We start from the raw sequence: 56876 nt of genomic DNA, 5'->3' as shown, positions 1-56876 counted from the left end.
AAAAGGCCGTCCGGCCCGGCGTAGCTGCCGCCCGGGATGTCGGCGACCGCCGCGTAGAGGGTGGGCGACGCGCCGTCGGCCTCGCTCTGCGCGAACCGGTTGGTCACGGCCGTCTGGAGCCGGTTCCACCAGGAGCGGTCGCCGTCGAGGTGCCCGAGCAGGTTGGTGGCGGCCAGGCCGGGATGGGCGGCGGTCGCCAGCACCGGTGAGCCGGCCTCGGTGAGCCGGCGGTGCAGTTCGGCGGTGAACAGCAGGTTCGCCAGCTTCGACTGGGCGTACGCGGGGAACGCCCGGTAGGGGCGGCGCTCCCAGTTCAGGTCGGCGAAGTCGATCTTCCCGGCCCGGTGCGCACCGGAGGCGACGGTGACCACCCGCCCCCGGATCTGGGGCAGCAGCAGGTTGGTGAGCGCGAAGTGCCCGAGGTGGTTGGTGCCGAACTGGAGCTCGAACCCGTCGGCGGTACGGGTCGGCGGCGGGATCATCACGCCGGCGTTGTTGATCAGCAGGTCGATCGGCCCGGTGCAGCCCTCGGCGAAGGCGCGGACGGAGGCGAGGTCGGCCAGGTCCAGCCGGCGTACCTCGACGTCGCCGGTCATGCCCGCAGCGGCGGCGGCCCCCTTGGCGGGGTCGCGGACGGCGAGCACGACCCGGGCGCCCCGGGCGGCGAGGGCCGTCGCGGCGACCCGGCCGATGCCGCTGTTCGCGCCGGTCACGATGACGGTACGGCCGGTCAGGGTGGGGATCTGGGCGGTCGTGAATGTTGTCATGGGAAACAATGTATACGGCGACAACAATGTCGGCAACGACGACATTTTTCGGGCTACGATGACCCCCGTGCCCGCGTACCACCACGGAAACCTGCGGTCGACGCTGCTCGCCGCTGCCGAGCGCAGCCTGCGCCAGCACGGCGCGGGTCAGCTGTCGCTGCGCGAACTGGCCCGGGAGGCGGGCGTCAGCCACGCCGCGCCGCGCCGGCACTTCGCCGACCGGCAGGCGCTGCTGGACGCCCTCGCCGAGGCCGGGTTCGCCCGGCTGCACGCGGAGCTGCGCGCCGCGCTCGCCGCCGCGGGTGCGGACTTCGGGCCGCGCCTGCACGCCATGGCCGCCGCCTACCTGCGGTTCGCCACCGAGGACGCCGCCCTGCTGGAACTGATGTTCACCAGCAAGCACCGGGAGGGGGCCGAGCACCTCGTCGCGGCCGCCGCCGGACCGTTCGGGCTGATGCACGACCTGATCGCCCAGGGGCAGGCCCAGGGGGTGCTGGAACCGGGCCCCCCGGACCGTGCCGGCATCGTGCTGTTCGCCACGTTGCAGGGCATCGCCACGCTGGTCAACGGCAACCTGGTCGCGCCCGACCTGCTCGACGGGATCACCCGGACGGCGGTCGACCAGTTCATCAGGGGGTCACGCCGCTCCTGACCGCCGGACGGTGTCGGGGGCCGGCCGTAGGCTCGGCGTCATGACGAGGACGCACACGCTCACCCTGCCGGGAGTGGAACTGGTCTACGACGTCCGTGGCCCGCTCCCCCCGGCCGACGGGCGTCCCGCCCTGGTCATGATCGGCCAGCCGATGACGGCCGAGGGCTTCGACGCGCTCGCCGCCCAGTTCGCCGACCGCACGGTCGTCACCTGCGACCCGCGCGGCCGGGGCCGCAGCGTCCGCACCGACGGCCGGTCCGAGCACACGCCCGGCAGCAGGCCGACGACCTGCACCACCTGATCGCGGCCTCGACGCCGGTCCGGTCGACATGTTCGCCAGCAGCGGCGGTGCGGTGACCGCGCTCGCCCTGGTCGCGGCCCACCCCAACGACGTCGTCACGCTGGTGGCGCACGAGCCGCCCGTCAACGCCGTGCTGCCCGACGCCGCCGCCGAGCGCGCGCGGGCCGCCTTCCACGAGGCGTACCAGGCGCGGGGCAGCGGCGCGGGGATGGCCGCGTTCATCGCGATGACGTCGTGGCAGGGCGAGTTCACCGACGCCTACTTCGCCCAGCCCGAGCCCGACCCGGCGACGTTCGGCCTGCCGACCGACGACGACGGCAGCCGGGACGATCCGCTGCTGTCGAAGAACTCGTGGCCGGTCACCGACCACCGCCCCGACGCGGCGGCGCTCACCGCCGCACCGACCCGGATCGTCATCGCGGTCGGCGAGGAGTCGACCGGGACGTACACCGCCCGGACGGCAGTCGGCACCGCCCACCTGCTCGGCCAGGAGGCGACGGTGTTCCCGAGCCACCACGGTGGCTTCCTCGGCGGTCACGCCGGCTACGCCGGCAGGCCCCGGGAGTTCGCCGCGAAGCTCCGCGAGGTGCTGGCCACCCCCTGACCGACGCCCCGCTGTCGGGCCGAAACAGCGGTGTCCGGCCGACGGAATACCGATACACCGACCCGACAGGCGCATTTCCCGGCCCCGGAAACAGACCGGAGCCCCGGCCGTCGGCCGGGGCTCCGGTGCGGGGAGGGTGAATTTACGCGGGAGAGCCGGCTTCGGCGAAGTCGTACAGGCTCTTGATGTCGTCGTCGTAGTAGGGGCCGTCGAATTGCCCGTTGCCCGGATTGTCGCCGTGGCTGACGGTGCTGTTGATGTAGCCGGCGCCGATCGAGTCGTTGTATTCCTGCAACCACGGGCCGCCGCTGGAACCGTAGGTCATGTTGCAGTACATCCGGATCTCCTGGCCACCGGCGTCCCAGGTCGTGCCCTGGCAGTAGTACTGGCTCTCACCGCCGCCGAGGTTGGACGGGTAACCGAGGGCGGTGACCGCCACCGAGTAGCCCCAGTTCCAGCGCAGCCCGTTGCCGCCGACGGTGTCGACGACCTTGGCGTTGTACGTGCCACCGTTGGACATCACCGCAATGCCCATGTCCTCGGCGTAGCTCGACGAGCTGGCCCACGCTCCCCGGGTGGAGAGGCTGTAGGCGACGAAGGTGCCGAACGGCCGCACGCCGTTGCGGTACCGGGGGACGAACTGCCAGTTGGTGTACCAGCCACCGCCGGCCCCCTGGTGTACGCAGTGGCCGGCGGTCACCACGAGCCGCCGCTTGGTGCTGGCGACGGTGCTGGCCGAGCAGGAGGCGGTACCGCCGCCGGGGACGGTGAAGTAGACCTTGCCCACGGTCACCGCCTCGTTCAGCATCGTCCGGGGGCCGCTGGCGATGCTCGGGGCCACCGGGGCGACCGTGCCGGCCGGACCGGTGGGCCTCGGCGCGCGGTTCGACGACGTGGCGGCCCGGGCCGACTTCGGGAAGTCCAGGTCCACGGCGGACGCCATGCGTTCCGGGGTCCAGAAATCGGTGACCTCCTTGGCGATCTTCTCGTTGGTGATCGCCCGGCCGTCCAGGGTGCGGGCGATCGCGGTGATGTTTCCTTTTTGATCGACCGTGGTGGAATTCGCCTCGGCTGCCGGCGCACCGGCCAGAATGAGGGTGAATGCGGCACCGGCACCCACCGACCAACGCAGAGCGGATTTCAAGAGGACCTCCTATGCCCCTTACACGTATCCGAACTCCGGCAGCATATTGAGGTCCAACTATTGATCACAATAACGGGCGATAATTGCCAGGAATCCGTGCCACACGACCGGCGACGCCATAACCGACGTCGGTTTTTTTAGGCCTGGGATATGCGACGGATCACGTCGGCTGCCGGCCGGGGACGCTCCACGACCCGGGAGACGCCTGTCGACGCCCCCGTCCAGCCAGCCCGGCCGCAACGGCACCGGCGGGGAGGGGGCGTCGACGACGAGGTGGACCAGCGTCGGGCACAGCCCGGACGCCGGTGGCGAGGAGGAGGCCGGCCACTGCCGGCGCGGCGGTCAGTGCCGGTGCAGGGCCGTCCGGATCAGCCGGCTGACCAGCTTGGGGTACTCCAGGCCGCTGGCCGCCCACATCCGGGGGAACATCGACGTCGGGGTGAACCCGGGCATCGTGTTGATCTCGTTGAGATAGACGTCCAGGTCGGGGGTGACGAAGAAGTCGACCCGGGCCAGTCCGGAGCAGTCCAGCGCGGTGAAGGCGCGGGTGGCGTACTCCTGGACCTGGTGGGTGACCCGGTCGGGCAGGACGGCGGGGACGTCGTACTCGCAGACCTCGTCGGCGAAGAGGTACTTGGCCTCGAAGTCGTAGAACTCGCGGTCACCGACCATCCGCACCTCGGCCAGCACTGACGCCTCGGGCGCACCGCCGGCCTCGCCCTCCAGCACGCCGCACTCGATCTCCCGGCCGACGACCGCGGCCTCGACGAGCACCTTGGTGTCGATCTCCCGGGCGACGGCGACCGCGTCGTCGAGCCGCGCCCAGTCGTCGACCCGGGTGATGCCGAACGACGAGCCGGCCCGGGACGGCTTGACGAAGACTGGCAGGCCCAGCCGCTGCTTGTCGGCCTCGCTGAGGGTCATCCCGTTGCGCAGCACCGCGTACGGGCCGACCGGGATGCCCTCGGCGGCACAGAGCTTCTTGGTGAACTCCTTGTCCATCGCGGCGGCGGAGGCGAACACGTTCGCCCCGACGTACGGGATGTCGGCCATCTCCAGCATGCCCTGGATGGTGCCGTCCTCGCCGTACGCGCCGTGCAGCACCGGGAAGACCACGTCGACGTCGGCGAGCGCGCGGGGACCCTCGGTCGGGTCGAGCACGAGCAGGCCACCGGCGGTGGGGTCGGCGCGGAGCACCACCTCGGCCCCGGCGCCGGCGGTGACCTCCGGGAGCCTGCGCGCCCGGATCGCCAGCTCGCCCGGGTCCCCGCTGGTCAGCACCCACTGGCCCTGCCGGGTGATGCCGACCGGCACCACGTCGTACTCGTCGGGGTCGAGCGCGCCGAGCACGCTGCCCGCGCTGACGCAGGAGATGCCGTGCTCGGGGCTGCGTCCGCCGAACACGATCGCCACGCGGGTCTTGCCTGGGGTGGTCACTCGGGTCACCTCTCGGTACGCGACTGCGGAGCCGTCAGTTGCGCTCACCCGACTGACCTTACTGTGGGTTGCGGCGGACCGATGGTGATACCCGGCAGGAAGCGAGCGACCCTCGCAAACGGTCATCCGACCCGATACGGTACGTGACGATCAGGGCCGGTGGGGACGGTAGCCGCGCCCCCGGCCGACCGCTATCACCTTCACCCGCTGCCGCCCGGCCCGGACCATGCCCAAGGCCATGAACGCCCCGGCTATCCGGTCGGCGGCCTCCCGGCTGTTGGCCCCGACCACCTGCCGCCGGCGCTCGGGCCGGGCCCGCTCGTCACGGGTGGACGTCTCCACCGGCCGGACGTCACTGAGCACCACCAGGAACCGCGTCATCGCCGTCATCAGGCCCCTCACCGTTGGAAGTCCTTTCTCGACGCGTGCGGCGGCGGCACGTGGCGATCGGGAACGGGGGAGTAAACCCGATCGCCACGCGCCTCATCCCCTCCGGTCACTCACCACCGCCGTCGCCACGACAACCGCTGGTGAGGACTCCGTTACAGATTGACAGGTGCACAGGCGTGAATGCAACTCTCATCACACCTTCTCTCATGTACGTCTTCCCATAGACCTGTGTCACCATCGACGCATGGCACCGAAGACCGCCCGGGCTCGCCGCCTGGGCATCGCCCTGCGCGCCCACCGGGAAGCGGCAGGCCTCACCCTGGAGGCCGCCGCCGACGAGATCAACAGCACCCGCAGCACGCTCAGCCGGTACGAGAACGCGCAGACGCTGGTCAGCCCGGCCACCGTCCGCGCGCTGCTCAGCCTCTACGGGGTCGGGCCCGACGAGATCGTCGCCGCGGTCCAGCTGGCCAAGGACACCCGCAAGCCCGGCTGGTGGGTGCCCTACTCACACCTGCTCGACAAACGCACCATCGACTTCATCGCGCTGGAGGCCGAGGCCACCGGGATCGCCAACTTCGAACCGTCAATCGTCCCGGGTCTGCTCCAGACGGCCGACTACATCCGGGGCGTGATGCGGGGCGGGCCGCACACCCTCACCGACGAGCAGGTCGAACAGCGGGTCAAACTCCGGCTGGACCGGCAACAGCGGATCACCGCCGCCGAACCGCCGATCTTCGACGCGATCATCGACGAGGGCGCGCTGCTGCGCCCGGTGGGTGACCGGACGGTGATGCAGGCGCAGCTCAGTCACCTGCTCAAGACCTCGGAGCTGCCGAACGTCACGGTCCAGGTGATCCCGCTCGCCGCCGGCTACCACCGGGGCACCCGGGGCTCGCTGCACATCCTGGAGTTCGCCGATCCGGAGGACCCGCTGATCGCCTCGGTGGAGACGGTCGCCGGCCAGATGGTCCTGGACCGGCCGGGTGACCTGCGTACCTGCACCAAGATCATGGAAAACCTGCGGACCGTCGCGCTCAGCCCGGCCGACAGCCGCGACCAACTCGTGCAACTGATGAAGGGACGGTAGGAGACCGATGACACCGACGATCGGCGGGGCCCTGTCCGGGGCCGCCTGGCGTAAGAGCAGCCACAGCGGGGACGAGGGGGCCTGCGTCGAACTGGCGTCGCTGCCGGGCCGGGTCGCGGTCCGCGACTCCAAGGACCCGGGCGGCCCGGTGCTGCTTTTCCCGCCCGCCGCCTGGTCCGCCTTCGCCACCGCCCCGCCGCGCCGCTGACCACCCCGGCCCCGCCCCGCACCCCGTCGACGGGGTGCGGGGCGGGGCCGGGTCAGTCGACCGGGGCGGTGGGCGGGGTCGCGGCGGGCCGGACCGCCTCCGCGGCGGCGATGGCCACCCCCCGCGCGCCGGCCATGTCCCGGTCCGGCACCAGCGCGAAGGCCGCCAGCGCGGCCTGCTCCTCCCGCAGCACGGTGTGCGCCCGCACGGTGTCGAGGAACCAGTCCCGGAACTCCGGTGCCGCCTCCACCACCCCGCCGCCGACGAAGTACGCGTGCGGATCGGTGAAGTTGGCCGCGATGGTGAACAGCCGACCGAGCGCCGCCGCCTGCTGGGCGAAGACCTCCCGGGCCAGCGCGTCGCCCCGCTCGGCGTACCCGCGCAGCAGGGTGGCGGCCCGCTCGGGCGGCTCCTGCGCCAGCGGGTGCCCCGGATACCGGGACAGCCAGTACGGCAGCAGGTTGCGCCGGATCGCGGTCAGCGAGACGACGCTCTCGGCGTCCCCGACGAAACCGCAGGCGCAGCGCGGTTCGGGCTGGTCGGGGGCGAGCAGCCCGGCCAGCGGGAGGTGCACGTGACCGAACTCGCCGGCCATCCCGGCCGCCCCGGTGACCACCCGGCCGTCCACCACCACAGCGCCACCGAGGCCGGTGCCGACGATCGCCGCCACCGACGACCGGGTCGCCGCGTGCGCTCCGAAGTGGACGTGGTGGGCGTAGAGCGCGGCGGCGTTGCCGTCGTTGTGGTAGACCACCGGCAGCCCGAGCCGACGTTCCAGCGCGCCGCGCACGTCGAAGCCGTGCCAGGCGGGCTGGGCGAAGTTCGTCGAGCCCCGCGACGAGATGACACCTGTCGCGCTGGCCGGGCCGGGGGTGTCCAACCCGACCGCCCGGACCAGCCCCCGGGGCACCCCGGCGTGCGCCAGCACCCCGTCGAACGCACCGGCAAGCGCCTCGATGGCCGCCTGCGGGCCGGCGGTCACCGCGCTGGGGGTCTCCACCAACCCGTCGACCAGGAACCGGCCGTCCAGGCGGAGCACCGTGGCGTTGTTGCTCGTGCCACCGTTGTCGAGGCCGACCACCACCGGCACGTCCACGCTGACCATCCGCCACCTCCGACCGGGCCTGCTGTGAGGTTAGTTCCCGTTCCCGCCGCCCGTCACGCCCCACGTGCGGCAATCCCGCCGACGACCGGCCGGGGCTACCGGACCCGGCCAGGGGGCTACCGGACCCGTGCCGACGGCACGGACCCGGCTCGGCAGCACGGGACCGGCCGGCCGCTCACTCCGGTAGGCGGGCCAGGACGCCTGTCGCGTCCCACCGGTCGGCGTGCAGGACCGTCGCCAGCAGTCCCAGGCCGGTCATCACGGCACCCAGCGCCTCGGCCTGCCCGGCGCTGACCTCCACCACCAGGTGACCACCGGGCCGCAGCCAGTCGACCGCACCCACGGCGACCCGGCGCAGCACGGCCAGCCCGTCGACGCCCCCGTCCAACGCCACCGACGCCTCGTGCAGCCGGGCCTCAGGCGGCAGCAGCGCCACCGCCGGGGTCGGCACGTACGGGGCGTTGGCGACCACCACGTCCAGCCGGCCCCGCCAGTGCGCCGGCAGCGGGTCGTACAGGTCCCCCTGCACCACGGTGACGTCCCGGCCGGCCAGGTTGCGGCGGGCGCAGGCGACGGCGGCCGGGTCCACGTCGACGGCGGCGAGCCAGCGCGGGGCGAGCCGGTCGACCAGCGCCACGCTGATCGCCCCCGACCCGCAGCAGAGGTCGACCAGCGCCGGGGCCGGCCCGGCGACCGACGCGGCGGCCTCCACCAGCAGCGCGGTCCGGGCCCGGGGAACGAACACCCCCGGGTCGACGGCGACCCGTCGGCCGCAGAACTCGGCCCAGCCGAGCAGGTGTTCCAACGGCTCACCGCCGATCCGCCGGTCGGTGAGGGCGGCGAGCGCCTGCGGCGAGTCGGCGGCGGCGGTGAGCAGCGCAGCCTCGTCCTCGGCGTAGACGCAGCCGGCGGCGCGCAGCCGGGCGACGAGAGCGGCGGGGTCGAGGGGGAACGGATCGGATGCCATGGTGATGCCTTTCGGGAGCGCACGTCGGCGCTCCCACCGTCGCTACCGTGGCGACGGGACTCCGTTGCCGCAGCGACGGGACTCGACGGGGAGCGCCGGTCCTGACGTCTGGTGGATCGGACTCACCTCCTCCGGTCGGGGCCCGTGCGGGCCGGCATCACGATAGCGGACCGGCCGCCCCCGCGCTGTCCAGTGCGGCGGTCACGTCGGCGACCAGATCAGCGGTGTCCTCCACCCCGCAGGAGAGCCGGACGAACCCGGGAGCGGTGTCGTCACCCCACTGCGCCCGCCGGTCGGCGCTGGTGTGCAGGCCGCCGAACGAGGTCGCGGCGGCGACCAGCCGGGACGCGGCCACGAACCGGGCCACCCGGTCGGCGTCGCCGAGGTCGAACGAGAGCACCCCCGGCATCCGGCGCAGCTGCCGCGACGCCACCGGGTACGCCGGGTCGTCCGGCCGGCCCGGCCAGCGCAGCCCGGTCACGTCGGGCCGGCCGGCGAGCAGGTCGACCAGGGCCGCCGCGTTGGCGGACTGCCGGGCCAGCCGCAGGTCCAGGGTGGCCAGCGAGCGGTGGGCCAGCCAGGCGTCGAACGCCCCGGGCACCGCGCCGGTGGCGGTGCGCCACCCGGTCACCGTCTCCAGCAGTTCCGCCGACCGGGACGCCACGTAGCCGAGCAGCAGATCGGAGTGGCCGGTCAACGCCTTGGTGCCGGAGGCGACCACCAGGTCCGCGCCGAGGTCCAACGGCCGCTGCCCCAGCGGGGTGGCGGTGGTGTTGTCCACCGCCACCAGCGCGCCGGCCGCGTGCGCCGCGTCGGCCACGGCGGCGATGTCGGCCACGTCCAGGCCCGGGTTCGCCGGGGTCTCCAGCAGCACCAGCCGTACGCCGCGAAACGACGGGTACGGCCCGGCGGTGGGCACGAACCCGACCCGTACCCCCAGCCCGGCGAGGGTGGCGGTGGCGAACGCCCGGACCGGGAAGTAGCCGTCGGCGGGCAGCAGCACGGTGTCGCCGGGGCGCAGCACGGCCAGCAGCAGCCCGGTGATGGCGGCCTGCCCGGAGGCGAACACCCGGCAGTCGCCGCCCTCCAGCTCGCCGATGGCCGCCTCCAGCAGCCGCCGGGTCGGATTGTCCGGGCGGCCGTAGCCGTTCGGTGTCGCGGCCGGCCCCTGCCACGGGTCGAGGTGGTACGGCGCGGCGAAGACCGGGCCGGGCAGGAACGGCTGCCCCGGCTCCGGCTCGGGCAGCCCGGCGTGCACGCACCGGGTGCCGTCGTGCCAGTGCGTCGCCGGGTCGCCGGGCCCGGTCGGCGGGCCGCTCACTCGTACGACTCCGGCTTGGCGGTCCGGCTCATCAGGGCGTCCACCGCGAGCCTCGGGTCCATCCCCTCGTGGCAGATCCGCTCGATCTGTTCGGTGATCGGCATCTCCACCCCGTGCGCGCGGGCCAGGTCCCGGATCGCCAGGCAGCTCTTGACGCCCTCGGCGGTCTGCCGGGTGGCCGCCTGCGCCTGCTCCAGGGTCTCCCCCCGGCCCAGGTGCTCGCCGAAGGTGCGGTTGCGGGCCAGCGGCGACGAGCAGGAGGCCACCAGGTCGCCCATGCCGGCCAGACCGGCGAAGGTGATCGGGTCGGCGCCGAGCGCCACCCCCAGCCGGGCTGTCTCGGCCAGCCCCCGGGTCATCAGCATGGCCCGGGTGTTGTCGCCGAAGCCCATCGCGGTGGCGATCCCGTACGACAGGGCGATCACGTTCTTGACCGCCCCGCCCAGCTCGCAGCCGATCACGTCGTCGTTGGTGTACGGCCGGAAGTACGGGGTGCGGATCGACTGCTGCACCAGTTCGGCGCGGCGGGCGTCGGTGCCGGCGACCACCGTCGCGGCCGGCTGTTCGACGGCGATCTCGGGGGCCAGGTTGGGGCCGGAGACCACCACCACCCGGTCCGGGGTGACCCGGGCGGTCTCCACGATGACCTCGCTCATCCGCCGGGTGGTGCCCAGCTCGATCCCCTTCATCAGGGAGACGAGGGTGGCGTCCGGGGCGAGGTGGCCGGCCCACTCGGCGAGGTTGCCGCGCAGCGTCTGCGACGGCACCGACAGCACCACCAGCTCCGCGCCGGAGATCGCCTTGGCCGCGTCGCCCGTCGCGGTGACCCGGTCGGGCAGCCGCAGCTCCGGCAGGTAGTCGGGGTTGCGCCGGTGGACGCGGATCGCCTCGGCGACCTGCTCGCGCCGGGCGAGGATCGTCACCTCCCGACCGGCGTCGGCGAGGATCTTGGCGAACGCCGTCCCCCAGGAACCGGCCCCCAGCACCGCCACGTGCCCGCTCACGCCACCCCTGCCCCTGCGTCGCGCCGGTCGATCCACTCGCTCATTCGGTCCCCTCGGGAGTACGCGGGCTGACGGGACGTTCCCACAGCGGCGGCGGTGGGCCACCCCGGACACCGGCAAGCAGGTCCCGCAGGGTCAGCATGATCTGGTCGGTCATCTCCTCCAGCACCACCCGGCTGGGGGTGGCCCCCGCCCACCGGTCCAGGTCGACAGGCGGGCCGGCCACCACCGTCACCGGGGTCCGGGGCCGCAGGCCCACCCGGCTGGTCCGCGGGTCGAAGAGACGCTCCGGGCCCCACATCACCACCGGGACCACCGGTGCGCCGGTGGCCAGGGCCAGCCGGGCCGCCCCGGTCTTGCCCTTCATCGGCCACAGCTGCGGCTCCCGGGTGATGGTGCCCTCCGGATAGATCACCACCGCGCCGCCGGCGTCGAGCGCGGCGATCAACCGGTCCAGCGACTTGACCGCGGTGGCGGTCTCCCGTTCCACCGGGATCTGCCGGCAGCGGTGCAGGATGTAGCCGACCACCGGCACCCGGAACACGCTGGCCTTGCCGAGGAACTGCGGCCACCGGCCGGCGTCGTAGATGAAGTGGGCGCAGACCAGCGGGTCGGCGTGCGAGATGTGGTTGGGCACGATGATGACGCCCCCGGGCCGGCGCAGCTGCTCGACACCGTGCCAGGTGCGTCGGGTCCAGGCCAGCATCACGGGCTTGACCAGGGCCACGGCGAACCGTCGCCAGAAACCCAGCCTGCGCCGTGCCACCGTGCCTCCTCGTCACCCCACCCGCGTGCCGCACCCCCACCGTTGCGTGCCCGCAGCGGAAATCATGCCTGCTCGTCCCGGGTACGGCCAGTGCGGGTACCGCCGCCGCCGCTGGCAGGATTGTCGACGTGGGCCAGGCGAGGTGGGTGGCGGTGGTGCCGGTGAAGCGGCTCCGCGCGGCGAAGAGCCGGTTGCGGGGGGCGCTGCCGGCCGTACCGCACGAGGAGCTGGCGCTGGCGCTGGTGGCCGACACGGTCGGCGCGGCGCTGGCCTGCCCGGCGGTGGCCGAGGTGCTGGTGGTCACCGCCGACCCGCGGGTGGCGGCGACGGTCGGCGCGGCGGGCGCGCGGGTGGTGCCGGACCTCCCGGACGCCGGGTTGAACGCCGCCCTGCGGCACGGCGTGCAGGCGGCGGCCGACGACGGCCGGAGTTGGCTGGCCGCCCTCACCGCCGACCTGCCGGCGCTGCGCCCGGCCGAGCTGGCCGCCGCGCTGCACGCGGTCGGCACCGGCCCGCCGGGGGTACGCCGGTTCGTGGCCGACGCCCCCGGTACCGGCACGGTGCTGCTCACCACACCCCCCGGGGTGGCGCTTGCGCCCCGGTTCGGGGCCGGCTCGGCGGCGGCGCACCTGACCTCCGGGGCGGTTCCGCTGCCCGGCGACTGGCCGAGCCTGCGCCGCGACGTGGACACCGCCGCCGACCTGGCCGACGCGGCCCGGCTCGGTCTCGGCCCGGCCACCGGCGCGCTGACCGGCGTCGTCCCGGCGGCCCCCGACCCGACCGGCCGACGGCCCCGCACCGACCGGCCGGTGTACGGTGCTGGCATGCAGGGCACCGTGGCGACCTTCGACGCGCAGAGCCGCACCGGCGTGCTGCTCCTCGACGACGGCACCGAACTGCCCTTCCCGGCCCGCGCCTTCGACGCCTCCGGGCTGCGGCTGCTCCGCCTCGGCCAACGGTTGACGGTGCACACCGATCCAGACGGCGGGGTCGTCCGGGTGACGTTGCCGACGATGGTCTGAACAACGCGGCCCAAGTTCATTTTGCGTTAACCGTAATCGGGTGATTATGAGCGGGTGAGCACCCCTCGCGAGCACCCCACCAGCCCGTCCGCCGCCGCCGACCCGACCCGCAACGGCACCCGCCGTCGCAGCGGTTCCCGCCCCCGCCGCGCCCCGGAGGAGGTCTCCGCCACCGCCCCCGACTCCCCCGGCGCCAGCGCCGCCGGGGCCTCCGCCGGGCTGGACGAGGTGCTCGACACCGACGACCGCCCCGCCGGGGGCCCGGCCACCGGTGGGGGGCCGACGACCGACGGGCCGCCCGCCGTCGCGCCACTGCCGGCCGACCGGTTCCTCAACCGCGAGCTGTCCTGGCTCGACTTCAACGGCCGGGTGCTGGCCCTGGCCGAGGACCCGCGCACGCCGCTGCTGGAACGGGCCAAGTTCCTGGCCATCTTCGCCAGCAACCTCGACGAGTTCTACATGGTGCGGGTGGCCGGGCTCAAGCGGCGGCTCTCCGCCGGCCTGCCGGTACGCGGCGGGGACCGGCTGCCGCTGCGGACCCAGCTGGAGCGGATCACCGAGCGCGCCGCCGGGCTGGTCGCCCGGCAGGCCGCCTGCTTCGTCGACGACCTGCTGCCGCAGCTGGCCCGGGAGGACATCCGCATCACCCGCTGGGGGGAGCTGGACGACCCGGAGCGGGAGCGGCTGCGCACCTACTTCCGGGAACACATCTTCCCGGTGCTCACCCCGCTCGCGGTGGACCCGGCGCACCCGTTCCCGTACATCTCCGGGCGGTCGTTGAACCTGGCCGTGGCGGTCCGGGACCCCGACGGCGGGTCGGAGCTGTTCGCCCGGGTGAAGGTGCCCAACAACGTGCCCCGCTTCGTCCGGGTGGGCCGCGACCAGCCGGGGCTGCGGATGCTGCCCGTGGAGGACCTCATCTCGGTGCACCTGGGGCAGCTCTTCTCCGGCATGCAGGTGGTCGAGTGCCACCTGTTCCGGGTCACCCGCAACGCCGAGGTGGAGGTCGACGAGGACCGCGACGAGGACCTGCTCCAGGCGTTGGAACGGGAGCTGGCCCGGCGGCGCTTCGGCCCACCGGTCCGGCTGGAGGTCGCCGCCTCCATCTCCGACCACATGCTGGAGCTGCTCGTCCGCGAGCTGGACATGGACGACCACGACGTGCTGCGGGTGCCCGGTCTGCTGGACCTGTCGGCGCTGTGGCAGCTCTACGGCGAGGCGGACCGCCCCGACCTGAAGGACAAGCCGTTCGTGCCGGCCACCCACCCCCGGCTGGCCGAGGGCGAGGTGCCGCGCAGCGTCTTCGCCACCCTGCGCGACGGGGACGTGTTGGTGCACCACCCGTACCACTCGTTCGCGACGAGCGTGCAGCGCTTCGTCGAGCAGGCCGCCGCCGACCCGAACGTGCTGGCCATCAAGCAGACCCTCTACCGCACCAGCGGGGACTCCCCGATCGTCGACGCGCTGGTCGACGCCGCCGCCGCCGGCAAGCAGGTGGTGGTGCTGGTGGAGCTGAAGGCCCGCTTCGACGAGGTGGCGAACATCGGCTGGGCGCGCACCCTGGAACGGGCCGGCTGCCACGTCGTCTACGGCCTGGTCGGGCTCAAGACGCACTGCAAGACCGCCCTGGTGGTACGCCAGGAGGGCAACCAGATCCGCCGGTACTGCCACATCGGCACCGGCAACTACCACCCCAAGACCGCCCGGCTGTACGAGGACTTCGGCGTGCTCACCGCCGACCCGGAGATCGGCGCCGACCTGACCGACCTGTTCAACGTGCTCACCGGCTACAGCCGGCAGACCGCGTACCGGCGGTTGCTGGTGGCCCCGCAGGGCATCCGCAGCGGGCTGGTGGAGCGGATCGAGCGGGAGATCGCGCACGTCCGGCTGGGCATGCCGGGGCTGGTGCAGTTCAAGGTGAACTCGCTCGTCGACGAGGAGATCACCGACGCGCTCTACCGGGCGTCGCAGGCCGGCGTGCACGTGGACCTGCTGATCCGGGGCATGTGCACGCTGCGGCCGGGGGTGCCGGGACTGTCGGAGAACATCCGGGTCCGCTCGATCCTCGGCCGGTTCCTGGAACACTCGCGGATCTTCCGGTTCGGCAACAACGGCGACGCCGAGTTCTGGATGGGGTCGGCCGACCTGATGCACCGCAACCTCGACCGCCGGGTCGAGGCGCTGGTGCAGGTGAGTGATCCGGTCGCCCGCGCCGAGCTGGACCAGGTGATGACCACCGCGATGAGCCCGGACGTGGACGCGTTCGAGCTGGCCGCCGACGGCAGCTGGAGCCGGCGGACCGGCACTCCCGAGGAGCCGCTGCACGACCTCCAGGAACTGCTGCTGCGCCGGGTGGGCAGTTCCGCCGGTTGATCCGCCCGGACCGCCGCGGTGCTCCGGCCGGCCGGTACGGGGGATTCCACGGACGTAGGGTGGCCAGATGGTGGACGAGGAACCCGTCGGCATCCGGGCGGCCGGTGGGGTGGCGTGGCGACCCGCCGACGGTGGCGGGGTGGAGGTCTGCCTCGTGCACCGGCCCCGCTACGGCGACTGGTCGCTGCCCAAGGGCAAGCTGGAACGGGGGGAACATCCGCTGCTGGCCGCCGTCCGGGAGGTGGCCGAGGAGACCGACGTACGGGCGGTGCCGCAGGTCCGCCTGCCCAGCGTGCGGTACCGCAGCGAGGGCCGGCCGAAGCTGGTCGACTACTGGTCGATGCGGGCCGTGGGCGTCGGCGGGTTCCAGCCGGGCACCGAGGTCGACGACGTGTGCTGGCTCGACGTCGACGCGGCCGTCGCCCGGGTGAGCTACCCGCACGACGCGCAGGTGCTGGCTGCGTTCGCCGCCCTGCCCCGGGTCACCGGCACGGTGGCGCTGGTGCGGCACGCGCAAGCCGGGAAGCGGGCCACCTGGTCGGGGCCGGACACCGGCCGTCCGCTGGACGCCGAGGGGGTCGCCCAGGCACAGGCGCTGGCCCCGCTGGTCGCCCTGGTCCGGCCGGTACGGCTGCTGTCGGCCTCGGTCCGCCGGTGCGTACAGACCCTCGGTCCGGCGGCCGCCACGCTGGACCTGCCGATCGAGGTGTGCGGCGACTTCGACGAGCCGCAGCCGGGCCAGCAGGTCGACGAGTGCGCGTTGGCCGCCGCCGGCCGGCTGGTCGAGCTGGCCGCCGCCGGGCAGCCGGTCGGGGTGTGCAGCCAGGGCAGGGTGATCCCGGGCGCGTTGGCCCGGCTGGCGGGGCGCGACGACGACTTCGGCACCGCCAAGGGCGGCGGCTGGCTGCTCGCCTTCACCGCCGACCGGCTGCTCGCCGCCGACCGGTTCTGAACACGCGGACGGGCGTCCACCGTGCTGGTGGACGCCCGTCCGGTCGTACCCGGTGTCAGCGCTTGGCGGCCGTCTTGCGGGCCGGCGCCTTCTTTGCCGGGGCCTTCTTCGCGGTGGTCGCCTTGGCGGCCGTGCTCTTGGCCGCGGTGGCCTTCTTGGCCGCCGGAGTGCGGGCGGTGGTCGCCTTGGTCGCCGTGGCGGTCTTCTTGGCCGGCGTGGCCTTCTTGGTGGCCGCCTTGGTCGCGGCGGTGGCCTTGGTGGCGCCCGCCGTGGTCTTGCGGGCCGCGGTCGCCGTCGTCTTCTTGGCGGCGGTCGCCTTCGCCCCGCTGGCCTTGGCCCCCGTCGCCTTGGCCCCCGTCGCCTTCGCGGCCGTCGCCCTAGTGCCGGTCGCCTTCGCGCCCGTGGCCTTGGTGCCGGTCGCCTTGGTGCCTGTCGCCTTGGCGGCGGTGGCCTTCGTGCCGGTGGCCTTGGCGGCCGCCGTGGTGGTGGTCTTCTTCGCCGGAGCAGCGGTCTTCGGCACCTTGCCGGTGGCCACCATCTCCTTGAAACCGGCGCCCGGCTTGAAGGCCGGAACGGATGTCTTCTTGACCTTCACCGCCTCGCCGGTACGCGGGTTGCGCGCTGTTCGCGCCGCCCGGACACGCTTTTCGAACGATCCGAATCCGGTGATCGCCACTTTGTCGCCCTTGGTGACCGCCGCCTGGACCTCGGCGAGGACCGCGTCGAGCGCCGCCGTCGCCGACTTGCGGTCCCCCAGGCGAGCGGCGAGCGCCTCGATGAGCTCGGCCTTGTTCACGACTTCCTCCCGATTGTGCAACTGACTCGACGCGAGCCATTCTGCGCGCACCGTATGCCCTGTGCTGCCTGGACACAAACATTCGGTGGAAAAAAGCCCTTGTGTCGTAACGGATTCGCCCCCACCGGATGAACCGGTGGGGGCGAAAACGGTGCCGTGGCCCGGCGTACGGCTAGACCACGGCGGGGGTGAACGACGGTCGGCCGGCCTCGTACGCCTCAATGTCGGCGAGGTGCCGCAGGGTGAGTCCAATGTCGTCGAGGCCCTCCATCAGCCGCCAGCGGCTGTGGTCATCGAGCGGGAACGGCCAGGTGGAATCCCCGACCCGGACCTCTCGGGTGGTCAGGTCGACCGTCACCGCAGTGGTCGGATCGGCCTCCACCAGGTCCCAGATCTGCTCGACCGCGGCCGGTTCCAATTCGACCGGGAGGAGCCCTTCCTTGAGGGCGTTGCCCCGGAAGATGTCACCGAACCGGGGCGAGACGACCGCCTGGAAACCCCCGTCGCGCAGCGCCCACACGGCGTGCTCCCGGGACGACCCGGTGCCGAACTCCGGCCCCGCCACGAGGATGGTGGCCCCGGAATACGCCGGGTTGTTGAGCACGAATGCGGGATCGTCGCGCCAGGCCCGGAAGAGTCCGTCGGCGAAGCCGGTACGGGTCACCCGCTTGAGGTACACGGCCGGGATGATCTGATCGGTGTCCACATTGGATCGGCGCAGTGGCACGGCGGTGCCGGTGTGGGTGGTGAACTTGTCCATCTCTCGGCTGCCCTTCTACAGATCGGCCGGGGCGGCGAGCCGGCCGGTCACGGCGGTGGCGGCGGCGACCGGCGGCGACACCAGGTGGGTACGCCCGCCCCGGCCCTGCCGGCCCTCGAAGTTGCGGTTGGAGGTCGAGGCCGAACGCTCGCCCGGCTTCAGCGTGTCCGGGTTCATGCCCAGGCACATCGAGCAGCCGGCGAACCGCCACTCCGCTCCGGCGTCGGCGAAGACCTTGTCCAGGCCCTCCGCCTCGGCGGCCTCCCGCACGGCGGCGGAGCCGGGCACCACCAGCATCCGTACCCCGTCGGCGACCCGGTGGCCGCGCAGCACGTCGGCGGCGGCCCGCAGGTCCTCCAGCCGGCCGTTGGTGCAGGAGCCGACGAACACCACGTCGACGGCGAGGTCGCGCAGCGGGGTGCCCGGGGTGAGGTCCATGTACTCCAGGGCCCGGCGCGCGGCGGTCCGCTCGGCGTCGGTGGTGAAGTCCTCCGGGTCCGGCACGGCCGCGCCGAGCGGGGCGCCCTGCCCGGGGTTGGTGCCCCAGGTGACGAACGGGGTGATCCGGGAGGCGTCCAGGGTCACCTCGGCGTCGAAGGTCGCGCCGTCGTCGGTGGGCAGCGTCCGCCAGTAGGCCAGCGCCGCGTCCCAGTCGGCCCCGGCCGGCGCGTGCGGCCGGCCCTTGAGGTACGCGAAGGTGGTCTCGTCCGGCGCGATCAGGCCCGCCTTGGCGCCCCACTCGATGGACATGTTCGCCACCGTCATCCGGCCCTCCATCGACAGCGCCCGGATGGCCTCGCCCCGGTACTCGACGATGTGGCCGCGTCCGCCGCCCGTGCCCACCTGGGCGATCAGCGCGAGGACCAGGTCCTTGGCGGTGACGCCGGGGCCGAGCTGGCCTGTGACGTTGACCGCCATGGTCTTCGGGCGGGCCTGCGGCAGGGTCTGGGTGGCCAGGACGTGTTCGACCTCACTGGTGCCGATGCCGAAGGCCAGCGCCCCGAACGCGCCGTGGGTGGCGGTGTGTGAATCGCCACAGACGATCGTCATGCCGGGCTGGGTGACGCCCAACTGGGGGCCGATCACGTGCACGATGCCCTGGTTCTCGTCGCCCAGGGGGTGCAGCCGCAGGCCGAACTCGGCGCAGTTGCGGCGCAACGTCTCGATCTGGGTACGCGAGGTCGGGTCCGCGATCGTCAGCAGGTCGCCCCGGCGCAGCCGGAACGCGGGATCGTCGTACCCGGTCGGGGTGTTGTGATCCTCGGTCGCGAGCGTGAGATCGGGGCGACGGACCTGCCGGCCGGCCAGGCGCAGCCCGTCGAACGCCTGCGGGCTGGTCACCTCGTGCAGCAGGTGCAGGTCGATGTAGAGCAGGTCCGGCTCACCCTCGGCGGTCCGTACGACGTGTGCGTCCCAGACCTTCTCGGCCAGGGTCCTCGGTTGAGTGACTCCCACCATCTGGACATCCTAAATTCTGGGAGGTAAATTTCGGCTTGTGGGACACAGTATGAGCGGTGTCGGCGTCCTCGACAAGGCGGTGGTCATCCTGGCCGCCTGTGTCGACGGCGCCAGCCTGGCCGAACTCGTTGAACGCACCAAGCTGCCCCGAGCCACCGCACACCGGCTGGCCCAGGCCCTGGAGATCCACCGGATGCTGGTCCGGGACACCCAGGGGCGATGGCGTCCCGGGCCCCGGCTCGGCGAGCTGGCCAACGCCGCCCCGGACGTCCTGCTGACCGCCGCCGAGCCGCTGCTCGCCGCGCTGCGCGACGCCACCGGGGAGAGCGCCCAGCTCTACCTGCGCCGGGCCGACGAGCGGGTCTGCGTGGCAGCCGCCGAGCGGGCCAGCGGCCTGCGGGACACCGTGCCGGTCGGCTCCGTGCTGCCCATGACGGCCGGCTCCGCGGCGCAGATCCTGCTCGCCTGGGAGCCGCCCGAGGCGGTCATGCCGCTGCTGCCCCGGTCCAAGTTCACCGGCCGCACCCTCGCCGAGGTACGCCGCCGGGGCTGGGCGCAGAGCGTCGCCGAACGGGAGGCCGGTGTGGCGAGCGTCTCCGCGCCGATCCGGGACCGCACCGGCCGGGTGATCGCCTCGATCAGCATCTCCGGACCGATCGAGCGCCTCGGCCGCCGCCCCGGCGAACGGCACGCCATGGCCGTCGTCCGCGCCGGCCAACGCCTCTCCGGCCTCTGACCCTCCCCACCCGCCCCACCGCTCGGCCCCACCTCCTCACCACCTCGCCCCTCCCCGCCCCGCCTCGGTGATCAAGAAGTTTGCGTCATGTCCAGAGATCAAAGTGACGCAAAGCTCTTGATCACCGAGGCGAGAGCGGCGGGGGCCCGGGCGCGGACGGAGGAAAGAGGGGCGGGAGGGAGCGAGGGAGGGGAGATGGCGATCGGCCCGCCTCGCGGGGCGAGACGGGCCGATCGTGTGGTAGCCCCGACCGGATTCGAACCGGCGCTACCGCCTTGAGAGGGCGGCGTCCTGGGCCACTAGACGACGGGGCCAGGCACATTTTCCTGCTTCACCACCCCGGGGGGCGGTGCGGCATTAGTCTAACGGCACCCGCCTCCGGGTCCCAAGACGGGGGTCGGCACCCCGGTGCGAGCCTGTCCGTGTCGTGAAGTCGGGGTGTCCGGGCGGCCGGGACGGCGCATCATCGCCACCCGCGCCGGACCAGCCACCCGCACCCGGGCCAGCCACCCACGCGGGTCAGCCACCCACGCGGGGCAACCAGCCGCAGCGGCCGACCACCCACGCGAATCCAGCCACACGCACCGGACCTGGCCACCCGCACGGTGCCCGCCGCGCCGGGTCAGGCCGCCACGCCCGGACTCCCACGTCCCCCCGGGACGCGAAGAAGCCCGCCCCAACGAAGGTGGGACGGGCTGTCAGCGTTGTAGCCCCGACCGGATTCGAACCGGCGCTACCGCCTTGAGAGGGCGGCGTCCTGGGCCACTAGACGACGGGGCCAGAACATAGCTCGTGCTTCCCTGCCCTGCCGGGCGGGGAAGCTGCACTCTATCAGAGATCAACTTCGCCCCGGTTACGGGACGGAGCCGACCTCCGTCAGAATCCAGCGTCCACGGATTCGGGTGAACCTGCGGTTGCGCTGGGGTACCAGGACTCGAACCTAGACTAACTGAACCAGAATCAGTTGGGCTGCCAATTACCCCATACCCCATTGGCCCCTTGTGGCGCCGGGAAGGAACTTTACCCTCCCCGCGCCAACAGGCCAAATCCAATCCCCCAAACCGCCCGTGAGCTGCGAAAACAGGGGTGTCGTACGGGTCAGGCGACAGGCACCACCGAGTTGGTGAGCTCGCCGATCCCCTCGATCCGTACGGTGACCGTATCTCCGTCCGTGAGCGGACTAACCCCGGCCGGGGTGCCGGTCAGCACCACGTCCCCGGGCAGCAGCGTCATCACGTGCGAGATGTACGACACCAGCGCCGGCACGTCGAAGACCATGTCCTTGGTCCGGCCGAGCTGACGTACCTCCATCTCGTCCGGGTTGCGCCCCACCTCGCAGCGCACCTCCAGGTCGGAGACGTCGAGACCGGTGGTGATCCAGGGGCCGATGGGGCAGAACGAGTCGAAGCCCTTGGCCCGGGTCCACTGCGAGTCGGAACGCTGGAGGTCCCGCGCGGTGACGTCGTTGGCGCAGGTGTAGCCGAAGACGGCCTTGGCGGCGGTGGCCCGGTCGGCCCGGCGGGCACCCGGCGCGCCGATCACCACGGCCAGTTCGGCCTCGTGCTCCACCTGCCGGGAGAAGATCGGCAGGCGGATCGCGTCCCGGGGGCCGATCACCGAGGTGGACGGTTTGAGGAAGAGCAACGGCTCCTTCGGCACCTCGTTGCCGTGCTCGGCGGCGTGCTCGGCGTAGTTACGCCCCACACAGACCACCTTGCTGGGCAGGATCGGCGACAGCAGCCGCACGTCGGAGAGCGCCCACCGGGCGCCGGAGAACTGGATCTGCCCGAACGGGTGGCCCTCGATCTCGGCGACGGTCAGGCCCTGCGGCCCGGCCTCCGGCTCGCCCTCGACGACCCCGAACGACATTCCCTTGGCATGAGCGAAACGAGCGATACGCACCCGGCCAATCTATCCCCACGCCCGCCGTCACCCGTCGACCGCCGGGACGTCGGCGCAGCGTAGGCCATCGGTCGGCGCTGCGGTCGGGCTTCGGCACTTCGTACCCGCCCGGAGGGTGCGCGCTCCTAACGTCGGCTCCGGAGGTTCGTTGGTATGCCTGCATCGAGACGACACCACAGGGCCCTCGCGGTTTTCGTGAACTGCCTGGGCATTCTCGCCGCCGTGCCGGCGCTGCCCGGCACCGGCCCCGCGCCCCGCGCCACACCGGCCGGCCCGGCGGTGACCGCTGCGACGGCAGGGCCCGCCACGACGGCAGGGCCGGGTCGGGCACCGGCGGCGGTCACCGCCGGCCCGGTGGAGCCGGGCCGGACACCGACGGGGCCGGTCACCCGGGCCCGGCCGGCGGCCACCGCCCGCCCCGCCGTACCGGCCCACCTCGCCGCCTGGGCGACGCCGGTGGCCCCGGCCCGGGAGGCGCCGCCTCCCCGGCCGGCCCGGGCCGCACCCGCCGCGCCCGGCGTGGCGGCCAGCGGCGCGGTCGTACCTGTCACCCCGACCGCGCCCGCCCCCGGGATGACCACCGCCGGCAATCCGGGCGTGCCCCGGCCGGCACCGCAGGTCACGGTGGCCGTGGCACCCGCCGCGACCCGGGTGCCGGGTTACCGGATCATGGTGCGCAACACGGGCGGCTCGACGGTGCAGACGATGGTCCGGCAGGAGCTGCCGGCCGGCACCTCGACCACCGCGGTAAGCGCGGGTGGCCTGGTCACCCGGCCGGGCGGGGCGGGCGCGGGCGGGGAGGTCACCTGGCGGCTCGCCCTGCCGGCCGGGGCGACCCGGACCCTGGACACCGCCCTGGCCGCCGCCGCGCCGGGCCGGGCGCTGACCGCGCCGGCCTGCGCCTACGCCGGTGACGGCGACCAGCCGTACGACTGCGCGACGGCCACCTGGCACAGCGCGGCGACCCCGGAGGCGGTGGTGCCCGCGACGCCGACCTGGCGGCAGCCGCCGATCCTGCTCGGCGCGGCCCTGGTGGTGCTGGCGCTGCTGGCCGGCGCGCTCTGGTGGTGGCGGCGGGCCCGGCGACGGGCGGGCGGGATCGAGCCGACCGGCACCGCGCCGGTGGCGGCCGGCACCCCGCCGTACGCGGGCGGCCCGGCGGCCCCGGGTGGCGGGACGGTGTACCCGCGCCCCGCCGTACCCGGACAGGTCGGGCGACGCCGCAGCCCGTCGGTGTGGCTGGTGGTGGGGGTGGCCGCGACGGTGCTGGCCGGCGTGGTCTTCGCCGCCGCCTGGACGGCCACCCGCCAGGTCGCCGCCATCGACACCACCAAGCAGCCGACCGCCGGGGCGTGGACGGGCACCACCATGACCGGCCCCGTCGGCACCCCGCTGCGGGAGAAGGCGTTCGAGTTCACCGTCTACCGGGTGGTCTGCGCCACCGCGAGGGTCGCCAGCCAGCAGTGCCAGGCCACGGTCGGGGTGCGCAACGTCACCCCGGAGCAGCAGAGCTGGCACGGTCAGCTCCAGCGCGCGTACCTGCCGGGTGGGACCTGGGTGAGCACCGACGAGGACGCCACCCGGCTGGCGAACCTGGGACGTGACGTCTTCGCCCAGCCCGTCTCGGCGGGCAGCCGGGTGGTGCTGCCGCTGGTCTTCACCGTGCACGGCGCGCAGAAGCCGAAGCAGTTGGAGCTGCGCAGCGGGGTGTTCTCCGCCGGGGTCCGGGTGGACGTGCCCTGACCGGGGGCGGGCGGCGGTCGTACCCTGACAGGTGTGACCGCCGCCCTCGCCCCCGCCGCCCTCGACGCGGCCGACTGGCAGGCCCGGCGGGCGGCCCACGCGGCGCGGGTGGCCGGCTGGCTGGACCCGCACCTGGCCCGCCGTCGCACCGGCGGCCGGCATCCGGTGGAGGACTTCCTCTTCACCTACTACTCCTACCGGCCGGCGCAGTTGCGCCGTTGGCATCCGGGCGCGGGGGTGCTGCTGCGGGACGCCGACCCGGCCGAGTTCGGCCGGGACTACCGCGCCGACCACGCCGGGGTCACCCTCGACACCGAGCGGGTACGCGCACGGCGCGCCGACTCGATCGGCTGGATCAGGGAGCTGCTGGCCGCGACCGCCGGCCGGCCGGCGCACCTGGGCTGCTTCGGGATGCACGAGTGGGCGATGGTCTACCGGCAGACCCAGGAGGAGGTCCGGCACAACGCCTGGCCGCTGCGGCTCAGCCCGGACGACACCGCCGCCGTGGTACGCGAGCGGGGCGTGCGGTGCAGCCACTTCGACGCGTTCCGGTTCTTCACCGCGCCGGCCCGGCCGCTGAACGTGCTCCAGCCGAGCCGGGACACCCAGCACGCGCTGGAGCAGCCGGGGTGTCTGCACGCCAACATGGATCTCTACAAGTGGGCGTACAAGCTCTCCCCGCTGGTCGCCGCGGAGCTGGTGGCGGACTGTTTCGCGCTGGCCCGGCAGATCCGGGCGCTGGACATGCGGGCCAGCCCCTACGATCTGGCCGCCCTCGGCTACCCGCCGGTGCGGGTGGAGAGCGCCGAGGGGCGGGCCGAGTACGCGGCGGCCCAGCGCGGCTTCGCCGAGCGGGCCGCCGTGCTGCGCGCCCGCCTGCTGACCGCCCTGGACCACGCCACGGCGGCCTCCGGCTGACCCGGATGAGGGTCCGGGCCGGGGCCCGGACCCTCGTCGGATCAACTGGCGGTGCAGGTCGCCGAGGGGGCGGTGGCGGTGCCGGTGTTGGTGCCGAGGAACCCGAAGGTGGCCTCGGCGGCCGGGGTGAGCGCGCCGTTCCAGTTCACGTTGCGGGCGGTGACCGCGCCGCCGGTCTGGATCAGGTCGGCGTTCCAGGTCTGGGTGATCTGCTGCCCGGCGGGCAGGGTGAAGGTGACCCGCCAGCCGGTGGTCCGCGCGGTGCCGGTGCTGCGTACGGTCACCTCGCCCTGGTGTCCGCCCTGCCACTGGTTGGTGATCCGGTAGCTGGCGGTGCAGGCCACCCCGGCCGGCGGTGAGGTGGTCGGCGGGTCGACCGTGGGTGACCCGGTGGGCGGGACCGTGGGACCGACCGTCGGGCTCGGCGAGTTGGTGGGGCTGGGCGTGCCGGTCGGGCTGGGCGTCGGGGTGACCCCGCCGAGGGCGGCCACCAGCGCCGGGTACCACCTGTCGGACATCTTCTGGTCGCCCGCCGCGTTGGGGTGCACCCCGTCGTAGGTGTCGGTGGCGGTGCTGAATCCGGTCCACTGGTCGACCACGACGATCGGCGACACGGCGGTGGTCTTCCCCGCCGCCCAGCCGTCGATCACGGCGTTCAGGGCCACCGCCCGCTGTCCGCACTCGGCGCAGCTCGACGGCGCCATCGGGATGATCTTGGCGACGATGATCCGCATCGCCGGGTTGCTGGCCCGCATCTGGTCCACCAGCTTCGAGTACGCGGCGAGGATGGTGGCCGGGGCGATGTTGCTCCACACGTCGTTGGTGCCGAAGTGCATGAGCACGACGTCGGGGCGGGTCGCGGCGAGCCAGCCGGGCAGCAGGTTCTGGTTGGCGACGTTCGTCACCAGGTAGCCGCCGTGACCCTCGTTGTCCCCGTCGTACGGCTGCCCGCAGCCCTGCGGGCCGAGGGTGCCGACGAAGTCGACGTCGGTGTGGCCGGTGGACTGGAGGCGGTTCCACAGCAGGGAACGCCAGCAGCCGGGCGAGCCGGTGATCGAGTCGCCGAGCGGCATGACGCGTACCGGGGTGGCGGCGGCGGGGTGGGCAGCCGGGGTGGCGACCAGCCCGACGAGCAGGGTGAGGGGAACGGCCGCGAACGCGGCGAGCAGGGCGGAGAGGAACGGCCTTCGGAGCATGGTGAGGGGACTCCTGTCACGTGACGACGTGCGGTCGGTGACGGCCCGGTTGCTCCCACGGACATCCCACCAGACCGGCCGCCCCGGCTCAACGCCCTCCCGCATCCTGGCGAAGCGCTTCGACACGCAGCCGCTCCTCCAGCTCGGCCGTGGTGTCGACGAACCAGAGCTGGCCGCCCCGGTTGGCCTCGGCGACGAAGTCGCGCAGGGCGGTGCTCCGCTCGACGTGCCCGGAGATGTCACCGACCACGGCCAGCCGCAGCCGGTAGTTGACGAACTTCTGCACCACCGCGCCCGCCACCCCGGTACGCAGCGTGAAGAACTCGACGGCGAGCCGGCGTACCGGAAGCACCACCAGGTCGACCCCGTGGCCCAGCGCCGCGCCGATCACGTCGGTGGCGTCGTCGCCGCCGCAGATCCTCGGCCCGTCGGGGGCGCAGGCGAGCGCGACGGTGCCGGCGAGGGTGACCAGGGTGTCGGTGGACATGCCCGCCAGCCTAGGCAGCGCGGGCCCGCCTGGGCCCGGGTTTTCTGCCGCCGGCGCGGCCGGCGGTCAGTCGCCGTCGGCGCGGCGGTCCCGTTTGCGCTGGGACTGGCGCTTCTTGTCGGCCAGCCGACGTTCCTTGGCGCCCCGGGAGGGTCGGGTGGGACGCCGGGGCGGCGGGGGCGGGGCGACGGCCTCACGCAGCAGGGCAACCAGCCGTTCCCGGGCCGCCTCCCGGTTGGCCAGTTGGGCGCGGTGCTCGCTGGCGGCGATGGTGAGCACCCCGTCGACGAGCCGGCCGGCGAGCCGTTCCCGCACCCGCTCGCGCAGCGCCGGAGGCAGGCTGGTGGTGCCGGCCACGTCGAAGCTCAACTCGACCCGGGAGTCGGTGGTGTTGACGCCCTGCCCGCCCGGTCCGGACGAGCGGGAGAAGCGTTCCCGCAGCTCGGCGGCGGGCACGGTCCACCTGTCGGTCACCCGCAATCCGTCGTCCATCAGGCGAGGTTAGCGCCCCCGGCCGCCGGTGGGCGTCACGGTCGCCGAGGGCGCGGGTCCGGGTGCCGGTTCGGCCCGGTCGTGGTCGGGCCCGACGGTGGCGTAGGCGACCGCGCCGAACAGCAGCAGCGCGATCACCCCGACCCGGGTGAAGACCGCCCGGACCAGCACGAGGGCGGCCCGGCGGGCACCCGGGACGGCCCGCCTGGCGGCCCGGTAGTCGGTCCAGCCACGGCGGGCGCGGGCGTACCGCGCGCCGACTCCCCAGCCGACGACGAGGCCCACCACCAGCAGCAACGCGATGAGAGGTAGCTCCACCCACGCCAGTATCCACATTTAGCGTCATATTTCTATAGACTGATGGCTCTGACCTCGACATCTGTAAGTTTTACCTGGTCACAGCCGCCATTGTCAGGCGACACGGCTCAGCCGCCCTTGCCGATGATGGTGTCGGCCGTCTGCTGCACCTGGTCGATGGGGATGGCGAAGCCGATGCCGATCGACCCACTGCCGTCGATGGTGGCGATCGCCGTGTTCACCCCGACCACCTCGCCCCGGGCGTTGACCAGCGGACCGCCGGAGTTGCCCGGGTTGATCGACGCGTCGGTCTGCACCGCGCTGCGCCGGCTGGTGCCCAGCCGTACCTGCCGGTTGAGGGCGCTGACGATCCCGGCGGTCACCGTCCCGGCCAGGCCGAGCGGCGAGCCGACCGCGAGCACCGGTTCGCCGACCCGGGTGGACCGGGGCTTGGCCAGCGGCAACGGGGCCAACCCGGCGGCCGACGGCACCTTCAGCACGGCCAGGTCGCTGCCCGGCTCCCGGCCCACCACCTCGGCGGCGTACCGGCGGCCGTCCGGCATCTCCACGGTCACCGCGCCACCACCCCCCTTGGCCAGGATGTGGTCGTTGGTGACGATGTGCTGCTCGTTGTCGATGGCGAAGCCGGAGCCGGTCGCCGACTGCCCGGCGGTGCCGCCGCCGACCAGCACGGACACCACCCCCGGAACGGTCTTCTGGGCCGCGGTGACCAGTTCCGCCGGGACCGGGGCGGCGGAGGCCGCCGTCGGGCCCGCGCCGTCCTGGCCGGCCACCCAGCCGCCGGCCGCCGCACCGGAGACGGTGGACAGGGCGACCACCGCCACGGCGGTCCACAACCGCCCGCGCCAGCGCCGCCGGGACGGGTCCTCTCCCGGCGACGGTACGTCCCACCGGGGTCGGCCGTCCGGCCCCAGGTCGGGTGAGAGGAACCAGGGGCCCCGGGGCTCCCCCAGGCCGGTCGGTACTGCCATACGTCCGCTCCTCACTGTGCGCTGCGACGGATCAGGGCAGGCGGGCCAGCACGGTCCCGCTCAGGGCAGGCGGGAGAACCAGCGCATCGACCCGGCCGCCGCACCCATGGCGAAGACCAGCCCGAGCCCGATGAACCGGGCGGAGATGTCCTGACGTTCCTTGCGGTAGCCGACGGAGGAGCCGATGTCCTCGTACACGTCGCGCAGTTCGGCGCTGCTGCCCGCCTCGTGGAACCCGCCCCCGGTCTGGTCGGCGACCGCCCGTAGGGTCTGCCCGTCGACCGGCACCTGGATCGGCCGGCCACCCCGGTCGACGAAGCCGCCCGGGGTGCCGAACGAGATGGTGTGCACCGGGACCTTCGCCGCGACGGCCGCCGCAGCCGCCTCCATCGGGTCGGCGCCGGAGGTGTTCGCCCCGTCGGAGAGCAGGACGACCCGGGCCGGCGGTGGTTGCTTGGCCGCCTTCCCGTCGAGGCTCTTCACCGCGCCGAGACAGGCGCTGATCGCCTCGCCGATGGCGGTGCCCTGCACCCCGGTGATTCCCTCGGCGAGCCGGTCGATCCCGTCGTGCAGGGCGCCCCGGTCGGTGCTCGGCGGCACCAGCACCGCGGCGCTGCCGGCGAACGCGACCAGCCCCACGTTGAACTCGTCGGGCAGCCCGTCGACGAAGTCCCGGGCGGCCTCCTTGGCGGCGGCCAACCGGTCCGGTTCCACGTCGGTGGCGAGCATCGACGTGGAGACGTCCACGGCGACCATCACGGTGGCCCGCTCGCGGGGCACCCGTACCTCGGCGGTGGGTCGGGCGAAGCCGACCACCAGCAGCGCCAGCATGGCCAGGAACAGACCGGCGGGCACGTGCCGCCGCCAGGCGGGCCGCTGCGGGGCGACCCGGTCGAGCAGGCGCAGGTTGGTGAAGCGGACCGCGTACCGGCTGCGCCGGCGCTGCGCCAGCAGGTAGCCGGCGGCCAGCGCGGCCACCCCGAGCAGCAGCAGGAGCCGGGCGGGTGACTGCCAGTTCACGCGACACCTCCCCGGGGCGCGGCGGACGCCGCCAGCCGACGCTGGGCGTGCACGTGCCGCACGATGTCGGCGGTCCAGTCCCGGTCGGTCCGCAACGCCAGGTGGTCGGCTCCGCTGCGGCGCAGCGCGCGGGCCACCTGGGCGCGTTGCGCGGCGGCGGCACCGGCGTACCGGCGGCGCAGCTCCGGGTCGCCGGTCCACACCTCGCGCCGCCGGCCGGTCTCCGGGTCGGCCAGGGTGATCAGGCCGACGTCGGGCAGTTCCAGCTCACGCGGGTCGGTCACCTCGACCGCGAGCACCTGGTGCCGGGCGGCGAGGCGACGCAGCGCCGGCTCCCACCCGGTGGTGGCGTCGTGGTCGTCGGGCAGCCCGTCGAGGAAGTCGGAGACCACCACCACCAGCCCCCGCCGGACGGCGACCCGCTGCACCGCGGCGAGCGCTGCGGTCAGGTCGGGGCCGGCCGGCGGGGTGGCCCGTGCCGTGTCGTCCACCCGGGGGGCGTGCAGCAGCGCGCGGAGCAGGCTCAGCAGGTGGGTACGCCCGCAGCGGGCCGGGAACCGGCGCAGTCCGTCGCTGCCGAGCACCTGTGCGCCGAGCCGGTTGCCGGTGCCGGCGGTGAGGAAGCCGACCGCGGCGACGGCGGCCACTGACAGTTCCCGCTTGTCCAGCGCGGCGGTGCCGTACTCCATGCTGGGGCTGGCGTCGACCAGCAGCCAGGTGGTCAGCTCCCGGTCGGCGTCGACCTCGCGGACGTGCGGGACGGTGGTACGGGCGGTGACCGCCCAGTCCATCCGGCGTACCTCGTCCTCGCCGGGGCGGTACTCGCGGCTGCCGGCGATCTCGCTGCCGGGGCCGGGCAGCAGGCCGCGCAGCTGACCGTGGAGCAGCCCGTCCAGCCGGCGGGTGACGGTCAGTTCGAGGCGGCGCAGCCGCTGTTCGGGGGCGAGGTCGGCAAGCGTCGGGCCGGCCGGGGCGGCCGGGGCGCTCACGCCGCCGCCAGGTCGGGCGTGTACTCGGGGTGGCCGGTGGCGAGCACCGGGGGCGGCACCGCCTGGACCAGCCGGTGCACCACCGCCTCGGCGCTGACCCCGTCGGCGACCGCGTCGAACGAGAGCACCAGTCGGTGGGCGAGCACGTCGACAGCGAGTTCGCGGACGTCGTCGGGGAGCACGTACTCGCGGCCCCGCAGCAGCGCCTGGGCGCGGGCGGCGGCGACCAGGCCGAGGGTGGCCCGGGGGCTCGCCCCGTACGCCAGCATCGGGGCGATCTCCGGCAGCCCGAAGCGGCCCGGGTCGCGGGTGGCGAGGATCAGCCGGACCACGTACTCGGCGAGCGCGTGGTGCACGAAGACCTGGGCGGCCCGGCGCTGGTAGTCACGCAACCGGACCGGGTCGAGCACCTGGCGGGGGCGGGGCCGGTCGCTGCTCATCCGGTAGAGGATGGCCAGCTCGTCGGCGTCGCCCGGGTAGTCGACGACGATCTTCATGAGGAAGCGGTCCCGCTGCGCCTCGGGGAGCTGGTAGACCCCCTCGGACTCGATCGGGTTCTGGGTGGCCAGCACCAGGAACGGCTCCGGCACCGGCCAGCTCCGCCCGCCGATGGTGACCTGCCGTTCGGCCATCGCCTCCAGCAGCGCGGACTGCACCTTGGCCGGGGCCCGGTTGATTTCGTCGGCGAGCACCAGGTTGGCCATGATCGGGCCCAGTTCGACGTCGAAGTTCTCGGTCGAGGCCCGGTAGATCCGGGTGCCGACGATGTCGGAGGGGACCAGGTCGGGGGTGAACTGGATGCGGGTGAAGGTGCCGCCGACGACGGTGGCGAGGGTCTGTGCGGCCAGCGTCTTGGCCACGCCGGGCACCCCCTCCAGGAGGCAGTGGCCGTCGGCGATCAGCGCGGTGAGCAGCCGTTCGACGAGCCGATCCTGCCCGACGATCACGCGTTTGACCTCGAAGAGGGTCTGTTCCAACTCGGCGCCCGCCGCGTCGGCATCGACCGGGCGGGGCAGGCTGGCCAGGGTGTCCGAGATGTCCGTCACGGTGCTTGCTTCCCGGGGTCACCGGCCGGCAAACGTCGGAATTTCCGTCCGCGACGGGCCGATTCGCCCCGGACCGGGACGACCGGCCCGTCGGGGCGGCAACGCCGTGCGGCGGCGCAATGCGTGCGTCACCGGGTGATCCGCGCCCGACCCGCGACGGGTGACGGGGTCCACAGCAGACGGTGCCGACCCCCGGTGGGGGCCGGCACCGCCGACGGGTCCATGCCTCAGTTGGCGATGAACAGGTGGAACGGCTTGTTCGACACCGATCCGCTGGAGCTGAACGTCTGGATGAAGACGCCGTTCGGTGTCTGGTTGCGTGGGGCGACCGCGATCTCGCCGGCCGGCGGCACGTTGAACTGGTCGTTGGTGCCGATGGTGGCCTGGAACGCCTTCCCGACCACGCTGTAGTCGACCAGCACCTCGTACTGGCCGGTGCCGTACCGGGTCGACGAGAAGACGTTCGCCGAGTGCTGGAGCAGGGTGCCGTTGCTGGCGACGACCGCCCAGGCGACCGAACCCGAGGCTGGCGGGGCGAGCGAGGCCTTGAGCGCCGCGCGGGCCTGCTTGGCTTGGGCCGCCGTCACCGGTGGCTGACCGGTGGCACCGGCCAGCCGCGCCCCGGGCTGAGCCACCTCGGCCGGAGCCTTGGTCGCCGGTTGGGCGACGGCGATCCCGCCGCCGGCCAGGGTGAGCGCCAGGACGCCGAGCGTCACCGCCGCCGCCTTACGCCTGAAGAATGTGGCCATGACAGGTCTCCCTTTTGTGACCGTGGCAATACGGCCGACCCGCCGTACGGCGAGCCGGATCGAGCTGGTGCGATCGAGCCGGAATTGACGTGGGCGGAAAGACGTCCACCCGCGCCGGAAATGGCGAAAAAGCAACCCTTCCAACCGGCCTGAGCTGGGAAAACTACGCTCTGTTGCGGCACCTCAACGAGGAGGAACGTAGCATCGTCAAAAGCGGAGCGTCAATAGCCGACCAACCCGTTTTATCATCCTGAAAACGATGTTGGAAATTGCGAAACATGAACTCTCGACCATTCACGGAACGGCTCCGGCGGCCGGCGGAAACAGCATCCGCCACCAGACTGGCCGCCGTGCCGACGGCCCCGGTGCCGGCCACCACCCAGCTCACACCGCCGCGCGGTCCAGGCCGTAGGTGAGAGCGTCGACGAGGGCGTGCCAGGACGCCTCGACCACGTTGGGGTGCACGCCCACGGTGGTCCAGTCCCGGCCGGCACCGTCGGCGGTCTCCACCAGCACCCGGGTCACCGCCCCGGTGCCGTGGGTGCCCTCCAGGATGCGCACCTTGTAGTCGGCCAGCTCGAAGTCGCGCAGCTCCGGGTAGTGCCGAGACAGGCCGACCCGCAGCGCCTCGTCCAGGGCGTTGACCGGGCCGTTGCCCTCGGCGGTGGCGATCACCCGCTCGCCGCGTACCCGGATCTTCACGGTCGCCTCGGAGATCACCTCCCCGTCCTCCCGGTGCTCCACCAGCACCCGGTACGACTCCAGCGCGAACGGCCGCACCGGGGCGGCGTCCGGCAGTTCGGAGCGGACCAGCAGCTCGAACGAGGCGTCGGCGGCCTCGAACGACCAGCCGCCCGCCTCCAGCTCCTTGACCCGGGCGGTCACCTTCGACACGGCGTCCGGATGGCCGGCCAGGTCCAGACCCAGCTCGCGGCTCTTCAACTCGATGCTGGCCCGGCCGGCCATCTCGGTCACCAGGATCCGCATGTCGTTGCCCACCACCGACGGGTCCACGTGGTTGTAGAGCAACGGGTCGACCTTGATCGCGCTCGCGTGCAGCCCCGCCTTGTGGGCGAAGGCGGCGGCCCCGGCGTACGCCTGGTGGGTGTCGGGGGCGATGTTGGCGATCTCGGCGATGGCGTGCGAGACCCGCACCATCTGGTCCAGGCAGCCGTCCGGCAGGACGGGCAGCCCGAGCTTGAGCTGGAGGTTCGCCACGACAGCGAAGAGGTCGGCGTTACCGGGGCGCTCGCCGTACCCGTTGGCGGTGCCCTGCACGTGCCGCACCCCGGCCTCGACGGCCGCGATGGTGTTCGCCACCGCGCAGGCAGTGTCGTTCTGGGCGTGCATACCGAGCAGTTCCGGGGCGATCCCGGTCCGGGCGGTCAGGTCGGCGATGGCGGCGGTCACCCGGGACGGCAGCATCCCGCCGTTGGTGTCGCAGAGCACGAACCGTTCGGCCCCGGCGGCGAGCGCGGTCTCGACCACCGAGGCGGTGTAGGCCGGGTCGTGCCGGAACCCGTCGAAGAAGTGCTCACCGTCGACGAAGACCCGTCGCCCCTGCGCGACCAGGTGGGCGACCGTGTCCCGGACCATCGCCAGGTTCTCCGCGCCGGTGGTGCGCAGCGCACGTTCGACGTGCCGGATGTCGGCCTTGGCGACCAGGGCGACGGCCGGGGTCTGCGCGTCGAGCAGCGCGCGCACCTGCGGGTCGTCGGCGACGGCGACCCCGGCCTTGCGGGTGGCCCCGAACGCGACCAGCAGGGCGTGCCGCAGCTCCAGCTCGGTGCGGGCGCGGCGGAAGAACTCGGTGTCCTTCGGTACGGCGCCCGGCCACCCGCCCTCGATGAAGCCGACGCCGAACTCGTCGAGCAGGCGGGCCACCGCCAGCTTGTCGATCACCGAGTAGCTGAGCCCCTCGCGCTGGGCACCGTCACGCAGCGTGGTGTCGTAGACCTGGAACGTCATCGAGAGTCCCTTCCTCGGAACGTGGGGGGAGCAACAAAAAGACCCCCCGCGGATGCGGGAGGTCTGCGCGCTCGGCAGAGGGGAGGCCGGCGCGCTAGCTGCCAATAATGCGGGCAGAGCTGGTCACGGTCGCCACTCTGCCACTCCATCCGGGTTCTGGGAGACAGAATCCACATCCCGGGACGTGGTGTGTGCCACGTCTGCCCGGGGGTAGCCCGGATCACGGACACGGGGCGCTCATCTCCGACCACGACAGCCGAGGCAGGGGTTTCCGATGGACAGGCTCGACCCGCACAGCACACACGGCGTCACCGACCCGATGGTCGACGACGGTCAGGGCGCGATCCCGGGCGGCGCTCCCGGCGGGGCGTTCGACCCGTGGACCTACCGGGACGAGGCCGGGGTGGCCGACGCCGACCTGGTCGGCTACCGGGTCGCGGCGACCGACGGTGGCGTCGGCAGGATCGACGAGGCCAGCCACGAGGTCGGCGGCAGCTACCTCGTCGTCGACACCGGGCCGTGGATCTTCGGCAAGAAGGTGATGCTCCCGGCCGGCACCGTCAACCAGGTCGACCACGACGACCGGAAGGTCCACGTCGACCGCACCAGGGACCAGATCAAGGCCGCCCCCGAGTACGACGGGAACAGCCACAGCGACGCGGCCTTCCGCGACAAGCTGGGCGGCTACTACGACGACACCTACGGCAACCTGCCGCCAGGCACCGCCCGGTAGCGGCCGACCGGCACCGGCAGGCACGGCGGTCGATCGACCGTAGCGGCCGGCGGGGCGGCGACCCCGCCCCGCCGGCCGCTACCGTGTCCGGGTGGATCCCACCGAGAGCAGCCGCCGCATCCCGTTCTCCGCGATGTTCAACTTCCGCGACGTCGGCGGCTATCCCGGCCACGACCGTCACACCGTCCGCTGGGGCCGGCTCTACCGCTCGGACTCCCCGCACCGCATCGACGGCACCGACCGGGACGCGTTCAGCGCCCTCGGCATCCGTACGGTGATCGACCTGCGCCGCCCGACCGAGGTCGACCGGGACGGCCGGGTGCCCGACCTCGACGGCCTGGCCTACCGGCACATCCACCCCGAGCACGCCGACTGGGCGCTGAGCCGCCACGAGCCGGACTCCAGCCTGGCCCGCTACCTCGCCGACCGGTACGCCGACCTCGCCGAGACCGGCACCGCCGGGCTGGCCGAGGCGGTCGGACTGATCGCCGACAGCGCCAACGCGCCCGTCCTGGTGCACTGCGTCGCCGGCAAGGACCGCACCGGCATCGTCTGCGCGCTGACCCTCTCGGCGCTCGGCGTCGACGACGAGCAGGTCGCCGAGGACTACGCGCTGAGCACCGAGGCGTCCCAGCGGTTCAGCGCCTGGCTGGCCGAGGCCATGCCGGACGCCGACGCGCCGCCCGCCCCCTTCCTCGGCTCCCCCGCCGAGGCGATGTCGCTCTTCCTCGCCGAGCTGCGCCAGCGGCACGGCTCGGTCGAGGACTACCTGCGGCATGCCGGCGTCACCGACGCCCAGCTCGCCGCCCTGCGCGACCACCTGTTGGAGCCGCCTGCGCCGCGGTGACCCCGCCCCCTGGGGTGGTCAGCGGATGTGCGTGACCCAGCCGTGCGGGTCGGGGGCGTCGCCCCGCTGGACCGCCACCAACTGCTCCCGCAACGCCGAGGTGGCCCGGCCCGGCTCACCACCGCCGATCACGAACTCGCCGCCGGGGTGTCGCACCCGGGCGATCGGGGTGATCACCGCGGCGGTGCCGCAGGCGAAGACCTCACGCAGCCGGCCGCTCTCGGCGTCGGCCTGCCACTCGGCGAAGCTGACCGGACGTTCGACGACCCGGTGCCCGGCGGCGGTGGCCAGGGCGAGCAGCGCGTCCCGGGTGATGCCCGGCAGGATGGTGCCGGTCAGCGGCGGGGTGACCAGGGTGTCGTCGTCGTAGACGAAGAAGACGTTCATGCCACCCAGTTCCTCGACGTAGCGGCGCTCGACCGCGTCGAGGAAGACCACCTGGTCGCAGCCGGCCTCGATCGCCTCGGCCTGGGCGGACAGCGACGCCGCGTAGTTGCCGCCGCACTTGGCCGCGCCGGTGCCGCCGGGGGCGGCCCGGGTGTAGTCCGGGGAGACCCAGACGGTGACCGGCTTCACCCCGCCGGAGAAGTAGGAACCGGCAGGCGAGGCGATGACGCAGTAGAGGTACTCCCGGGACGGGCGGACGCCGAGGAAGACCTCGCTGGCGAACATGAACGGCCGCAGGTAGAGGCTGGCGTCGGCGGCCTCGGGGATCCAGTCCCGGTCGATCTCGACCAGCTTGCGCAGCGACTCGACGAACAGCTCCGCCGGCAGCTCCGGCATGGCCAGCCGCCGGGCGGAGGCGATGAACCGGGCGGCGTTGGCCTCCGGCCGGAAGATGGTCACCGAACCGTCGGCCCTGCGGTACGCCTTCAACCCCTCGAAGATCTCCTGCGCGTAGTGCAGGACGGCGCTGGCCGGGTCCATCGGGATCGGCGCGCGGGCCTCGACCCGGGGGTCGTACCAGCCCTTGCCGTCGGCGTAGCGGATGGTCACCATGTGGTCGGTGAAGACCCGGCCGAAGCCGGGGTCGACCAGCAGGGCGGCCCGCTCGGCGGCGGATACCGGCGCGGGATTCCGACGGATCTCGAAATCGAGCATGTCACCACCGCTCATCGCGCTGACCTCCCTGCGGATCGACGGCACGCGGGAACCACGCACCGGGCTGACGTTCCAGAAACCTACCCCGAACGGTCGTTCAGTGGATAGCTCCACTTCCCGTGGCGGTCAGGCCACCGCCTGCGCGGCGAGCCGGTCCCCCACCTCGTCGGTGCGCAACGCCACACCCGGGGTCCGGCCGGCCAGCTCGGCGGCGACCGCGTCGGTCACCCGGGCGGCGGCGTCGGCGTGGCCGAGCTGGTCGAGCAGGAGCGCGGCGGAGAGCACCGCGGCCACCGGGTCGGCGACCCCCTTGCCGGCGATGTCCGGCGCGGAGCCGTGCACCGGCTCGAACATCGACGGGTACGCCCCGGTGGGGTTGATGCAGCCGCTGGCGGCCAGCCCGATCCCCCCGGTGACCGCGGCGGCGATGTCGGTGAGGATGTCGCCGAACAGGTTGTCGGTGACCACCACGTCGTACCGCTGGGGCTGGGTGACCAGGAACATGGCGGCGGCGTCGACGTGCTGGTACTCGGTGGTGACGTCGGGGTGCTCGGCGGCGACGGCCGCGAAGGCGCGGGCCCACAGCGAGCCGGCGTGGGTCAGCACGTTGGTCTTGTGCACCAGGGTGACCTTGCGACGCTCACGGCGACCGGCCCGGGCGAAGGCGTCCCGGATGACCCGTTCCACCCCGTGCCGGGTGTTCAGGCTCTCCTCGGTGGCCACCTCGGCCGGGGTGTCGCGGTGCAGGCTGCCGCCGGCCCCCGCGTAGAGCCCCTCGGTCCCCTCCCGGACGACGACCAGGTCGACCTCGCCCGGCTTGACGTTGGCCAGCGGGCCGGGCACCCCCGGCCAGAGCCGGGACGGGCGCAGGTTGACGTACTGGTCGAAGGCGAAGCGCAGCTTCAGCAGCAGGCCACGCTCCAGCACGCCGGGCGGCACGGTGGGGTCGCCGACCGCGCCGAGCAGGATGGCGTCGTGGCCGGCCAGCTCGGTCAGCACCGAGTCGGGCAGCACCTCGCCGGTGCGGTGGTACCGCGCCGCGCCGAGGTCGTAGTGCGTGGCCTCGACGCCGGGAAGCACGGCGTCGAGGACCTTGAGGGCCTGCGCGACCACCTCGGGTCCGATCCCGTCCCCGGCCACCACCGCGATCCGTGCCACCTGCTGCTCCTCACCTCGTCCGCTGTGCGCAACGGTACGTCCCCGTCCCGCCTCCCGGTACGCGCCTTCCACCATCTGGGAGGCGGAAATGCTCAGCAGGCTCCCAGGCAGCATTCATGGTGCGGTCATCTCCACTGCCTAGGGTCGGTGCAGGACGGGTCGCGGGGGCCCGGGACGGACCGGCCGCGACGCCGCGGCACCGTCGGTGAAGGAGCAGCGTGATGCGGACCGAGCAGCAGCGGGGGCCAGGCCGACTGGACGAGCAACCGCGTACCCGCTGGGTGGACCAGACAGCGTTCTCCCGCCGCCGCCCCGACCTGCGCCTGGGCACCCGCAGCCACCGCCTCGACTCCGCCGGTGACGCGCCCGGCGGCCGGATCGCCGTGCAGCACTCCGTCCGGACCGGCACCGCCGAGTACTCGCTCCTACTCAACGCCCCCGAGGCCCTGGGCCGGCGGGCGGTGGGCGACGCGCTGCGCGACGCCGTCGCCGAACTGCGGGCGATCGACCTCACCTACGGACCGAACCGGCCGCAGAGCCTGGTCTCCCGGCTGCGACGCGGCGAGATCAGCCCCGAGTCGTACCCGCCGCTGACCGACCTGGTCGACCGTTGCGCGGCCATGCGGGCCGCCACCGACGGCTGGTTCGACGCCTGGGCCGTCCCCGGCGGCTTCGACCCCGGCGGCCTGCTCAACGGCTGGGCGGTGGAACGGGCCGCGGCCCGGTTGCGCGCCGCCGGCATCACCGACTACGCGGTGCTCTCCGGGGCCGACCTGACGGTACGCGGACACGCCGCGCACGGCGGACCGTGGCGGGTGGCGGTGCACCACCCGACCGACGGCCGGCGGGCCCCGCTGGTGTTGGAGATGACGGCCGGCGCGGTGGGCACCTCCGGGGTCAGCGGCCGGCAGGGGCACGTGGTCGACCCGCACACCGGCGAACCGGCCGGGCATCTGGTCGCCGCGACCGTCGTCGGCCCGGACCTGGCGGTGGCCGACGCCTACGCGACCGCGTTGTACGCGGCCGGGCCGGTGGGACTGTCGTGGTTCCGCGCCGACTCGGCCTATCAGGCTCTCTTCGCCCACCGACGCCGCTGAGCGGTGTCGCGGCGCGTCGGCCGACCTGTGGAGGGGGTCCACGGGGTGGCGCGGTCGACGGGTCGGCGATCGGCCCCCACGGTCTCGGCAACGACCGTGGGGGCCGGTCAGCGACGAGTGCGCGTGGCTCGCGCATTCGAGGGGTGCGGACCGGCCGGCCGGACGCTCGGCCCCGTCACCCGAAGACGGGTCGACTTTCCGACTTTCCCGATGGCCGCTCCGGTACGCTAGCGAATCGACGCAACTCGACGCAAGAGGCTCCACAGCGGACCGTGTTTCTCCGTACACTCACGACCACCCGCGGCGATCACGGCGGGTCAGTGTCGCTCCGACCCCCGGGTGATGGCACGCTGTCCGCCGTGAGTTTCGATCTGAGCGTGTGGGCCCTCCACGACGGAGCCACGCCCGAGGACGTCCGGGCGGCGGTGCGGCAGTGCCACGAGGGGCGGCACGGCGAGCGGTATCCCGACCCCCGGGTGGTGGGCTTCTACCGCGCCATCACCGCCTCGTACCCCGACCGGCCCGCCCACCAGGGCACCCCCTGGGAGGTGTCACCGCTGCACGCGGCGGCCGACCACGTGGCGCTGAACCTCGTACCGACCTGCGACGACCAGGTGCTGCTCGACATCGAGCGGCTGGCCGGCGAGTACGACCTGATGCTCTTCGACCCCCAGGACGGTTCGGTCTACCCGCCGCCGTCGCGCCTCGCCCGCTGACGCCACCACCCGTGACGGTCGGGTGTGGACGGCGGAGGGCCCGGCCGTGCGGCCGGGCCCTCCGCCGTCAACCGTGCGGGTGCGACTACTCGTCGCGCAGGTCGGCCGCGCTCGCGGCGGTCGCCCCGATCGAGTCGGCGGCCGAGGTGAGCAGGTCCGCCCCGAGCGCCTGGTCGACGGTGAGGGTCATCAGGGTCTCGCCGCCGGCCTCCCGGCGGGCCACCTGCATGGCGGCGATGTTGATGCCGGCCTCGCCGAGCAGCGTGCCGACGGTGCCGACCACACCCGGCCGGTCGGCGTAGCGCAGGAAGAGCAGGATGCCCTCCGCGCCGATCTCCACGTCGAACCCGTCCACCTCGGTCAGCTTGATGACGTCGCGGGCACCGGTGTGGGCGACGGTGCCGGAGACGCTGACCGTACGGCCGTCGGGCAGCGCGCCCCGCACGGTGACCAGGTTCGGGTGGTCGACCGTCTCGGCCTGGGTCGCGAGGGTCACCTCGACACCCCGCTCGGCGGCCAGGTGCGGCGCGTTGACGTAGGTGACCTGCTCCTCGACCACCGAGCTGAACAGCCCCTTGGTGGCGGCGAGCTTGAGCACCGACACGTCGTGGTTGATGATCTCGCCGCGCACCTCGACGGTGACGCTGGCGGCCACCCCGCCGGCCACGGCGGTGAACGCCCGGCCCAGCTTCTCGGCCAGCGGCAGCAGCGGCCGGACGTCCTCGGCGACGACGCCACCGGCCTGCACGTTCACCGCGTCCGGCACGAACTCGCCCTGCAACGCCAGCTTGACGCTCTTGGCCACGGCCAGACCGGCCTTGTCCTGCGCCTCGTGGGTGGACGCGCCCAGGTGCGGAGTCGCCACCACGTTGTCGAAGGCGAACAGCGGCGAGGAGGTGCACGGCTCCTTGGCGTACACGTCGACGCCGGCACCGGCGACCCGGCCCTCGGCGATCGCGTCGGCCAGCGCCTGCTCGTCGACCAGGCCACCCCGGGCGGCGTTGACGATCCGGACGCCCGGCTTGACGATCGCCAGTTCCTTCTCGCCGATCAGGCCGACCGTCTCCGGGGTCTTCGGCAGGTGGATCGAGATGAAGTCGGCCTCCCGCAGCAGTTCCTCCAGCCCCACCAGGCGGACACCGAGCTGGGCGGCACGGGCCGGCTGGATGTAGGGGTCGTACGCGATCAGCCGGGTGCCGAAGGCGGCGATACGCTGGGCGAACAGCACCCCGATGCGGCCGAGGCCAACCACGCCGACGGTCTTGCCCTGCAACTCGACACCGGTGTACTTGGACCGCTTCCACTCGCCGGCCTTGAGCGCGGCGCTGGCGCTGGCGGTGTTACGCGCGACGGCGAGCAGCAGCGCGACGGCCTGCTCGGCGGCGGAGACGATGTTGGAGGTGGGGGCGTTGACGACCATGACGCCCCGCGCGGTGGCGGCCGGAACCTCGACGTTGTCCAGCCCGACGCCGGCCCGGGCGACCACCTTCAGGCGCGGCGCGGCGGAGATCGCCTCGGCGTCGATCTGCGTGGCACTGCGCACGATGACCGCGTCGGCCTCCGCCAGCGCGGAGAGCAGGGCCGGGCGGTCGGTGCCGTCGACGTGGCGTACGTCGAAGTCGTGCGCGAGTACCTCGATGGCGGCGGGAGCGAGTTCTTCGGCGATCAGTACGACAGGATTCATCGGTCCTCGTAGACGTCGTATTAGGTTCGGCCGGGGCGACCGGGCGCCGCGATGCGCCCTGCGCCGATCCGTGCCATGGCCGTCAGGTGCCGGTCACGCACCTCACCAAGGATGGTAGGGGGCGCTCCGGCCAGCAGGTCCCGGTCTGCGGGGTGAGGGCCCTCACACAGGGTTGTCGCACGCCTGTCATCCCCCGTTCATCCGGCCCGGGAGCGCGCCGGGTGGGTCGTTCGCGGCCGATGAGGCATCGATCACCCCGTCCCGCCTGGTGAACCGGCCACCGCGCACCGCGACGGCGACCGACGGATGGGTGAGTCGGGGCGGGTCCGGTGGCGGCCCGACGGGACGGGCGGCAGTGACCCGGCCCCGGCGCAGTCCGGGCCGCCCGGGAGATGGTCACGCAGAAAGCGGTATGACTGGCAGGCATATTTATGCCTGCCAGTCATACCGCTTCACGTCAGCAGATCACCCGGCCCACGACACGCCCGAGCCGGGGCACGGGTACGGCCGACGGGTCAGGCGGTCTCGGTGAGCGGGCGGTCCACCCAGCTCATCATGGCGCGCAGCTTCTGCCCGGTCTCCTCGATCGGGTGCGCCGCGCCCTCGGCCCGCCACTTGGCGAAGTTCGGCCGGCCGGCCTCGTCCTCGGCCACCCACTCGCGGGCGAACTCGCCGGACTGGATCTCACCGAGGATCTTGCGCATCTCCTCCTTGACCCGCGAGTCGACCACGCGCGGGCCCCGGGACAGGTCGCCGTACTCGGCGGTGTCGGAGATGCTGTACCGCATCCGGGCGATGCCGCCCTCGTACATCAGGTCGACGATGAGCTTCAGCTCGTGCAGGCACTCGAAGTAGGCCACCTCGGGGGCGTAGCCGGCCTCGGTGAGCACCTCGAACCCGGTCTGCACCAGGGCCGCCGCGCCACCGCAGAGCACCGCCTGCTCGCCGAAGAGGTCGGTCTCGGTCTCCTCGGTGAAGGTGGTCCGGATCGCGCCGGCCCGGGTGCCGCCGATGCCCTTGGCGTACGCCAGGGCGAGCGGGAAGGCGTTGCCGCTGGCGTCCTGCTCGACGGCGACCAGGCAGGGCACGCCCTTGCCGTCGACGTACTGGCGGCGGACCAGGTGGCCGGGGCCCTTCGGGGCGACCATCGCCACGTCCACGTCGGCCGGCGGGGTGATCAGGCCGTACCGGATGTTGAAGCCGTGCCCGAAGAAGAGCGCCTTGCCGGGGGCGAGGTTGGGGGCGATCGACTCGGCGTAGATGGTCCGCTGGGCGGTGTCCGGCGCCAGGATCATGATCACGTCGGCCTCGGCCGCCGCCTCGGCCGGGGTGAGCACCCGCAGGCCCTGCTCCTCGGCCTTCGGCCGGCTCTTGGAGCCCGCCGGCAGGCCGATCACCACGTCGACACCGGAGTCGCGCAGCGACAGCGCGTGGGCGTGGCCCTGGCTGCCGTACCCGATCACGGCGACCTTGCGGCCCTGGATCAGGCCCAGGTCGGCGTCGTCGTCGTAGTACACCTCAACGCTCATTGACTTCCCTTTCGTACGGCGGTCTCGTCGACCGTCGTGGACTGTGTGCGGTGGCAGGTGGGCGCGTGGTCAGGCGGCGCGCAACGAGGGGCCGGCGGTGATCGACCGCGAACCGCGCCCGATCGCCACCGTGCCGGACTGGACCATCTCCTTGATCCCGAACGGCTCCAGGTCACGCAGCAGCGCGTCGAGCTTGTCGGGGGTGCCGGTGGCCTCGATGGTGAGGGTGTCCGGCGCGACGTCGACCACCCGGGCCCGGAACAGGGCGACCGTCTCCAGCACCTGTGCCCGGGCGGTGCGGTCGGCGCGGACCTTGACCAGCAGCAGCTCCCGCGCCACCGAGACCTGCGGATCCAGTTCAACGATCTTCAGTACGTTGACCAGCTTGTTGAGCTGCTTGGTGACCTGCTCCAACGGCGACGAGTCGGCGTTGACCACGATGGTGATCCGGGAGACGTCGGGGTTCTCGGTCTCGCCGACGGCCAGGCTGTCGATGTTGAAGCCGCGCCGGGAGAACAGGCCGGAGACCCGGGCCAGGACACCCGGCTTGTTCTCCACCAGCACGGACAGGGTGTGCAGGGTCATGCCACCGTCTCGCTTCGCTCGGTCGGGCCGTGCCAGCGCACGGTCCCGGGGAATCGGGCACTCATCTCAGATGTCGTCCTCGTCGAACGCCGGGCGGACGCCCCGGGCGAACATGATCTCGTCGTTGCTGGTGCCGGCGGCCACCATCGGCCAGACCATCGCGTCCTTGCCGACCGTGAAGTCGATCACGACAGGTGCGTCGGTGATCGCCATCGCCGCCTCGATCGTCTTGTCGACGTCCTCGGCGTTCTCGCAGCGTAGGCCGACACAGCCGAGCGCCTCGGCCAGCTTGACGAAGTCCGGGATGCGGTGCTTGTGGGTGCCCAGCTCGGTGTTGGAGTAGCGCCCCTCGTAGAACAGGGTCTGCCACTGCCGGACCATGCCCAGGTTGCCGTTGTTGATCACCGCGATCTTGACCGGGATGCCCTCCAGCGCGCAGGTGGCCAGCTCCTGGTTGGTCATCTGGAAGCAGCCGTCGCCGTCCACCGCCCACACCACCGTGTCGGGCCGGCCGGCCTTCGCACCCATCGCCGCCGGGACGGCGTACCCCATGGTGCCGAGGCCGCCGGAGTTGAGCCAGGTGCCCGGCTTCTCGTACGAGATGAACTGGCTGGCCCACATCTGGTGCTGGCCGACGCCGGCCACGTAGATCGCGTCCGGACCGACGATCTCGCCCAGCCGCTTGATGACGTACTGCGGAGAGAGGGTGCCGTCGGCCGGCTCGTCGTAGCCCAGCGGATACCGCTCGCGCAGGTCGTCGAGCTGGTGCCACCAGTCGTGCAGGTCGGTCCGGCGGCCGGCCTTCTGCTCGGCGGTCACCGCCGCGACCAGCTCGTCGACGACGTGCTTGGCGTCACCGACGATCGGCACGTCGGCGTGCCGGTTCTTGCCGATCTCGGCCGGGTCGATGTCGGCGTGCACCACCGTGGCGTCCGGGGCGAACGAGTCGAGCTTGCCGGTCACCCGGTCGTCGAACCGGGCCCCCAGCGCCACGATCAGGTCGGCCTTCTGCAGCCCGTAGACGGCGGCGACGGTGCCGTGCATGCCGGGCATGCCCAGGTGCTGACGGTGCGAGTCCGGGAACGCGCCCAGCGCCATCAGCGTGGTCACCACCGGGATGCCGGTCAGCTCGGCGAGCTGACGCAGCGACTCGGTCGCGCCGGCCTTGAGCACCCCGCCACCGACGTAGAGCACCGGCCGGCGGGCGGCGCTCATCAGCCGCGCCGCCTCCCGGATCTGCTTGCCGTGCGGGTGCAGGGTCGGCCGGTAGCCGGGCAGGTCCAGGGTGGGCGGCCAGGAGAAGGTGGTCGCCGCCTGGAGGACGTCCTTGGGGATGTCCACCAGCACCGGCCCGGGACGCCCGGTCGCCGCCAGGTGGAACGCCTCGGCGAGGACCTGCGGGATCTCCTCGGCGTTCTGCACCAGGAAGTTGTGCTTGGTGATCGGCAGGGTGATGCCCTGGATGTCCGCCTCCTGGAAGGCGTCCGTGCCGATCATCGGCCGGGCCACCTGACCGGTGATCGCGACGATCGGCACCGAGTCCATGTACGCGTCGGCGATCGGGGTGACCAGGTTCGTCGCGCCCGGCCCGGAGGTGGCGATGCAGACGCCGACCCGGCCGGTGGCCTGCGCGTACCCGGTGGCGGCGTGTCCCGCGCCCTGCTCGTGCCGGACCAGGATGTGCCGCACCGAGGAGTCGTAGAGCGGGTCGTAGGCGGGCAGGATCGCCCCGCCGGGGATGCCGAAGACGACGTCGACGCCGAGCGCCTCCAACGACCGCACCAGCGAACCGGCACCGGAGACCGGGACCGGCCCGGACGGCCGTACGGCCGGGGTGGCCGGCGCGGCGGCGCGCGGCGGGGTGGTGTGGTCGGCGTCGCCGGCCGGCTCGGTGACCGTACGGGCCCGCCTGGCGGAGTGGGCGAGGGTCTCTGGCGTGGGTCTCGTCATGGCGGTTCAGGCCTTCGGCTGGAGTTGGGTGGAGCTGCTACGACAGGTGCGACGGGGGCGGTGGCCCGCCCCGGTGGTTCCGACGGCAATAAAAACGGCCCTCGTGCAGATGCACGGGGCCAGCGCACTCTCGACAGCGGGAGAGTGCGCTCAGGTGAGTACTCGCAGCGACCGGTTCGACGACATGGGCCAAGCCTGACGCATCTCACGCGACGAGTCAACTGATCCCACATGTTGGTTCACGAACGGGGGACGCCATCCCCGTCGGGGGTCTCGTCAACCGGCCCGGCCTGCGCGGACTCGTCGTACGCGGGGCGCGGGGCGGGCACCGGCGGGGACGCCGGTGGGTGGGATCGCAGCCGGGGCAGCAGCGGCGACGGGGTGGGTCGCAGCGGCGGGGGCGGCGGGGGCGACGCGGGGCGGGCGCCCGGCGAGGTGGCCGCCTCCAGCATCGCCTCCAGGTGCTCCGCCGGCACCCCCCAGCCGAAGAGCGCGCCCTGACCGAACCGGCAGCCGGCGGCGACCACCGCGGCCAGCTCGGCCGGGTTGGTGACCCCCTCGGCGATCACCTCCAGGCCGAGCTGGTGACCCAGCCGCATGACGATGTCGACCATCGGGGCGAAGGCCGGCCCGTCCCGGCCCACCGGGCGGACCGGCTCGTGCTCGGCGACCAGACTGTGGTCGATCTTGAGGATGTCGATCGGCAGCCGGCGCAACTGCCCCAGCGACGAGTACCCCGCACCGAAGTCGTCGAGCGCGATCCGTACCCCGGTCCGCCGCAGCGCGGTCAGCCGGCGGATCAGCTCGTCCAGGTCGGTGGCGACGGCGTGCTCGGTGACCTCCAGCACCAGCCGCTGCGGCGGCACGTGGTGAGCGCGCAGCGCCTCGGCCACCTGCACCACGTACTCCGGGGCGTGCAGCTCGCGCGGGGAGACGTTGACCGACACCCACACGTCGTGGCCGTCGGCCAGCCAGCGGGACAGCTGCCAGCACGCCTGGTGCAGCACCCAGGCCCCCAGCTTGGCGATCATCCCGCACTCCTCGGCCAGCGGGATGAACTCGTCCGGCCGGACGTTGCCCAGCTCGGGATGGTGCCAGCGCAGCAGCGCCTCGGCGCCCACCGGCCGCACCGAGGGCAGCGACGCCACCGGCTGGAAGGCCAGCCGCAGCTCGTCGCGCTCGATCGCGCCACGCATCTCGTGCTCCAGCCGGGTACGCCGGGTCAGCAGCTGGTCGAAGCTGCCGTCGTACCGCTCGATCCGGTTCTTGCCGCGCTGCTTGGCGTAGCGCAGGGCCAGGTCGGCGTGGCGCAGCAGGCCGACCACGTCCGGGTCGTCGCCGCCCTGCCCGGCCACCCCGATGCTGACCGAGAGGAAGACCGCCCCGCCCTCCTGGTCGTACGGCCGGCCGAGCACCCCCAGCAGCCGCTCGGCCACCACGTCCGCGTCGGCCGGACGGCCCCGCATCAGCACCGCGAACTCGTCGCCGCCGAGCCGGGCGGCCAGGTCACCGGGGCGCAGGTTGCTGCGCAGCCGCCGCCCCACCTCGGCGAGCACCATGTCGCCGACGTCGTGGCCGCGCATGTCGTTGACGTTCTTGAAGCCGTCCAGGTCGAGGCCGAGCAGCACGTGGTCGCCGCCCTCGGTGGCGCAGCGCTGCATCTCCCGCAGCAGGCCACGCCGGTTGGCGAGGGTGGTCAGCGGATCGGTGTGGGCCAGCTCCCGGAAGTGCGCCTCCCGGTCGGCCAGCCGGTGGGCGTAGCTGCGGACGTCGTTGAGGGTGAGGTACTGCCGGGTGACCAGGGCGAAGCCCTCCAGGCTGCCGGCGATGATGCCCAACGCGTCGAACCGGCCGCCCTGGACGAGGTGGTACATCGCCGAACCGGCCATCGCCACCATCGGGACGAAGGCGTACTCGCCGTCGCGGCGGATCAGGTCGATGTCGACCTGGCCGGGGGCGTCCACCCGGTGCACGGCGAGCGCCCCGGCGAGCATGCCCACGGCGAGCAGCGCGGCACCGGCCAGCGCCATCGCCGAGCCGCCCTGGCAGACCCCGGCGGCCAGGCCGAGACCTCCGGTGGCGGTCGTGGTGATGCCGACGCCGAGCACGGCCAGCCGGGTCCGTGGGCCGTCGGCGCGGGCCACCACGATCGCGGTGAGGCCGGCGGTGAGCGCCACGGTCACCGACGCGAGCAGGATGGCCGGGCAGGCGCTCGGCGTCGCCGGCCCGAGCAGCCGGGTCGGCTCCGAGAAGAGCACCCAGCCGACGAACCAGATCGCGGCGGCCACGGTCAGCCCGTCGAGCAGCAGCCGCGCGGCGGCGGCCCGGGCCACCATCGCGCCGGGCAGGCGGAGCAGACCCGCGCAGTAGCCGAGCCCGCTCAGCGCGGTGCCGACCGCGATCAGTGACGGCCAGCCCATTCCCTGACCGCGCGGGTGCGCCCCGTGCTCGGTCGCGCCGAGCACCGCGACGGTGCCGGCGACCAGGGTGCCCAGGGCGATCGTGGCGGCCACGGCGAACAGCAGGTGCGCCTGGCGGTGCGGCCCGCCGCGCCGCCGGGCCGAGTCGGCCAACAGTGCGGTGGCGGCGACGGCGAGCAGGCCGCTCAACACCGCCACGGCGACCATGCCCGGGGGTAAACGCACGACCCAACTGTGCCGGATCGGCACCCGCTACGGGGTACCGGGTGTGCAACTGTTGGGACACGGCGCGCGCGGTGGGAGCCGCCCGCCGGACGGTGCAAGACTGGTACCCATGCCTGAGCTGCGGTCGAGGACCTCCACCCACGGTCGGACGATGGCCGGCGCCCGGGCCCTCTGGCGGGCCACCGGGATGACCGACGACGACTTCGGCAAGCCGATCGTCGCCATCGCGAACAGTTTCACCCAGTTCGTCCCCGGTCACGTCCACCTGAAGGACATGGGTGGCCTGGTCGCGGACGCGGTGGCCGAGGCCGGCGGGGTGGGGCGCGAGTTCAACACCATCGCCGTGGACGACGGCATCGCCATGGGCCACGGCGGGATGCTCTACTCACTGCCCAGCCGGGAGCTGATCGCCGACGCGGTCGAGTACATGGTCAACGCGCACTGCGCGGACGCGCTGGTCTGCATCTCGAACTGCGACAAGATCACCCCCGGGATGCTGCTGGCCGCGCTGCGGCTCAACATCCCGACGGTCTTCGTCTCCGGCGGCCCGATGGAGGCCGGCAAGACGGTGGCGATCGAGGGCGTCGTGCACTCCAAGATCGACCTGATCGACGCGATGATCGCCTCCTCCAACGAGGCGGTGACCGACGACCAGCTCGGCGAGATCGAACGGTCCGCCTGCCCGACCTGCGGCTCCTGCTCCGGCATGTTTACCGCCAACTCGATGAACTGCCTCACCGAGGCGATCGGCCTGGCCCTGCCGGGCAACGGCTCGACGCTGGCCACCCACGCCGCGCGCCGGTCGCTGTTCGTGGAGGCCGGCCGGACCGCAGTCGAGATCGCCAAGCGCTGGTACGACCACGACGACGCCTCCGTGCTGCCCCGCGCCGTCGCCAACCGCAAGGCGTTCGACAACGCAATCGCCCTCGACGTGGCGATGGGCGGGTCGACCAACACGATCCTGCACCTGCTCGCCGCCGCCCGCGAGGCCGAACTCGACTTCGGCGTCGCCGACATCGACGCCATCTCACGGCGGGTGCCCTGCCTGGCCAAGGTCGCCCCGAACTCGCCGAACTACCACATGGAGGACGTGCACCGCGCCGGTGGCATCCCGGCCATCCTCGGTGAACTCGACCGCGCCGGCCTGCTGCACCGCGACGTGCACGCCGTGCACTCCCCCTCGCTGGCCCAGTGGCTCACCGACTGGGACATCCGGAGCGGCTCACCCACCCCCGAGGCTGTCGAACTGTTCCACGCCGCGCCCGGCGGGGTGCGTACCGTCGAGCCGTTCTCCACCACCAACCGCTGGTCCACCCTGGACACCGACGCCGCGCAGGGTTGCGTGCGGGACCGCGAGCACGCCTACACCGCCGACGGCGGGCTGGCCATCCTGCACGGCAACCTCGCGCCCGAGGGCTGCGTGGTGAAGACCGCCGGGGTGCCCGAGGAGTGCCTGACCTTCCGGGGCCCGGCCAAGGTCTACGAGTCGCAGGACGACGCCGTCGCGGCGATCCTCGCCAAGGAGATCGTCGCCGGAGACGTCGTGGTGATCCGCTACGAGGGCCCCAAGGGCGGCCCCGGCATGCAGGAGATGCTCTACCCCACCTCGTTCCTCAAGGGGCGCGGGCTGGGCCGGTCCTGTGCGCTGCTCACCGACGGCCGGTTCTCCGGCGGCACCTCCGGGCTGTCCATCGGGCACGCCTCCCCCGAGGCGGCCTCCGGCGGGCTGATCGCCCTGGTCGAGCCGGGCGACGAGATCGTCATCGACATCCCGGCCCGGTCGATCGAGCTGAACGTGCCCGACGACGTGCTGGCGGCCCGCCGGGTGGCGCAGGAGAAGCGGGACCGGCCGTACACCCCGCTCGACCGGCAGCGCCCGGTGTCCGCGGCCCTGCGCGCGTACGCCTCGATGGCCACCTCGGCCAGCGACGGCGCGTACCGCCGCGTCCCGGAGTAGCCCGGCCCGGCGTCGTCGGGCCGGGTTGATCGACTCCACGTCGGCGAGGTAGCGGTATCCCCACCACGGGACACCGCTACCTCGCCCCCAACGTGTCGATCAACCGCCAGCCGGCCCTGGACGGGTTGCCGAAACCGGCGGTGGTCAGTGCGCCAGGACGACGAACCGCACCGGCTCGTTGAGCACCGCTGCCGCCCCCGGTAGGTCTGCCAGGCGGGTCGCCAGGGGCGCGCGGGCGAGCCGTTCGGGGAGCGCGACCCCGAACTTCAACCCGGCGAGCGCCCGCGTGTTGACCTCGGGCAGGCAGGGCCGCTGTGCCGCCTCGGCGACCAGGGCACGCCACTGTGTCCGGTCGAGGTCCGCCCCGGAGCCGCACCGTGTAGTAGTCGTGCCGGGTCCACCAGCTCGACCAGCGTCGCGGTCAGGGTCGCGTTGCGTCCGATGTGGATTTCCGCGGTGCCATCGGTCCCGCTGCCTCCCGCCTGCTCCGCTCTGCGCCAGTGCGCTCCACTCCGGGCGCCACCACCGGTGCACGACGACGGGGTGCGGGAATCAGCCGGGACAGGAATTCCTGCGTCTCCGGATCGACCGAGTAGAGCAGGGTGCCGTACAACCCTCGGGTGAGCAACACTTTGTACGCGTTGCGGATCAGCCTGTCGGCATTCCGCGCCTTGACCCGCCCGTCCTTCGAAACCAGCTTGGGATCCCGGGACTCACCCGGCCGGGTGATGAACCGACCGCCGCGCACCACCAGGTCCGGCCCCAGAATCACTCCTGACCAGTGGTACTCGAAACCCTGGGCGGTGTAGACGCAGCCGATCTGGCGGAAGCCACCCGGATCAGTCGCCCAGTAGGAACTCGACGGGATGCCGGGGGGCGGATGCTCCTCGAAGGCGTTCCACGGACGCGCCCACCCGTCGATGCGCACGTCCAACGCCAGCCGGCCACCCTGGGAGTGCAACGTCCACGGCCAGCAGAATCCCGCCGAGATCCTGGCCGTCTCACCCCGACCGTCGCGCGACCGGAGGATCAACTCCATCTCCTCGGGAGAACCCGCCAACCCCAACCGGAAGCTCTCGTCCCCGGTCCACCGGTACGGACCCGCGTCGTCCAACCCCAGCAGGCAGCGCACCCACCGCTCGTAGCGCGGGCTTCCACCGCACCGGAACTGGGCACCCAGGGTGACCAGGTCCACCTCCAGACCGAGGCGCTCGGCCGCCTCCGTGATCGCGGCGACGCTGCCGACCTCGTCCGACCGCACGATCTGGTGGTCGTCGAGGAGGAACACCGGCACTTTCGCCGCGTCGATCAACTCCTCCACCTGGGGGCGGGGGGACGACACACCCACCAAGGCGCGTGTGCTGCCGGTTCGCCTGCCCAGCGTCGTGTACTCCCGGATGCGGTGCGCCTCGTCGCAGATCAGCACGTCGAGGCTGTCCCTGCGGGTGTCGCTGAAGTGCATGAAGTACTTGAAGAGCCGGTCCGACCGCCGGGCCGGGTGCAACGGTTGCCTGCGGGCGTAGAGCTGCAGGGTACGGGTGAACGCCTTCGAGCCGGTCGCATGATTGACCTGTCGCCCCTGCCCCAGCAGGTCGGCGAAGAGGTCGAGCGCGATGGCGCTCTTGCCGGTGCCCGGTCCGCCACAGACCACCACCACCCGCTTGCGCCGGCCCGCATCCGCCCAGCGAACCGCCCGCATGACCAGTTCGTACGCCGCACGCTGCTCGTCCAGCAGGACGAAGTGTCCCCGGTCGCCCACCTCGTCCGACGCGAGTGCCAGCAGCCGCGCGCTCTGCCGTACCGGACTGGTCAGTAGCCGGTGCACGGCCCGACCGTCCCGATGCCTGGCAAACCTTCCCGCCAGGTAGTCGGGGAACCGCTCGGCGCGGTCCGGCGTGTAGAGCATGTTGCGGAACGTCCGGGGCGACGGTCGATCGGGGATGCTGTCGGCAGTGGCGTTGTGCAGATACGCCATGCCGTGGACCGCCTCCGGCCATTCCCGCAGCCGCTCGAGGTGGTCCACCAGATAGGAGCAGTAGGCCTCGACCTGCACCGAGGGGTGCAGGAGTGGCTTCGATGTCCACGACCCCCGCAGCAGGTAGCCCTCATCGTCGTGTCGCTCGGCCGCGCTCCACTGTTTCAGCTCAAGCACCAGATAGGCCGGGCGCAGGGTGAACGGCGTGGCACCGGCCAGGATGACATCGACCCGGTGACTGCTGCGGGGAAGCTGGTACTCCACCAACGCGTCGAGGTCACCGAACCCGAGGGCGCAGAGGTGCCGGGCGAGCGCGGGCAGACTCCTGCGCCACGACTCCCGCTCGGGCTCCTGCACCGAGAACCCGGCGGCGAGCAGATGCGCGCCGACCTCGTCGACCAGTCGCCCCGCGTCGGCCAACTCCAGGATCCGGGCAGGTGTGGTCTGGTACGCCGACGCCACAAGGCCCCCCCGGGCACGAGAATCTCGTGCGGTGGGGGCATGTCCATCACGGGAAGCCCGTCGATCCGCTCAACCGACCGTCACCCTAGCGACACCCTGCGACCGCCGCTACCCGGCATCCCGCGCGAAACGGACCTCCGGTGGGTGCTCGACCCGGACCAGCCCCCGCAGGTATTCGCGCGTCTCCGGGTCCGTCGCGTACAGCACGGTGCCGCGCATCCCCCGGGTGAGCAGCACCTTGTAGGTGTTGCGGATGAGCCGCTCCGCCTCCTCGTCGCTGACCGTCTTGCGGCTGCGGAACGCGGGATCCCTCGACTCCTCCCGCCGGGGCACCAGCCGGCCGTCCCTGGCAACGAGGTCCGGGCCGACGATGACACCCGACCAGTCGTACTCGAAGCCCTGTGCGGTGTAGACGCAGCCGACCTGACCGATGCCGTTCGGGTCGGTGGCCCAGTAGGCACTGCCTGGGGCGTCGCCGATGCTGCGGTCGCTCTTGACGTTCCACGGCCGGGCCCAGCCGCCGATCGTCACGTCCGACACCAGTGTGCCGTCCGGTCGCGGATCACTCCACGGCCAGCAGTAACCGGCCGACATCCTGGCCGTGCCACCGTCTGCCTGCCGGTCGACGAGCCACTCCTCCAGTTCCTGCGGCGACTCGACGACCCGCACGTCGAAGCGGCCGTCGCCGGTCCACACCGTCGGTTCGTCGCCGTCGAGGCCGAGCAGGTCCAAGACCCACTGCTCGTATGCCTCGCTGCCACCACAGCGGAACTGGTCGTGCAGCGCGACGACGTCGACCTCCAGCCCCAGCTTCTCGGCAAACGCCGAAATGACCTCGACGTTGCCCAACTCGCCCGGCTTGACCACCTGGTGCTCGTCGAGGAGGAAGACCGGTACCCGGGCGACGGAGACGAGTTCCTCCAGCTGCGGGCGGGCCCGCTCCCGACGGGCTTTCGTCGTGTACCGGTTGACCGAGGTCTCCCGTACCCGGTGAGCCTCGTCGCAGATCAGCACCTCGATGTCGTTGGTGCCGGCGTCCATGAAGCTGTTGAAGTACTTGAACAGGCTCTGCAGCCGGGTGGAACCCCGGCCGGCGTAACGGCGCAGGGTCTGCGTGAAGGACCGGGAACCGGTGGCGTGCAGCACCGACCGGTTCTGCCGGGCCAACTCGCCGAGCACCGACAGGGCGATGACGCTCTTGCCGCTTCCCGGCCCACCGGCCACCACCACCGCCCGCTTGTGGTTTGCCGTCCGGGCCCGTTCCACCGCGTGCATGACCAACTCGTACGCGACGTGCTGCTCGTCGAGGAGGGTGAAGTGCGAACGTTCCTTCAGCTCGGTCGCGGCGTAGGCGAGCAGGTGCCGGCTGGGACGCACGGTGCTGGCGAGGAACCGGTCGGCGGCGTCCGCGCCCGAACTGGCGGCCAACCGGGTCCGCAGATACTCGAGCCACCGGCCCCGACGCTGGCCGGTGAAGACGCGGCTCTGCTCGGTGGCCGGTCGGTCGAGCAGATCACTCACGTCCCGGTCCACGGCGTTGTGCAGGTACGCGACCCCGCTCAACCGTCCCGGTTCGCGGCCCAGGACGCCGAGGAAGTCGCCGAGGTAACGGCAGTAGTCGGCGACCTGGACGCCCGGATGCAGCCGTGGGCCACGGGCGTGTTCGACGGCCACCAGGGTGTCGGAGTCCTCGTAGGCGGTGGCGTGGCTCCACTGCTTCAACTCGACCACGAGGTAGGCGTCGTCCCCGGTGCGCGGGTCGGAACCCGCCAGCACCGCGTCCACCCGGCGGCTGGTCAACGGAAGCTGGTACTCCACCAGCACCTCGACCTGGGGCAGGCCCGCGTCGACGAGGTCCTGGGCCAGCACCGGAAGGCTGCGCGACCACGCCCGCTTCTCGGCGGGAGCCACCCCGTGACCACTGCTCCTCAGCCGCTCGGCCAGGGCATCGACCAGTCCGCCGTCGGAGGCGAGACGCAACAGACCAGCAGCAGACGAACGGTAAGCCGACACAGCGAGCGCCTCCGGGCAGCACAGGATTGCCGGTGGTCCATCGCATGGACCGTTCTCCGACTCCGGAACCCTACCCAGAAGACCGATTCGGGGCTACGTACGTTTGGCGGCGGACCCCCGTACCTCGTCGGCCGGATACCGGCGGGCGACCTCCACCAGCTTGTCATCCGCTGCGGCGAGCAGGTCGATCCCGAGCACATCGGCCAGCCGGGTCAGGTAGATCATGACGTCGCCGATCTCGGCCCGCACCCGACCGCCCCGTTCCGCGTCGGCCATCACCCGGGTCGCCTCGTCGGGGGTCAGCCACTGCAGTTCCGCGAGCAGTTCACCCACCTCGCCGGCCAGTGCCATCGCCAGATTCTTCGGTGTGTGGAACCGTTGCCAGTCCCGGTCCTCGGCGAACTGCCGGAGTTGCGCGGTCAGTTCCACGATTGTCGCGGGGCCGCGCCTGGGGGTTTCATCCATCACATCTCCCGACGTCGCCATACGGCCTGGTTGCGGGCCGCCAGGATACTCACCGACCGTTGTTTACACCCAGGCCGGCCAGTTCCTGATCATGGGGCATCGAACCACCGTGGTCGCTACCCAAGTCGTAGTCAAGATCGGATTGATCGGCTCCACGTCAGCGATGTTGCGGTATCCCCGCGTGGGGATACCGCAACATCGCCCCCGAAGAGTCGATCAATCCGCGACCCGATCCGGCTCGCCGGCTGGGATCAGGTGGGGACGGGGCCGCGGAGCAGGTCGCGGGCGTGGGCGATGGCGGCCGGGGTGTCGGGGAAGACCAGTCCGTCGCGGCGCAACTCGTCGGCCACCCCGAGGGTCGAAAGCACCTGGTCGTGGTCGGGGGTGATGCCGGAGAGCAGGACGGTGATCCCCCGTCCGCGCAGCCGCCCGATGGCGTCGCCGAGCACGTGCGCGCCGGTGGCGTCCAGCGCCGACACCCGGGACATCCGCAGGATGACCACCCGGACGTCGGCCACCTCGGACAGTTCCAGCAGGAAGGTGTGCGCGGCGGCGAAGAACAGCGGCCCGTCCAGCCGGTACGCCACGATGTGCTCGGCCAGCAGGGCGTGTTCCTCGTCGCTGTGCTCGCCCCGGTCGAGCGGGACCTGTTCCAGCCGGGCGCTGCGGGCCACCGCGCGCAGCGCGATCACCACCGCCACGGCGACTCCGACGGCGACGGCGGTGACCAGGTCCCAGGCGACCGTGACGACGAAGGTGAGCACCAGCACCAGGGCGTCGCCCCGGGTGGCGCGGGCCAGTGCCCACAGCGATCCGGCCTCGATCATGCGTACCGTGGTGGCGAGCAGCACCCCGGCGAGCGCGGCGAGCGGAATCCGGCCGACCAGCGGGGCGGCGGCCAACACGATCGCGGCGAGCGCCACCGCGTGGGTGAGCGCGGCCAGCTTCGACGCCGCGCCGGCCCGGACGTTGACGGCCGTGCGGGCGATGGCGGCGGTGGCCGGGATGCCGCCGAACACGGGTGAGGCGAGGTTGGCCAGGCCCTGACCGAACAGTTCCCGGTCCGGGTCGTGCCGTTGCCCGACGGTCATCCCGTCGGCGACGGTGGCCGACAGCAGGCTCTCCAGCGCGGCGAGCGCGGCCACCGCCAGCGCCGACGGCAGCAGCACGCCGACCGCGCCGGGGTCGAGGAAGCCCAGCGACGGCGCGGGCAGCCCCTGCGGCAGGGTGCCGATCCGCACCAGGTCGAGCGGGAGGGTCTCGGCGAGGACGGTGGCGGCGGCCACCCCGAGCAGCGAGAACGGTACGCCGGGCCGGAAGCGTGCGCCGAGCAGCATCAGCGCCGCCACCCCGAGCGCGACGGCCAGCGCCACCGGCCGGGGGTGTACGGCGAACCGGGCGACGGCGTCGGCGGCGACGGCCCACACCCGGTCGCCGTGCGCGTCGGTGACGCCGAGCGCGGCGGGCACCTGTTGCAGGGCGATGACCACGGCGATGCCGGCGGTGAAGCCCTCGATGACGGGGGTGGGCAGGTAGCGGACGTAGCGGCCGAGGCGGGCCAGGGCGAGGGCGATCAGCAGCAGGCCGGCCAGGGCGCCGACCATCAGCACCCCGGTCGGGCCGAACTGCTGCACCACCGGCACCAGTACCACGGTCATCGCCCCGGTGGGGCCGGAGACCTGGAGGTGGGAGCCGCCGAAGACGGCCGCCACCGCCCCGGCGACGACGGCGGTGACCAGCCCGGCCTGCGCGCCCAGCCCGGAGGTGACGCCGAAGGCGAGGGCCAGCGGCAGGGCCACCACGGCCACGGTCAGCCCGGCGACCAGGTCGCGCCGGGGTGAGCGGCGTACCGCCTGCCAGTCGGCGCGGTCGGGCAGCAGGCCGAGGACCCGGTCGGCGACGGCGGCGGCGCTCACCGGCCGGGCCGGGCCGGCGGGCCGTTCGTGACGTGGGCGCGTGGCCCGTCGCCGGCTCCGGCGGGGCCGGGTGGTCCGGCGGCGGGTGCGGTGCTGCCGGCGGTCGGCTCGGTGCCGGCGCGGAGTTCGTCGAGGAGGGCGTCGCGGTCGGTGAGGACGGTGCCGAGGATGCGTCGGCCGGCGGCCAGTAGGTCGGCCACGTCGGGGGTGCTCAGCGAGTACATGACCAGCGGGCCGTCCCGGTAGGAGGTGACCATACCGGCCCGGCGCAGCACGGCGAGCTGCTGGGAGAGGTTGGACGGCTCGACCTCGATGACGGCGAGCAGGTCGCGGACGGGCTTCGGCCCGTCCTGGAGCAGTTCGAGCACCCGGATGCGCACCGGGTGCCCGA

Annotated in this window: 50 protein-coding genes, 3 tRNA genes and 2 pseudogenes (2 of these 55 only partly in view); 16 read left to right on the top strand and 39 right to left on the bottom strand. The window is 73.0% G+C overall.

All coding sequences use genetic code 11. From position 1 onward, the window contains the following. Positions 1 to 767, bottom strand: the 5' portion of a protein-coding gene (locus Q2K16_RS27985) for an oxidoreductase (protein ID WP_302741162.1). Its footprint begins 136 nt before the window's first position; 767 of the gene's 903 nt are visible here — the first part of the coding sequence; it begins with the start codon at positions 765 to 767; its stop codon lies beyond the left edge, outside the window. 67 nt (positions 768 to 834) lie between these two features. Here Q2K16_RS27985 and Q2K16_RS27980 point away from each other — a divergent pair, with 67 nt between their 5' ends. Genes Q2K16_RS27980 through Q2K16_RS27970 form a run of 3 tightly spaced genes read left to right on the top strand, consistent with a single transcriptional unit; the run spans position 835 to position 2324 of the window. Further along, positions 835 to 1419 (top strand): TetR/AcrR family transcriptional regulator, encoded by a 585-nt coding sequence (locus tag Q2K16_RS27980; protein WP_302741160.1) that lies wholly within the window; start codon positions 835 to 837, stop codon positions 1417 to 1419. Between the two features lie 40 nt (positions 1420 to 1459). After that, on the top strand, positions 1460 to 1720 hold the full coding sequence (locus Q2K16_RS27975; protein WP_302741158.1) for an alpha/beta fold hydrolase: 261 nt from the start codon (positions 1460 to 1462) through the stop codon (positions 1718 to 1720). A gap of 28 nt (positions 1721 to 1748) precedes the next feature. Beyond that, a complete protein-coding gene (locus Q2K16_RS27970; RefSeq protein ID WP_302741156.1) occupies positions 1749 to 2324 on the top strand; it encodes a hypothetical protein in 576 nt (191 codons plus the stop codon). A 142-nt stretch (positions 2325 to 2466) separates the two neighbouring features. Here Q2K16_RS27970 and Q2K16_RS27965 read toward each other — a convergent pair whose 3' ends face one another. The 3 genes from Q2K16_RS27965 to Q2K16_RS27955 form a co-directional block, all read right to left on the bottom strand. Further along, positions 2467 to 3468: a trypsin-like serine peptidase gene (locus Q2K16_RS27965; RefSeq protein ID WP_302741154.1), complete on the bottom strand. Its 1002-nt coding sequence runs from the start codon at positions 3466 to 3468 to the stop codon at positions 2467 to 2469. Between the two features lie 342 nt (positions 3469 to 3810). Further along, a complete protein-coding gene (locus Q2K16_RS27960; RefSeq protein ID WP_302741152.1) occupies positions 3811 to 4905 on the bottom strand; it encodes a D-alanine--D-alanine ligase family protein in 1095 nt (364 codons plus the stop codon). Between the two features lie 150 nt (positions 4906 to 5055). Continuing rightward, positions 5056 to 5286, bottom strand: coding sequence for a hypothetical protein (locus Q2K16_RS27955; RefSeq protein ID WP_145922616.1), 231 nt, complete (start codon positions 5284 to 5286; stop codon positions 5056 to 5058). 253 nt (positions 5287 to 5539) lie between these two features. On the opposite strand from Q2K16_RS27955, the gene Q2K16_RS27950 reads away from it, so the two are divergent. Both Q2K16_RS27950 and Q2K16_RS27945 read left to right on the top strand, forming a co-directional pair. Next, entirely contained in the window at positions 5540 to 6385 is an 846-nt protein-coding gene (locus Q2K16_RS27950) for a helix-turn-helix domain-containing protein (RefSeq protein WP_302741150.1), read from the top strand. Between the two features lie 7 nt (positions 6386 to 6392). Further along, the gene (locus Q2K16_RS27945) at positions 6393 to 6593 is read left to right on the top strand and encodes a DUF397 domain-containing protein (protein WP_145918315.1); all 201 of its coding nucleotides are present in this window, start codon (positions 6393 to 6395) and stop codon (positions 6591 to 6593) included. Positions 6594 to 6645: 52 nt separating this feature from the next. On the opposite strand, the gene Q2K16_RS27940 is transcribed toward Q2K16_RS27945, so the two are convergent. The 5 genes from Q2K16_RS27940 to Q2K16_RS27920 all read right to left on the bottom strand — a co-directional run bounded on the left by Q2K16_RS27940 (position 6646) and on the right by Q2K16_RS27920 (position 11756). After that, positions 6646 to 7698: an ROK family protein gene (locus Q2K16_RS27940; RefSeq protein ID WP_302741147.1), complete on the bottom strand. Its 1053-nt coding sequence runs from the start codon at positions 7696 to 7698 to the stop codon at positions 6646 to 6648. Between the two features lie 175 nt (positions 7699 to 7873). Further along, positions 7874 to 8665, bottom strand: a complete 792-nt coding sequence (locus tag Q2K16_RS27935; protein WP_302741145.1) for a putative protein N(5)-glutamine methyltransferase — start codon at positions 8663 to 8665, stop codon at positions 7874 to 7876. Between the two features lie 157 nt (positions 8666 to 8822). Beyond that, the gene (locus Q2K16_RS27930) at positions 8823 to 9986 is read right to left on the bottom strand and encodes a cystathionine gamma-lyase (RefSeq protein ID WP_302741143.1); all 1164 of its coding nucleotides are present in this window, start codon (positions 9984 to 9986) and stop codon (positions 8823 to 8825) included. Continuing rightward, positions 9983 to 10990, bottom strand: coding sequence for an NAD(P)H-dependent glycerol-3-phosphate dehydrogenase (locus tag Q2K16_RS27925; protein WP_145918311.1), 1008 nt, complete (start codon positions 10988 to 10990; stop codon positions 9983 to 9985). The genes Q2K16_RS27930 and Q2K16_RS27925 overlap by 4 nt, the downstream gene beginning before the upstream one ends. A 40-nt stretch (positions 10991 to 11030) precedes the next feature. Next, a complete protein-coding gene (locus tag Q2K16_RS27920) occupies positions 11031 to 11756 on the bottom strand; it encodes a lysophospholipid acyltransferase family protein (protein ID WP_302741141.1) in 726 nt (241 codons plus the stop codon). A 128-nt stretch (positions 11757 to 11884) separates the two neighbouring features. Between Q2K16_RS27920 and cofC the strand changes: the two are divergent. From cofC to Q2K16_RS27900, 3 genes and pseudogenes are all read left to right on the top strand, one after another. Then, positions 11885 to 12529, top strand: a pseudogene (cofC, locus tag Q2K16_RS27915) (2-phospho-L-lactate guanylyltransferase); the annotation flags it as partial. Between the two features lie 468 nt (positions 12530 to 12997). Next, on the top strand, positions 12998 to 15151 hold the full coding sequence (locus Q2K16_RS27905; RefSeq protein WP_489671939.1) for an RNA degradosome polyphosphate kinase: 2154 nt from the start codon (positions 12998 to 13000) through the stop codon (positions 15149 to 15151). Positions 15152 to 15218: 67 nt separating this feature from the next. Next, complete coding sequence (locus tag Q2K16_RS27900; protein ID WP_302741139.1) at positions 15219 to 16103, top strand: NUDIX hydrolase; 885 nt, start codon at positions 15219 to 15221, stop codon at positions 16101 to 16103. Positions 16104 to 16158: 55 nt separating this feature from the next. On the opposite strand, the gene Q2K16_RS27895 is transcribed toward Q2K16_RS27900, so the two are convergent. The 3 genes from Q2K16_RS27895 to leuC form a co-directional block, all read right to left on the bottom strand. Beyond that, entirely contained in the window at positions 16159 to 16899 is a 741-nt protein-coding gene (locus Q2K16_RS27895) for an HU family DNA-binding protein (protein ID WP_368052518.1), read from the bottom strand. Positions 16900 to 17071: 172 nt separating this feature from the next. Then, a complete protein-coding gene (gene leuD / locus Q2K16_RS27890; protein ID WP_302741136.1) occupies positions 17072 to 17659 on the bottom strand; it encodes a 3-isopropylmalate dehydratase small subunit in 588 nt (195 codons plus the stop codon). 15 nt (positions 17660 to 17674) lie between these two features. Beyond that, on the bottom strand, positions 17675 to 19117 hold the full coding sequence (leuC, locus tag Q2K16_RS27885; protein ID WP_302741135.1) for a 3-isopropylmalate dehydratase large subunit: 1443 nt from the start codon (positions 19115 to 19117) through the stop codon (positions 17675 to 17677). A 49-nt stretch (positions 19118 to 19166) separates the two neighbouring features. Between leuC and Q2K16_RS27880 the strand changes: the two genes are divergently transcribed. Further along, entirely contained in the window at positions 19167 to 19853 is a 687-nt protein-coding gene (locus Q2K16_RS27880; protein ID WP_088646078.1) for an IclR family transcriptional regulator, read from the top strand. Between the two features lie 238 nt (positions 19854 to 20091). Here the strand turns inward: Q2K16_RS27880 and Q2K16_RS27875 are convergent. The 4 genes from Q2K16_RS27875 to Q2K16_RS27860 form a co-directional block, all read right to left on the bottom strand. Next, positions 20092 to 20167, bottom strand: a tRNA-Glu gene (locus Q2K16_RS27875). A gap of 393 nt (positions 20168 to 20560) precedes the next feature. Further along, positions 20561 to 20633, bottom strand: a tRNA-Glu gene (locus Q2K16_RS27870). Positions 20634 to 20772: 139 nt separating this feature from the next. Beyond that, a tRNA-Gln gene (locus Q2K16_RS27865) sits at positions 20773 to 20844 on the bottom strand. A 107-nt stretch (positions 20845 to 20951) separates the two neighbouring features. After that, positions 20952 to 21755, bottom strand: a complete 804-nt coding sequence (locus tag Q2K16_RS27860; RefSeq protein WP_088646079.1) for a fumarylacetoacetate hydrolase family protein — start codon at positions 21753 to 21755, stop codon at positions 20952 to 20954. Between the two features lie 153 nt (positions 21756 to 21908). Here Q2K16_RS27860 and Q2K16_RS27855 point away from each other — a divergent pair, with 153 nt between their 5' ends. Further along, entirely contained in the window at positions 21909 to 23498 is a 1590-nt protein-coding gene (locus Q2K16_RS27855) for a hypothetical protein (RefSeq protein WP_302741132.1), read from the top strand. A gap of 33 nt (positions 23499 to 23531) precedes the next feature. Beyond that, entirely contained in the window at positions 23532 to 24416 is an 885-nt protein-coding gene (locus tag Q2K16_RS27850; RefSeq protein WP_302741130.1) for a 3-methyladenine DNA glycosylase, read from the top strand. Between the two features lie 41 nt (positions 24417 to 24457). Here Q2K16_RS27850 and Q2K16_RS27845 read toward each other — a convergent pair whose 3' ends face one another. The 10 genes from Q2K16_RS27845 to cimA form a co-directional block, all read right to left on the bottom strand. Next, on the bottom strand, positions 24458 to 25612 hold the full coding sequence (locus tag Q2K16_RS27845; RefSeq protein WP_302741128.1) for a cellulose binding domain-containing protein: 1155 nt from the start codon (positions 25610 to 25612) through the stop codon (positions 24458 to 24460). Positions 25613 to 25700: 88 nt separating this feature from the next. Continuing rightward, positions 25701 to 26099 carry a DUF4180 domain-containing protein gene (locus Q2K16_RS27840; protein ID WP_302741126.1) on the bottom strand — a complete coding sequence of 133 codons (399 nt, stop codon included), beginning with the start codon at positions 26097 to 26099 and terminating at the stop codon, positions 25701 to 25703. Positions 26100 to 26165: 66 nt separating this feature from the next. After that, a complete protein-coding gene (gene arfB / locus Q2K16_RS27835; protein ID WP_088641642.1) occupies positions 26166 to 26591 on the bottom strand; it encodes an alternative ribosome rescue aminoacyl-tRNA hydrolase ArfB in 426 nt (141 codons plus the stop codon). 9 nt (positions 26592 to 26600) lie between these two features. Continuing rightward, positions 26601 to 26909, bottom strand: coding sequence for a hypothetical protein (locus Q2K16_RS27830; protein ID WP_302741122.1), 309 nt, complete (start codon positions 26907 to 26909; stop codon positions 26601 to 26603). Between the two features lie 107 nt (positions 26910 to 27016). Then, positions 27017 to 27880, bottom strand: a complete 864-nt coding sequence (locus tag Q2K16_RS27825; protein ID WP_302741120.1) for a S1C family serine protease — start codon at positions 27878 to 27880, stop codon at positions 27017 to 27019. Between the two features lie 60 nt (positions 27881 to 27940). Next, positions 27941 to 28900, bottom strand: a complete 960-nt coding sequence (locus Q2K16_RS27820; protein WP_302741118.1) for a VWA domain-containing protein — start codon at positions 28898 to 28900, stop codon at positions 27941 to 27943. Next, positions 28897 to 29889, bottom strand: a complete 993-nt coding sequence (locus Q2K16_RS27815) for a DUF58 domain-containing protein (RefSeq protein ID WP_302741117.1) — start codon at positions 29887 to 29889, stop codon at positions 28897 to 28899. Before Q2K16_RS27815 ends, Q2K16_RS27820 begins: the two co-directional genes overlap by 4 nt. Beyond that, entirely contained in the window at positions 29886 to 30935 is a 1050-nt protein-coding gene (locus Q2K16_RS27810) for an AAA family ATPase (RefSeq protein WP_302741116.1), read from the bottom strand. The genes Q2K16_RS27815 and Q2K16_RS27810 overlap by 4 nt, the downstream gene beginning before the upstream one ends. Before the next feature lie 227 nt (positions 30936 to 31162). After that, positions 31163 to 31684 (bottom strand): hypothetical protein, encoded by a 522-nt coding sequence (locus Q2K16_RS27805; protein ID WP_302741115.1) that lies wholly within the window; start codon positions 31682 to 31684, stop codon positions 31163 to 31165. A gap of 384 nt (positions 31685 to 32068) precedes the next feature. Then, a complete protein-coding gene (gene cimA / locus Q2K16_RS27800) occupies positions 32069 to 33652 on the bottom strand; it encodes a citramalate synthase (RefSeq protein WP_302741113.1) in 1584 nt (527 codons plus the stop codon). 274 nt (positions 33653 to 33926) lie between these two features. Between cimA and Q2K16_RS27795 the strand changes: the two genes are divergently transcribed. Beyond that, positions 33927 to 34385 (top strand): PRC-barrel domain-containing protein, encoded by a 459-nt coding sequence (locus Q2K16_RS27795; RefSeq protein ID WP_489671818.1) that lies wholly within the window; start codon positions 33927 to 33929, stop codon positions 34383 to 34385. 91 nt (positions 34386 to 34476) lie between these two features. Further along, entirely contained in the window at positions 34477 to 35232 is a 756-nt protein-coding gene (locus Q2K16_RS27790) for a tyrosine-protein phosphatase (RefSeq protein ID WP_302741111.1), read from the top strand. 18 nt (positions 35233 to 35250) lie between these two features. Here Q2K16_RS27790 and Q2K16_RS27785 read toward each other — a convergent pair whose 3' ends face one another. Beyond that, positions 35251 to 36348: a branched-chain amino acid aminotransferase gene (locus tag Q2K16_RS27785; RefSeq protein WP_302741109.1), complete on the bottom strand. Its 1098-nt coding sequence runs from the start codon at positions 36346 to 36348 to the stop codon at positions 35251 to 35253. A 111-nt stretch (positions 36349 to 36459) separates the two neighbouring features. Further along, positions 36460 to 37491, bottom strand: coding sequence for a 3-isopropylmalate dehydrogenase (locus tag Q2K16_RS27780; RefSeq protein ID WP_302741108.1), 1032 nt, complete (start codon positions 37489 to 37491; stop codon positions 36460 to 36462). A 221-nt stretch (positions 37492 to 37712) separates the two neighbouring features. Here Q2K16_RS27780 and Q2K16_RS27775 point away from each other — a divergent pair, with 221 nt between their 5' ends. Together Q2K16_RS27775 and Q2K16_RS27770 are read left to right on the top strand one after the other, a co-directional pair. Further along, positions 37713 to 38588, top strand: coding sequence for an FAD:protein FMN transferase (locus Q2K16_RS27775; RefSeq protein ID WP_302741107.1), 876 nt, complete (start codon positions 37713 to 37715; stop codon positions 38586 to 38588). Between the two features lie 359 nt (positions 38589 to 38947). After that, a complete protein-coding gene (locus tag Q2K16_RS27770) occupies positions 38948 to 39304 on the top strand; it encodes a hypothetical protein (protein ID WP_088641655.1) in 357 nt (118 codons plus the stop codon). Between the two features lie 85 nt (positions 39305 to 39389). Here Q2K16_RS27770 and serA read toward each other — a convergent pair whose 3' ends face one another. The 5 genes from serA to Q2K16_RS27745 form a co-directional block, all read right to left on the bottom strand. Then, the gene (gene serA / locus Q2K16_RS27765; protein ID WP_302741103.1) at positions 39390 to 40988 is read right to left on the bottom strand and encodes a phosphoglycerate dehydrogenase; all 1599 of its coding nucleotides are present in this window, start codon (positions 40986 to 40988) and stop codon (positions 39390 to 39392) included. 515 nt (positions 40989 to 41503) lie between these two features. Continuing rightward, positions 41504 to 42517, bottom strand: coding sequence for a ketol-acid reductoisomerase (gene ilvC / locus Q2K16_RS27760; protein ID WP_302741102.1), 1014 nt, complete (start codon positions 42515 to 42517; stop codon positions 41504 to 41506). A 69-nt stretch (positions 42518 to 42586) separates the two neighbouring features. Next, positions 42587 to 43102 carry an acetolactate synthase small subunit gene (gene ilvN / locus Q2K16_RS27755; RefSeq protein ID WP_302741101.1) on the bottom strand — a complete coding sequence of 172 codons (516 nt, stop codon included), beginning with the start codon at positions 43100 to 43102 and terminating at the stop codon, positions 42587 to 42589. 66 nt (positions 43103 to 43168) lie between these two features. Beyond that, positions 43169 to 45052: an acetolactate synthase large subunit gene (locus Q2K16_RS27750; protein WP_302741100.1), complete on the bottom strand. Its 1884-nt coding sequence runs from the start codon at positions 45050 to 45052 to the stop codon at positions 43169 to 43171. A gap of 239 nt (positions 45053 to 45291) precedes the next feature. After that, positions 45292 to 47697: a putative bifunctional diguanylate cyclase/phosphodiesterase gene (locus tag Q2K16_RS27745; RefSeq protein WP_302741098.1), complete on the bottom strand. Its 2406-nt coding sequence runs from the start codon at positions 47695 to 47697 to the stop codon at positions 45292 to 45294. A 109-nt stretch (positions 47698 to 47806) separates the two neighbouring features. On the opposite strand from Q2K16_RS27745, the gene ilvD reads away from it, so the two are divergent. Continuing rightward, positions 47807 to 49654 carry a dihydroxy-acid dehydratase gene (gene ilvD / locus Q2K16_RS27740; protein WP_302741097.1) on the top strand — a complete coding sequence of 616 codons (1848 nt, stop codon included), beginning with the start codon at positions 47807 to 47809 and terminating at the stop codon, positions 49652 to 49654. Between the two features lie 144 nt (positions 49655 to 49798). On the opposite strand, the gene Q2K16_RS27735 is transcribed toward ilvD, so the two are convergent. From Q2K16_RS27735 to Q2K16_RS27710, 6 genes and pseudogenes are all read right to left on the bottom strand, one after another. Beyond that, positions 49799 to 49924, bottom strand: coding sequence for a hypothetical protein (locus tag Q2K16_RS27735; protein WP_302741095.1), 126 nt, complete (start codon positions 49922 to 49924; stop codon positions 49799 to 49801). A 151-nt stretch (positions 49925 to 50075) separates the two neighbouring features. After that, on the bottom strand, positions 50076 to 52091 hold the full coding sequence (locus Q2K16_RS27730) for a DNA/RNA helicase domain-containing protein (RefSeq protein WP_302741094.1): 2016 nt from the start codon (positions 52089 to 52091) through the stop codon (positions 50076 to 50078). Between the two features lie 108 nt (positions 52092 to 52199). Further along, complete coding sequence (locus Q2K16_RS27725) at positions 52200 to 54104, bottom strand: DUF2075 domain-containing protein (protein ID WP_302741093.1); 1905 nt, start codon at positions 54102 to 54104, stop codon at positions 52200 to 52202. A gap of 93 nt (positions 54105 to 54197) precedes the next feature. Further along, entirely contained in the window at positions 54198 to 54569 is a 372-nt protein-coding gene (locus Q2K16_RS27720) for a nucleotide pyrophosphohydrolase (RefSeq protein WP_302741092.1), read from the bottom strand. A 251-nt stretch (positions 54570 to 54820) separates the two neighbouring features. Beyond that, positions 54821 to 56485 carry a SulP family inorganic anion transporter gene (locus Q2K16_RS27715; RefSeq protein WP_302741091.1) on the bottom strand — a complete coding sequence of 555 codons (1665 nt, stop codon included), beginning with the start codon at positions 56483 to 56485 and terminating at the stop codon, positions 54821 to 54823. 110 nt (positions 56486 to 56595) lie between these two features. Next, a pseudogene (locus Q2K16_RS27710) lies at positions 56596 to 56876 on the bottom strand (ArsR/SmtB family transcription factor) (its annotated part continues 46 nt past the right edge of the window); the annotation flags it as partial.

This window comes from Micromonospora cynarisoli (genome assembly GCF_030518815.1).
Classification (GTDB): domain Bacteria; phylum Actinomycetota; class Actinomycetes; order Mycobacteriales; family Micromonosporaceae; genus Micromonospora; species Micromonospora wenchangensis.
Note: the sequence above shows the minus strand (reverse complement) of the source record. Positions and strands in the feature narration are given on the sequence as shown.

What these genes read in the sequence shown, in the direction of transcription:
- Q2K16_RS27950 (WP_302741150.1), top strand. Translation starts at nt 5,540, where the DNA reads ATGGCACCGAAGACCGCCCGGGCTCGCCGCCTGGGCATCGCCCTGCGC.
- ilvD (WP_302741097.1), top strand. Translation starts at nt 47,807, where the DNA reads ATGCCTGAGCTGCGGTCGAGGACCTCCACCCACGGTCGGACGATGGCC.
- ilvN (WP_302741101.1), bottom strand. Translation starts at nt 43,102, where the DNA reads ATGACCCTGCACACCCTGTCCGTGCTGGTGGAGAACAAGCCGGGTGTC.
- Q2K16_RS27945 (WP_145918315.1), top strand. Translation starts at nt 6,393, where the DNA reads ATGACACCGACGATCGGCGGGGCCCTGTCCGGGGCCGCCTGGCGTAAG.
- leuD (WP_302741136.1), bottom strand. Translation starts at nt 17,659, where the DNA reads ATGGACAAGTTCACCACCCACACCGGCACCGCCGTGCCACTGCGCCGA.
- cimA (WP_302741113.1), bottom strand. Translation starts at nt 33,652, where the DNA reads ATGACGTTCCAGGTCTACGACACCACGCTGCGTGACGGTGCCCAGCGC.
- Q2K16_RS27955 (WP_145922616.1), bottom strand. Translation starts at nt 5,286, where the DNA reads ATGACGCGGTTCCTGGTGGTGCTCAGTGACGTCCGGCCGGTGGAGACG.
- leuC (WP_302741135.1), bottom strand. Translation starts at nt 19,117, where the DNA reads ATGGTGGGAGTCACTCAACCGAGGACCCTGGCCGAGAAGGTCTGGGAC.
- serA (WP_302741103.1), bottom strand. Translation starts at nt 40,988, where the DNA reads ATGAATCCTGTCGTACTGATCGCCGAAGAACTCGCTCCCGCCGCCATC.
- arfB (WP_088641642.1), bottom strand. Translation starts at nt 26,591, where the DNA reads ATGGACGACGGATTGCGGGTGACCGACAGGTGGACCGTGCCCGCCGCC.
- Q2K16_RS27795 (WP_489671818.1), top strand. Translation starts at nt 33,927, where the DNA reads ATGGACAGGCTCGACCCGCACAGCACACACGGCGTCACCGACCCGATG.
- Q2K16_RS27750 (WP_302741100.1), bottom strand. Translation starts at nt 45,052, where the DNA reads ATGACGAGACCCACGCCAGAGACCCTCGCCCACTCCGCCAGGCGGGCC.
- Q2K16_RS27880 (WP_088646078.1), top strand. Translation starts at nt 19,167, where the DNA reads ATGAGCGGTGTCGGCGTCCTCGACAAGGCGGTGGTCATCCTGGCCGCC.
- Q2K16_RS27855 (WP_302741132.1), top strand. Translation starts at nt 21,909, where the DNA reads ATGCCTGCATCGAGACGACACCACAGGGCCCTCGCGGTTTTCGTGAAC.
- Q2K16_RS27935 (WP_302741145.1), bottom strand. Translation starts at nt 8,665, where the DNA reads ATGGCATCCGATCCGTTCCCCCTCGACCCCGCCGCTCTCGTCGCCCGG.
- Q2K16_RS27840 (WP_302741126.1), bottom strand. Translation starts at nt 26,099, where the DNA reads ATGTCCACCGACACCCTGGTCACCCTCGCCGGCACCGTCGCGCTCGCC.
- Q2K16_RS27775 (WP_302741107.1), top strand. Translation starts at nt 37,713, where the DNA reads ATGCGGACCGAGCAGCAGCGGGGGCCAGGCCGACTGGACGAGCAACCG.
- Q2K16_RS27825 (WP_302741120.1), bottom strand. Translation starts at nt 27,880, where the DNA reads ATGGCAGTACCGACCGGCCTGGGGGAGCCCCGGGGCCCCTGGTTCCTC.
- Q2K16_RS27940 (WP_302741147.1), bottom strand. Translation starts at nt 7,698, where the DNA reads ATGGTCAGCGTGGACGTGCCGGTGGTGGTCGGCCTCGACAACGGTGGC.
- Q2K16_RS27720 (WP_302741092.1), bottom strand. Translation starts at nt 54,569, where the DNA reads ATGGATGAAACCCCCAGGCGCGGCCCCGCGACAATCGTGGAACTGACC.
- Q2K16_RS27970 (WP_302741156.1), top strand. Translation starts at nt 1,749, where the DNA reads ATGTTCGCCAGCAGCGGCGGTGCGGTGACCGCGCTCGCCCTGGTCGCG.
- Q2K16_RS27975 (WP_302741158.1), top strand. Translation starts at nt 1,460, where the DNA reads ATGACGAGGACGCACACGCTCACCCTGCCGGGAGTGGAACTGGTCTAC.
- Q2K16_RS27845 (WP_302741128.1), bottom strand. Translation starts at nt 25,612, where the DNA reads ATGCTCCGAAGGCCGTTCCTCTCCGCCCTGCTCGCCGCGTTCGCGGCC.
- Q2K16_RS27805 (WP_302741115.1), bottom strand. Translation starts at nt 31,684, where the DNA reads ATGGCCACATTCTTCAGGCGTAAGGCGGCGGCGGTGACGCTCGGCGTC.
- Q2K16_RS27785 (WP_302741109.1), bottom strand. Translation starts at nt 36,348, where the DNA reads ATGAGCGGTGGTGACATGCTCGATTTCGAGATCCGTCGGAATCCCGCG.
- Q2K16_RS27900 (WP_302741139.1), top strand. Translation starts at nt 15,219, where the DNA reads ATGGTGGACGAGGAACCCGTCGGCATCCGGGCGGCCGGTGGGGTGGCG.
- ilvC (WP_302741102.1), bottom strand. Translation starts at nt 42,517, where the DNA reads ATGAGCGTTGAGGTGTACTACGACGACGACGCCGACCTGGGCCTGATC.